At 34.8% G+C, this 57,671-nt stretch carries 50 protein-coding genes (2 of these 50 cut by a window edge); 36 read left to right on the top strand and 14 right to left on the bottom strand.

Annotated features, from left to right (window positions below):
* A protein-coding gene (gene meaB, locus ES676_RS00530) for a methylmalonyl Co-A mutase-associated GTPase MeaB (protein WP_148368078.1) crosses the window boundary here: on the bottom strand, window positions 1–1,018 show its 5' portion. The gene continues 59 nt to the left of window position 1, outside the view; only the first 1,018 of its 1,077 coding nucleotides appear in the window; its start codon is at window positions 1,016–1,018; the stop codon falls past the left edge of the window.
* A gap of 22 nt (window positions 1,019–1,040) precedes the next feature.
* The gene (locus ES676_RS00525) at window positions 1,041–1,595 is read right to left on the bottom strand and encodes a DUF2911 domain-containing protein (protein WP_148368077.1); all 555 of its coding nucleotides are present in this window, start codon (window positions 1,593–1,595) and stop codon (window positions 1,041–1,043) included.
* Between the two features lie 203 nt (window positions 1,596–1,798).
* Here ES676_RS00525 and ES676_RS00520 point away from each other — a divergent pair, with 203 nt between their 5' ends.
* The 4 genes from ES676_RS00520 (at window position 1,799) to ES676_RS00505 (ending at window position 6,000) form a co-directional block, all read left to right on the top strand.
* Window positions 1,799–2,668, top strand: a complete 870-nt coding sequence (locus ES676_RS00520; RefSeq protein WP_148368076.1) for a sugar phosphate nucleotidyltransferase — start codon at window positions 1,799–1,801, stop codon at window positions 2,666–2,668.
* Window positions 2,668–3,708, top strand: a complete 1,041-nt coding sequence (locus ES676_RS00515) for a phosphotransferase enzyme family protein (protein ID WP_148368075.1) — start codon at window positions 2,668–2,670, stop codon at window positions 3,706–3,708. The genes ES676_RS00520 and ES676_RS00515 overlap by 1 nt, the downstream gene beginning before the upstream one ends.
* A gap of 24 nt (window positions 3,709–3,732) precedes the next feature.
* Window positions 3,733–5,148: a Gfo/Idh/MocA family protein gene (locus ES676_RS00510; RefSeq protein ID WP_148368074.1), complete on the top strand. Its 1,416-nt coding sequence runs from the start codon at window positions 3,733–3,735 to the stop codon at window positions 5,146–5,148.
* A 156-nt stretch (window positions 5,149–5,304) separates the two neighbouring features.
* Window positions 5,305–6,000, top strand: a complete 696-nt coding sequence (locus ES676_RS00505) for a peptidoglycan DD-metalloendopeptidase family protein (protein WP_148368073.1) — start codon at window positions 5,305–5,307, stop codon at window positions 5,998–6,000.
* A 142-nt stretch (window positions 6,001–6,142) separates the two neighbouring features.
* Here the strand turns inward: ES676_RS00505 and ES676_RS00500 are convergent, their stop codons facing one another.
* The 6 genes from ES676_RS00500 to ES676_RS00475 form a co-directional block, all read right to left on the bottom strand.
* Window positions 6,143–7,012 carry a hypothetical protein gene (locus tag ES676_RS00500; RefSeq protein ID WP_148368072.1) on the bottom strand — a complete coding sequence of 290 codons (870 nt, stop codon included), beginning with the start codon at window positions 7,010–7,012 and terminating at the stop codon, window positions 6,143–6,145.
* Window positions 7,013–7,459: 447 nt separating this feature from the next.
* Window positions 7,460–10,816 carry a preprotein translocase subunit SecA gene (secA, locus tag ES676_RS00495; RefSeq protein ID WP_148368071.1) on the bottom strand — a complete coding sequence of 1,119 codons (3,357 nt, stop codon included), beginning with the start codon at window positions 10,814–10,816 and terminating at the stop codon, window positions 7,460–7,462.
* 167 nt (window positions 10,817–10,983) lie between these two features.
* Complete coding sequence (locus tag ES676_RS00490; protein WP_008272287.1) at window positions 10,984–11,205, bottom strand: DUF2795 domain-containing protein; 222 nt, start codon at window positions 11,203–11,205, stop codon at window positions 10,984–10,986.
* A 196-nt stretch (window positions 11,206–11,401) separates the two neighbouring features.
* Window positions 11,402–11,974: a cob(I)yrinic acid a,c-diamide adenosyltransferase gene (locus ES676_RS00485; RefSeq protein WP_148368070.1), complete on the bottom strand. Its 573-nt coding sequence runs from the start codon at window positions 11,972–11,974 to the stop codon at window positions 11,402–11,404.
* Window positions 11,975–12,268: 294 nt separating this feature from the next.
* Window positions 12,269–13,045, bottom strand: a complete 777-nt coding sequence (locus tag ES676_RS00480; protein WP_317130601.1) for an O-methyltransferase — start codon at window positions 13,043–13,045, stop codon at window positions 12,269–12,271.
* 22 nt (window positions 13,046–13,067) lie between these two features.
* Window positions 13,068–14,933 carry an ABC-F family ATP-binding cassette domain-containing protein gene (locus ES676_RS00475; protein ID WP_148368069.1) on the bottom strand — a complete coding sequence of 622 codons (1,866 nt, stop codon included), beginning with the start codon at window positions 14,931–14,933 and terminating at the stop codon, window positions 13,068–13,070.
* A 106-nt stretch (window positions 14,934–15,039) separates the two neighbouring features.
* Between ES676_RS00475 and ES676_RS00470 the strand changes: the two genes are divergently transcribed.
* The 29 genes from ES676_RS00470 (at window position 15,040) to ES676_RS00330 (ending at window position 48,882) form a co-directional block, all read left to right on the top strand.
* Window positions 15,040–15,840 carry a polysaccharide biosynthesis/export family protein gene (locus tag ES676_RS00470; RefSeq protein ID WP_148368068.1) on the top strand — a complete coding sequence of 267 codons (801 nt, stop codon included), beginning with the start codon at window positions 15,040–15,042 and terminating at the stop codon, window positions 15,838–15,840.
* Window positions 15,841–15,850: 10 nt separating this feature from the next.
* Complete coding sequence (locus tag ES676_RS00465; RefSeq protein WP_148368067.1) at window positions 15,851–18,307, top strand: exopolysaccharide transport family protein; 2,457 nt, start codon at window positions 15,851–15,853, stop codon at window positions 18,305–18,307.
* Window positions 18,308–19,034: 727 nt separating this feature from the next.
* Entirely contained in the window at window positions 19,035–19,916 is an 882-nt protein-coding gene (locus ES676_RS00460) for an ABC transporter permease (protein ID WP_215731625.1), read from the top strand.
* A 722-nt stretch (window positions 19,917–20,638) separates the two neighbouring features.
* Window positions 20,639–21,925 (top strand): ABC transporter ATP-binding protein, encoded by a 1,287-nt coding sequence (locus ES676_RS00455; RefSeq protein WP_148368066.1) that lies wholly within the window; start codon window positions 20,639–20,641, stop codon window positions 21,923–21,925.
* The gene (locus ES676_RS00450) at window positions 21,912–22,811 is read left to right on the top strand and encodes a class I SAM-dependent methyltransferase (RefSeq protein WP_148368065.1); all 900 of its coding nucleotides are present in this window, start codon (window positions 21,912–21,914) and stop codon (window positions 22,809–22,811) included. The genes ES676_RS00455 and ES676_RS00450 overlap by 14 nt, the downstream gene beginning before the upstream one ends.
* Window positions 22,812–22,816: 5 nt before the next feature.
* Window positions 22,817–23,521, top strand: coding sequence for a class I SAM-dependent methyltransferase (locus ES676_RS00445; protein WP_148368064.1), 705 nt, complete (start codon window positions 22,817–22,819; stop codon window positions 23,519–23,521).
* A 1-nt stretch (window position 23,522) separates the two neighbouring features.
* Window positions 23,523–24,635, top strand: coding sequence for a glycosyltransferase (locus ES676_RS00440; protein ID WP_148368063.1), 1,113 nt, complete (start codon window positions 23,523–23,525; stop codon window positions 24,633–24,635).
* Complete coding sequence (locus ES676_RS00435) at window positions 24,632–25,621, top strand: glycosyltransferase family 2 protein (RefSeq protein ID WP_148368062.1); 990 nt, start codon at window positions 24,632–24,634, stop codon at window positions 25,619–25,621. The genes ES676_RS00440 and ES676_RS00435 overlap by 4 nt, the downstream gene beginning before the upstream one ends.
* A complete protein-coding gene (locus ES676_RS00430; protein WP_148368061.1) occupies window positions 25,614–26,462 on the top strand; it encodes a glycosyltransferase family 2 protein in 849 nt (282 codons plus the stop codon). Before ES676_RS00435 ends, ES676_RS00430 begins: the two co-directional genes overlap by 8 nt.
* Window positions 26,440–27,117, top strand: coding sequence for an FkbM family methyltransferase (locus ES676_RS00425; RefSeq protein WP_148368060.1), 678 nt, complete (start codon window positions 26,440–26,442; stop codon window positions 27,115–27,117). The genes ES676_RS00430 and ES676_RS00425 overlap by 23 nt, the downstream gene beginning before the upstream one ends.
* A gap of 1 nt (window position 27,118) precedes the next feature.
* Window positions 27,119–28,141 (top strand): glycosyltransferase family A protein, encoded by a 1,023-nt coding sequence (locus ES676_RS00420; protein ID WP_148368059.1) that lies wholly within the window; start codon window positions 27,119–27,121, stop codon window positions 28,139–28,141.
* A gap of 130 nt (window positions 28,142–28,271) precedes the next feature.
* Complete coding sequence (locus ES676_RS00415; RefSeq protein WP_148368058.1) at window positions 28,272–29,051, top strand: glycosyltransferase; 780 nt, start codon at window positions 28,272–28,274, stop codon at window positions 29,049–29,051.
* 45 nt (window positions 29,052–29,096) lie between these two features.
* Window positions 29,097–30,164, top strand: a complete 1,068-nt coding sequence (locus ES676_RS00410) for a glycosyltransferase family 2 protein (protein ID WP_148368057.1) — start codon at window positions 29,097–29,099, stop codon at window positions 30,162–30,164.
* 3 nt (window positions 30,165–30,167) lie between these two features.
* Complete coding sequence (locus ES676_RS00405) at window positions 30,168–31,313, top strand: glycosyltransferase (protein ID WP_148368056.1); 1,146 nt, start codon at window positions 30,168–30,170, stop codon at window positions 31,311–31,313.
* 112 nt (window positions 31,314–31,425) lie between these two features.
* Window positions 31,426–32,907, top strand: coding sequence for a hypothetical protein (locus ES676_RS00400; RefSeq protein ID WP_148368055.1), 1,482 nt, complete (start codon window positions 31,426–31,428; stop codon window positions 32,905–32,907).
* A gap of 86 nt (window positions 32,908–32,993) precedes the next feature.
* Window positions 32,994–34,151: an acylneuraminate cytidylyltransferase gene (locus ES676_RS00395; protein WP_148368054.1), complete on the top strand. Its 1,158-nt coding sequence runs from the start codon at window positions 32,994–32,996 to the stop codon at window positions 34,149–34,151.
* 4 nt (window positions 34,152–34,155) lie between these two features.
* The gene (locus ES676_RS00390) at window positions 34,156–35,031 is read left to right on the top strand and encodes an N-acetylneuraminate synthase family protein (protein WP_148368053.1); all 876 of its coding nucleotides are present in this window, start codon (window positions 34,156–34,158) and stop codon (window positions 35,029–35,031) included.
* Between the two features lies 1 nt (window position 35,032).
* Window positions 35,033–35,869: a polysaccharide pyruvyl transferase family protein gene (locus tag ES676_RS00385; RefSeq protein ID WP_148368052.1), complete on the top strand. Its 837-nt coding sequence runs from the start codon at window positions 35,033–35,035 to the stop codon at window positions 35,867–35,869.
* Window positions 35,862–37,265: a CDP-glycerol glycerophosphotransferase family protein gene (locus ES676_RS00380; protein ID WP_148368051.1), complete on the top strand. Its 1,404-nt coding sequence runs from the start codon at window positions 35,862–35,864 to the stop codon at window positions 37,263–37,265. Before ES676_RS00385 ends, ES676_RS00380 begins: the two co-directional genes overlap by 8 nt.
* 9 nt (window positions 37,266–37,274) lie before the next feature.
* On the top strand, window positions 37,275–38,000 hold the full coding sequence (locus ES676_RS00375; RefSeq protein ID WP_148368050.1) for a glycosyltransferase family 2 protein: 726 nt from the start codon (window positions 37,275–37,277) through the stop codon (window positions 37,998–38,000).
* Window positions 38,001–38,009: 9 nt separating this feature from the next.
* Window positions 38,010–39,152: a glycosyltransferase family 4 protein gene (locus ES676_RS00370; RefSeq protein ID WP_148368049.1), complete on the top strand. Its 1,143-nt coding sequence runs from the start codon at window positions 38,010–38,012 to the stop codon at window positions 39,150–39,152.
* Complete coding sequence (locus tag ES676_RS00365; protein WP_148368048.1) at window positions 39,153–40,697, top strand: glycosyltransferase family 2 protein; 1,545 nt, start codon at window positions 39,153–39,155, stop codon at window positions 40,695–40,697.
* A gap of 1 nt (window position 40,698) precedes the next feature.
* Complete coding sequence (locus ES676_RS00360) at window positions 40,699–41,733, top strand: hypothetical protein (RefSeq protein WP_148368047.1); 1,035 nt, start codon at window positions 40,699–40,701, stop codon at window positions 41,731–41,733.
* Window positions 41,730–42,728 (top strand): glycosyltransferase family 2 protein, encoded by a 999-nt coding sequence (locus tag ES676_RS00355; RefSeq protein WP_394348784.1) that lies wholly within the window; start codon window positions 41,730–41,732, stop codon window positions 42,726–42,728. Before ES676_RS00360 ends, ES676_RS00355 begins: the two co-directional genes overlap by 4 nt.
* Complete coding sequence (locus ES676_RS00350; protein WP_148368046.1) at window positions 42,728–43,846, top strand: glycosyltransferase family 4 protein; 1,119 nt, start codon at window positions 42,728–42,730, stop codon at window positions 43,844–43,846. The genes ES676_RS00355 and ES676_RS00350 overlap by 1 nt, the downstream gene beginning before the upstream one ends.
* 190 nt (window positions 43,847–44,036) lie before the next feature.
* Window positions 44,037–45,113, top strand: coding sequence for a glycosyltransferase (locus tag ES676_RS00345; protein WP_148368045.1), 1,077 nt, complete (start codon window positions 44,037–44,039; stop codon window positions 45,111–45,113).
* Between the two features lies 1 nt (window position 45,114).
* Window positions 45,115–46,455, top strand: a complete 1,341-nt coding sequence (locus ES676_RS00340) for an O-antigen ligase family protein (protein ID WP_246130263.1) — start codon at window positions 45,115–45,117, stop codon at window positions 46,453–46,455.
* Window positions 46,427–47,437, top strand: coding sequence for a glycosyltransferase family 4 protein (locus ES676_RS00335; protein WP_148368044.1), 1,011 nt, complete (start codon window positions 46,427–46,429; stop codon window positions 47,435–47,437). Before ES676_RS00340 ends, ES676_RS00335 begins: the two co-directional genes overlap by 29 nt.
* A gap of 56 nt (window positions 47,438–47,493) precedes the next feature.
* On the top strand, window positions 47,494–48,882 hold the full coding sequence (locus ES676_RS00330; protein ID WP_148368043.1) for a sugar transferase: 1,389 nt from the start codon (window positions 47,494–47,496) through the stop codon (window positions 48,880–48,882).
* Between the two features lie 215 nt (window positions 48,883–49,097).
* Here the strand turns inward: ES676_RS00330 and ES676_RS00325 are convergent, their stop codons facing one another.
* On the bottom strand, window positions 49,098–50,267 hold the full coding sequence (locus tag ES676_RS00325; protein WP_148368042.1) for a lipoprotein N-acyltransferase Lnb domain-containing protein: 1,170 nt from the start codon (window positions 50,265–50,267) through the stop codon (window positions 49,098–49,100).
* A 17-nt stretch (window positions 50,268–50,284) separates the two neighbouring features.
* Window positions 50,285–51,349, bottom strand: coding sequence for a putative type IX sorting system protein PorV2 (locus tag ES676_RS00320; protein ID WP_246124326.1), 1,065 nt, complete (start codon window positions 51,347–51,349; stop codon window positions 50,285–50,287).
* A 121-nt stretch (window positions 51,350–51,470) separates the two neighbouring features.
* Between ES676_RS00320 and ES676_RS00315 the strand changes: the two genes are divergently transcribed.
* Both ES676_RS00315 and ES676_RS00310 read left to right on the top strand, forming a co-directional pair.
* On the top strand, window positions 51,471–52,217 hold the full coding sequence (locus ES676_RS00315) for a CDP-alcohol phosphatidyltransferase family protein (RefSeq protein ID WP_148368041.1): 747 nt from the start codon (window positions 51,471–51,473) through the stop codon (window positions 52,215–52,217).
* A 53-nt stretch (window positions 52,218–52,270) separates the two neighbouring features.
* The gene (locus ES676_RS00310) at window positions 52,271–53,173 is read left to right on the top strand and encodes a DUF808 domain-containing protein (protein ID WP_148368040.1); all 903 of its coding nucleotides are present in this window, start codon (window positions 52,271–52,273) and stop codon (window positions 53,171–53,173) included.
* Here ES676_RS00310 and lptB read toward each other — a convergent pair whose 3' ends face one another.
* The 4 genes from lptB to ES676_RS00290 all read right to left on the bottom strand — a co-directional run bounded on the left by lptB (window position 53,174) and on the right by ES676_RS00290 (window position 56,122).
* A complete protein-coding gene (lptB, locus tag ES676_RS00305; protein ID WP_148368039.1) occupies window positions 53,174–53,914 on the bottom strand; it encodes an LPS export ABC transporter ATP-binding protein in 741 nt (246 codons plus the stop codon).
* Between the two features lie 75 nt (window positions 53,915–53,989).
* Complete coding sequence (locus tag ES676_RS00300; RefSeq protein ID WP_148368038.1) at window positions 53,990–54,337, bottom strand: carboxymuconolactone decarboxylase family protein; 348 nt, start codon at window positions 54,335–54,337, stop codon at window positions 53,990–53,992.
* Complete coding sequence (tatC, locus tag ES676_RS00295) at window positions 54,312–55,157, bottom strand: twin-arginine translocase subunit TatC (protein WP_148368037.1); 846 nt, start codon at window positions 55,155–55,157, stop codon at window positions 54,312–54,314. Before tatC ends, ES676_RS00300 begins: the two co-directional genes overlap by 26 nt.
* On the bottom strand, window positions 55,157–56,122 hold the full coding sequence (locus ES676_RS00290; RefSeq protein WP_148368036.1) for a KpsF/GutQ family sugar-phosphate isomerase: 966 nt from the start codon (window positions 56,120–56,122) through the stop codon (window positions 55,157–55,159). Before ES676_RS00290 ends, tatC begins: the two co-directional genes overlap by 1 nt.
* A gap of 214 nt (window positions 56,123–56,336) precedes the next feature.
* Here ES676_RS00290 and ES676_RS00285 point away from each other — a divergent pair, with 214 nt between their 5' ends.
* Window positions 56,337–57,671, top strand: partial view of a RecQ family ATP-dependent DNA helicase gene (locus tag ES676_RS00285; RefSeq protein WP_148368035.1) — the 5' portion only. The gene runs 858 nt beyond the window's last position; the window shows 1,335 of its 2,193 coding nt (coding positions 1–1,335); its start codon is at window positions 56,337–56,339; its stop codon lies beyond the right edge, outside the window.

Genomic DNA, 57,671 nt, shown 5'->3' with positions numbered 1-57,671 from the left:
CTATCAACTGAAGCTGTTTTGCGAGTTCTACTTTTACTTCGGTGTTATTAAAAAAGTCGTTTTTAAGTTGTTCTTCAATAGTTTGAATGAGCCAAAATTTATTCTGCTCTCTTCTATTGTCATTAAAAAACTGGTTCCCTTTTGTTAACGTAACATAATCAGAAATAATCGTCCAAATTTCATCAATTCCTTCCTCATTAATGGCGCTACACGTTGTTACTTTAGGTTGCCAGTTAGACGCTTTTTCAGGATAGAGATGCAAAGCACGGTTAAATTCTACTTTCGCTAATTTTGTGGCTTTAATATTATCTCCATCAGATTTGTTAATAGCGATACTATCGGCCATTTCAATAATACCGCGTTTAATACCTTGAAGTTCATCGCCGGCACCAGCCAATTTTAAAAGCAAAAAGAAATCCACCATACTATGTACAGCGGTTTCGCTTTGGCCTACACCAACGGTTTCTATAATAATACTGTTGTAACCTGCGGCTTCACATAAAATAATGCTTTCTCGTGTTTTGCGCGCCACACCACCCAAAGATGCCCCTGATGCCGACGGTCGAATAAAAGCATTTTTGTTTTTTACTAAATCTTCCATTCTGGTCTTATCACCCAAAATACTACCTTTAGTAATCGAACTACTGGGGTCTACTGCCAAGACAGCGACTTTTTTACCAATAGCAGTAAGATGCATTCCAAAAGCTTCGATAAACGTACTTTTTCCCACACCCGGAACACCCGTAATTCCTATTCTGACCGATGTGTTAGCGTGTGGCAAACACTGTTTTATAATGGCGTTTGCTTTTTCTAAATGTTGGGGGTTTTTGCTTTCTACTAAAGTGATTGCCTGACTTAAAGCAGTAATATTTCCTTCTAAAATTGCAGAAACGAGCGATTCTACAGAGCGTTCTTTTTTTCTGCTTGCTTTAATTTTTGAAATCGATAGTGCGTTGGTTGTTTCTGGTTGCGAAACGCCATCGTTTTCTTTTAAAGCCGATTTTTTAGAAGGTGTCAAAAATGAGATGATTTAATGCTAATTATTTCAAAGGTACGGCAACTTTTGTCGTATCCCAAGCCAAGGTTAAGAACAAATTATCGGTAGAATTATCAAAGGCGATGGTAAATTGCTCCACCGTTGTGCTTATTTTTTGAGGTTCAGCCCTAATAGTCGCCACATCGTATTGCGGTTCGCGCATAGCTTCCATAGTTTCATTCACACCCCAAGAATACATTTTAGAGTTGAAAATAACATTCCATGACGTATCATTTGGAATCGTCCACAACGTATATTTCCCAGCAGGAAGTAATTTATTATCGATTGTTAGATTTTTACTTGTTTCGAAAGTAGTCGCTTCGTTAGCACCAGTTCGCCATACTTTATTGTACGGTACTAACGCTCCAAAAACATCGCGATTTCTTTTAGATGGGCGGTTGTAAACCACTTTAAGTTCTATATCGTCAACTTCAAAGGCCACTGTTTTCTTCGGACTTAAAGATTCGTTAAAAATTCCGTCGTTAAGGTAAGAATAGGAGAATACACCAGCTGCAACAACCAGTAAAACTAATATAAACCATTTAAAAAAAGTGTTCATTACTTATAGCATTTATTTAGGTATAAAGATACTTTAAAACCTATTTGTTACTACATAGAATATTATAATTTAACACCATATTAATAGTATGAATAAAAAGTTTACAATTTTTAAGCATTACTACTAAAAATAACGCTAATTCTGAAATTAGAGTTTATTTCAATAATTAAAGAATAAATTTGTTGAACATCAAAAAAAAGAAGATGAACACAACATTAGTGGTATTGGCAGCAGGTTTAGGCTCGCGTTATGGTGGTTTTAAGCAATTGGACGCTATGGGGCCCAACGCACATTCTATAATGGATTATTCTCTGTTCGATGCCTTACACATTGGATTTACATCTGTCGTTTTGGTGGTACAAGAGTCTATGGTTGCGCCGTTAACCGAGCGTTATATAACAAACCGAAACTGGCCAGTAACCTTTGCAATACAAAACACCAATATTACTATAGGAGATAATAAATATTATCGCGAAAAACCTTGGGGCACAGCGCACGCCTTATGGTGCGCAAAAGATGCCGTTAACACTCCGTTTGTATTAATTAATGCCGACGATTTTTATGGCCGTGAGTCCTTTCGTTTAGCCTTTAATTATTTGCAAACTCAAAGTGATTGCTGTGCTGTTTTATTTCCTATTGATAAAACATTGAGTAGTAATGGTGTGGTAAATAGGGCAGAAGCGACTATCGATAACGGTTGGTTACAAACCACAGTAGAACGCGAAAAGATTAGCAGACAGGAGGGTAAGATTGTGTATTCAACGATTGAAGGAGGAGAAAAAGAACTCCCTGAACGAACATTGGTATCTATGAATATGTGGGGATTAACGCCCGAAATTTTCGGTTTTATAGATAATGATATTTCAGAATTTATTGAGAATTGGAAACAAAACGCCAACTTAGAATACCAACTACCAAGTGTCATCGATAGGATGATACAGCACCGTTTAATGGAAGTAAAAGCTATCCCAACGCAATCTCATTGGGTGGGCGTAACGTACAAAACGGATAAAGAAATGGTGAAGATGCAATTACAGCAGTTACACAATACCGGAATTTACGACGACTTATAATGAAAGCGAGACTTCATAATATTCTTTTGTATTATTTTAATGAGATCATTATTAATACTGTAGATACGTTGCAAAGTGGATTGATAAATAGCACCTATAAGGCTGAAACGTCTCAGGGTACTTTTATTATTCAGAAAATAAATCAAGAGGTGTTTCCTAATATTGGAGAACTCCTGAATAATAAAATTAAAGTGGTGAACTATTTAAATGCGCATCATTTTTCAACCATACAGTTTTTAAAGACAAAAGCAGACACTTTTTATGTAGACACCGAAGATGGTATTTGGCAAATATCAGGTTATATTTCGTCGTGTGTGCAGCATAAAATAGATTCTCCAAAAATGGCTTCGCAATTGGGAGGTTACTTGGCGCGATTTCATTCGGCATTAACCGATTTTCCTGTTTCAGAGCTAGAAATTACCATTCCCGATTTTCATAATACAGAAAAACGCTACAGCGATTTGTTAGCGAGTAGTGCTTCAGCTTTAGAAGAAAGACGCTTAAATGCACATCGGGAAATGGAATACATCACAGAAAACTTCGAAAGCATTCACACTATTGCAGAGGCAATTCACAAAGACATAATTCCGCAGCGTGTGGTGCATAACGATACGAAAGTCGGTAATTTTTTATTTTCGACAGCAGGAGAACTGCTTACCATCATAGATTTTGATACGGTAATGCCGGGTAGTGTTTTACACGATATAGGCGACGCCTTGCGAACAGGCGCAAGCACAGCACCCGAAGACGAGCAAGATTTAACTAAAGTCGGTTTTAACGCAGCAATTTACGATGCTTTTATAATGGCTTATGTAAAGGAAGGACAATCGTTTTTAACGCCCGAAGAATTAAACGCCATCCATTTTAGTTTGCCTTTAATTCTTTTAGAACAAGCCTGCCGCTTTTTAGAAGACTACTTAAGAAACGACATCTATTACGATGTGCGTTACGATACTCATAATTTAGTGCGAACACGGACACAATTACACTTGTTTAAGCACGTGAAACACTATCTTAATAAACAGTTTAATATTCTGTAAATTTAATCCTTTAAAACAATTACAATGAAACACTTACCATTTCAAAAAGGAGTAGTCCTTTTGCTAGTATTAGCACTGACTGTATGGTCTTGCAAAACGACAAATCAAGTGGTGGATACAACCACGTCTATGCTTTTAAAAACGACTGTTCCGGTGCGTCCTGCAGATCAAAAAGACGTGCTAAAACTCACTGCAGCACCAATACCGGTAGTTCGTGTTGGTTTTATAGGCTTGGGGATGCGCGGTTCAGGTGCCGTTTCGCGAATTACTAATATTCCTAATGTAGAGATTGTTGCCATTTGCGATATTATGGAAGACCGTACCGAAGCTGTCAATGCGAACTTAGAAAGTTTAGGTTTGCCAAAAGCACAAGCCTTTTATGGTGAGGAGGGGTGGAGAGACCTTTCCGCTTTACCAAATTTAGACCTGATTTATATTGCTACCGATTGGAAGAACCACGCAAAAATGGGTGTGCAAGCAATGAAAGACGGTAAGCACGTCGCTATAGAAGTGCCTGGCGCTTTAACTATGGAAGAGATTTGGGAGCTTATAAACACTTCAGAACAAACCCAAAAACACTGTATGCAGTTAGAAAATTGTGTCTATGATTTTTTTGAGTTAACAAGCTTAAATATGGCACAACAAGGTGTCTTTGGAGAAGTCTTACACGCTGAAGGCTCTTATATACACCAATTACAACCATTTTGGGGCGAGTATTGGAATAACTGGCGTATGGACTATAACCGAGATCACAGAGGTGATGTGTATGCAACGCACGGTATGGGGCCAGCGTGTTTATCTTTGAATATTCACCGTGGTGATAAAATGAATTATTTAGTGTCTATGGACACAAAGGCAGTGGGGAATCCGGCCTATATTAAAGAGAAAACCGGAGAAGTGGTGTCCGATTTTAGAAATGGCGACCATACTATGACGATGATTAGAACTGAATTAGGAAAAACCATTCAGATTCAACACGATGTAACGTCTCCGCGTCCGTATTCTAGAATGTTTCAATTAAGCGGTACAAAAGGTTATGCTAACAAATATCCATTAGAAGGGTATGCCTTAAATGCTGAAGATTTAGGAAGTGATATTGTAAAACCTTCGGATAATTTTACCACACACCAATTTGCACCAGATCACATTAAAAAGGCGTTAATGGAAAAATATAAACACCCTATTGTAAAAGATATCGAAGACAAAGCCAAAGAAGTTGGTGGCCACGGCGGTATGGATTTTATTATGGATTACCGTTTAATGCATTGTCTTCAAAAAGGATTACCTCTAGATATGGACGTGTACGATTTAGCAGAATGGTCGTGCTTAGGACCGTTAACAGAATTGTCTTTAGATAATAATTCGGCTCCTGTTGAAATTCCAGATTTTACTCGTGGTGGTTGGGATAAATTAGATGGCGTTGAATTTGCTCAAGAGTAGCATAACACCTTTAGAGTAAATTATATACTAAAAAAGACTATCAGAAATGATAGTCTTTTTTTTGTTCTTTACCGAATGTTTACGCTTAGGACATCTATTTAAAATAGTATCATTTTATGCGTTTCTTTTTTTACATTTGAAGATTACTTTTAAGATATGACTAGCACTACCTTTTCTTTATTTTTAGCTGAAATAGTTCACAATTCTATCGTTGTTATAGATGCTTCCATTGATATTTCGCAGTATATGCCCATAGATTTATCTGAAGCTAATGACGATTTAAAACAGTTTGATATGTCTTCAGCTATAGCTTGGCACGACTATATTACAAGCACGCTTGGTTTTCATAATAAACAAGTGGCTTATGGCGGTTATTTAGAACAACGTGGTATGTATTCGCGTAGTGCTTATTTTAACACACGACATCCTGAAAACGAGCGTAATATTCATTTGGGGATAGATTTGTGGATTGCGGCCGGAACACCTGTTTTAGCCGCTTTTAATGGTGAAATTCACAGCTTTAAAGACAATACCAATTATGGTGATTATGGTCCCACCATCATTTTAAAACATACTATTAAGACGGTGACATTTTATACGCTATACGGACATTTAAGTCGTGGATCTTTACTGTCATTAAAAGTAGGGGATATAATAAGACAAGGGGAAATGATTGCTATTTTAGGCGATGCTAAAGTAAATGGTGAATATGCACCACATTTACATTTTCAAGTTATTAGAGACCTTCAAGGCAATAGTGGAGACTATCCTGGCGTGACTTGCATTAATGATTTAGAGTTCTATAAAAATAATTGCCCCGATCCGAATATTATTTTGGGTTTAGATAAATAGGATTAGACTGTTACACTGAAATGATACTGTTTTTTTTGCAGAAACAATAAAAGCCTAAACATTATTGCTATTGTTCATGCTTTTGTTTTTTAACAATTAGCACAAATTATACCGTGCTAAAGTGGTTTCTAAATCTATATTTTTAGCTGTTCTTTTTTTCAATAAACCTACGGTTGTCCTTTTTTTTGGTTTTACTAATTTGAGAATGTAACGTTAATAATATTTCATAATCATCCTTTACCCAATCTCCAGTAGACTTTTTCGTATAAACACCCTCATTGTTAAGATAGCTATTAAATAAGTGATACGCTTTCATAGCATCTTTTTCATTATAAAAATAATCAAACCACACTTGGTGAATCCTGTTTTCTTTAACGATACCTATTCCGCCTTGATACACTTTAATAATCCCCTTAGAATGCGTAAAGGATACTGAGTTTTCATTTCTTTCGTGCGCAGCTTTTAAAATGTAAGCATTGTGCAATAGGTAATTAGATAGTCGATTAATAATCTCTGCGTTGCTTTCTCTTTTTAAAGGACGTTCTCTCCATTGATTGTTCTCTGGATAAAAAGGATCTTTCTTAAAATCTTTTATTTTTATTACTTCTTCGACTAGGGTTAATTCAGATTCTACAGTTTTATCCTCTCTTGGAATACTTGCAAATAAGCTTCTAGCGGTCTCTAAGTCTTCAAACCGCTCTATTGTTAGCTTCTGATTGCTATATTTAATCTCATTGTCATTTTGAAACGACCACTGTCCAATTTTAACTTTTTGGTCTACCAATTGTGTAAAGGTCGAGTCTGGAAATAAATACAACACAGATCCTTTATTAAGTTGCTCACTTCCTGACGCTAATGGAGTATCGGCGGTAATTTCTAAATAATCTTTATCAAATTTTTTAATATCCGAGACTGTCCAAGATCCTATTATTTTGTCTTTATTGATTTTTTGAGTAGTTCCGCAGCTGTTAAATATAATAACAAATACGCATAGTAAATTAGTGATTTTCATAAGTAGGTTTTATAATTTGGGTTTATTGATTAAGAATTTGTAGGGTTTATCTTAGTTTTACTTGCGAATTTAGCAATTTATATTGTAAATGTGAAATAATTGTTAAAAACCTTTCTTTAAAGGCTTTATTGTAGCTGATTGAGAGTCAGTCTTGCCATAAAAGTACTATGTAATAAATGTAAAGCAGTTAATGATTTAATGGATTCGTTTAACCCAATTAAATGGACTGCTATAAGTTTTTTTTAACTTGGCAACGACTAGATACTTTAAGTTGCGCTATAAATAAGCTTTTTGAAATTGTTGCAGACGTTTTGTTAGAGTGTGGAGTAATAATTTAATTATGAGTAATGTAACAAATGAGACTAGTAAAACGAGCCGAATTATAAAAACAAAAAAAGCCTGAAGTTTATACTAAACTTCAGGCTTTAATAATAGTATTATAAGGTATTAGTCTTCAACAATCACCCATTCTCCTTTAGTTAATAAAGGTTCGGCTTGCTTGTATTTTACTGTTTTATTTTCACCACTCATAACGTGTTTAATCGTCACTTTATCATTACGACCCACTTTTGGTTTGTCGCGAACAATAGTTTCTACCACTTGCTGTTGACGTTTTGAATTTCCAGCAGCTTGGTTTTGAGACGAACGCTCATCAAGATTCGGGATCTCATCTTTTTGCGTTTTTAAAATGTCTTTATCTCCCACTTGCTTTGCTTCACTAATCGCATTTGTAGTTTCGCTTGGCAATTCCCCTTTAAATAAGAATGAAATGACATCCTTATTTACTTGGTCGATCATTGTTTTAAACAATTCGAAAGCTTCAAACTTATAAATTAGTAAGGGATCTTTTTGCTCGTGCACAGCTAATTGTACCGATTGCTTTAACTCATCCATTTTACGTAAATGGGTTTTCCAAGAATCGTCAATAATTGCTAAAGCAATATTTTTTTCAAAATCTTTTACCAGTTCTATACCTTGAGATTCGTAGGCTTTTTCTAAATCCGTAACGACATTTAATGTTTTTGTACCATCGGTAAATGGTACTACAATACGTTTGTATTTATCACCTTGATTTTCATAAACATCTTTAATTACAGGGAAAGCGACTTCAGCGTTGCGATCCATTTTTGCTTTATAATGTTCGAAAGCTGCTTTATAAACGTTTTGAGCAATCACTTGGGTTGACAATTTGCTAAAATCAGCTTCAGCGATTGGCGAACTCATAGAGAAATAGCGAATCAATTCAAATTCGAAATTTTTATAATCGTTAGCCGATTTATTCGATTCAGTAATAACTTCCGAAATATCGAAAATCATATTTGCTAAATCCACACGTAAACGTTCTCCAAATAAAGCGTGGTGACGACGTTTGTAAACGACTTCACGTTGCGAGTTCATTACATCATCATACTCTAATAAACGCTTACGAACTCCAAAGTTATTCTCTTCTACTTTTTTCTGTGCACGTTCTATAGATTTAGAAATCATAGAATGTTGAATCACTTCACCTTCTTCAAGGCCCATTCTATCCATCATTTTTGCGATACGTTCACTACCAAATAGACGCATTAAGTTATCTTCTAAGGACACATAGAATTGAGAACTTCCTGGATCTCCTTGACGACCAGCACGACCTCTTAATTGGCGGTCTACACGACGTGAATCGTGACGCTCGGTACCTACAATAGCTAAACCTCCAGACGCTTTTACCGCATCTGATAATTTAATATCGGTACCACGACCTGCCATATTGGTTGCTATTGTTACCTGTCCTGGTTGTCCAGCTTCTGCAACAATATCGGCCTCTTTTTTGTGTAATTTTGCATTTAATACGTTGTGCGGTACTTTACGTAATGCTAACATTCTACCTAACAACTCACTAATTTCAACGTTAGTCGTACCAATTAATACTGGCCGTCCCGCTTGCGATAAGTTGGTGACCTCGTCGATAACGGCGTTGTATTTCTCACGTTTTGTTTTGAAAACTAAATCTTCTCTATCATCACGTGCAATAGGTCTGTTTGTAGGTATTTCTACAACATCTAGTTCGTAGATTTCCCATAACTCTCCAGCCTCGGTTACCGCTGTACCCGTCATACCAGACAGTTTACGGTACATTCTAAAGTAATTTTGAAGTGTTACCGTTGCAAAAGTTTGGGTTGCATCTTCAATTTTTACATTTTCTTTGGCTTCAATCGCTTGGTGTAAACCATCACTATAACGACGACCATCCATAATACGACCGGTTTGTTCGTCTACAATCATTACTTTATTCTCCATAACAACATATTGGTTGTCTTTTTCAAATAAAGCGTATGCTTTTAGTAATTGGTTAAGGGTATGAATACGTTCGGATTTAACACCGAAATCTCTAAATAATTCTTCTTTTAAATTAGCTTCTTCTTCCGTTGGTAGGTTTCGAGCTTCAATTTTAGCCGCTTCAATACCAATTTCTGGCATTACGAAGAAATCAGGATTGTCTTTACCAGAAATGTATTCGATACCTTTATCTGTTAATTCAATCTGATTATTTTTCTCTTCAATAACGTAATACAATTCCGCATCTACCTTTGGCATCTCACGGTTATTGTCTGCCATATATTGGTTTTCCGTTTTTTGAAGGAGTTGTTTGATGCCTTCCTCACTTAAAAACTTAATTAAGGCTTTATTTTTAGGAATCCCTCTATAGACTCTTAATAATTGGAAACCACCTTCTTTAGTATCTCCATCAGCAATTAACTTTTTAGCATCTACTAAAACTTGTGTTAAGTGACGGCGTTGCACGCTTACAATATCATCAACCTTAGGTTTTAATTCTGTAAATTCGTGACGATCGCCTTGCGGAATTGGTCCAGAAATAATTAATGGTGTTCTGGCATCATCGACTAATACAGAATCGACCTCATCGACAATAGCGTAGTGGTGTGGACGTTGTACTAAATCGTTTGGCGAGTTTGCCATATTATCACGTAAATAATCGAAACCAAATTCGTTATTTGTACCGTAAGTAATATCTGAATTATAGGCTTTTTTACGAGCGTCTGAGTTTGGCTTGTGGTAATCGATACAATCAATACTCATACCGTGGAACTCAAAAATAGGCGCCATCCACGCGCTATCACGTTTCGCTAAGTAGTCGTTTACGGTTACTAAGTGTACTCCTTTTTCTGCTAGAGCGTTTAAGTATACGGGAAGCGTTGCTACTAATGTTTTACCTTCTCCAGTATGCATTTCGGCAATTTTACCTTGGTGCATCGCAATACCACCAATAAGTTGTACATCGTAATGTATCATATCCCAAGTGATGGCCTTTCCAACAGCATCCCAAGAGTTAGCCCATTTTGCTTTGTCGTCTTCTAAGGTTACATAGCCTTTAGAGCTAGAAATATCTCTATCGAAAGCATTTGCTGTTACTGTAATTTCGGTATTGTTGGTAAAACGTTTTGCTGTTTCTTTAACTACGGCAAAGGCTTCAGGTAAAATCTCGTCTAGGGTTTCTTCGGTTGCAGCATACGACTCTTCTTTGATTTTATCTATTTCTAAATAAATGTCTTCACGTCTATCGATATCATCAGAAGCCGTAGATTCCTCCAAAAGAGCCTCTATTCTATCATTAAACGGTTGCCTAGTTTTTGCTATAATGGCTTTAAATTCAGCTGTTTTCGCCCTAAGTTCGTCGTGAGATAACGCTTCTAAGGCTGCTTCGTGTGTTTTAATTTTTTCAACGATTGGCGAAATAGACTTAACGTCTTGTTTTGATTTGTCGCCAACAAATACTTTTAATACTGAATCTAAAAAACTCATTGTAGATTATTTATGGTTATACCAATATAGCTATACCGGTAATTATTATATGTAGGTTATAAACCTTTGTAAAAAGGGCTTAAAGATACGTTTTGTTTCTGTGCTTTTTTTAAAATAAGCACAAAAAAAAGCCTCCATTATGAGACTTTTTTTTATGATTTAATTTATTAATACTCGTCCTCATTCCAGAGGTAGTCTTCGTCTGTTGGATAATCTGGCCATATTTCTTCTATAGAGTCGTACGAATCTCCTTCGTCTTCAATTGCTTGTAAGTTTTCAACAACTTCTAAAGGAGCTCCTGTTCTAATAGCGTAATCTATAAGCTCATCTTTTGTTGCCGGCCAAGGCGCATCACTTAAATAAGATGCTAATTCTAAAGTCCAATACATTTCTTATTAGGTTTATTTTTTTGCAAAAATAATTTTTTAGTTGTAATAGTCAAGGAAAAAGTGAATTATTTTATCAATAATAAAAAAGAACGTCTTTTTTGCACTGAAACTATTTGACTGTAAATATCTTGCAGTGTTATTAAATTGCAGATGTGGTTTGTGTTTTTATGTTTTTAAAAAGAAGAATTAAACGGGGTTAATTCTTCTCTGGAATCCATTTGACTTCGTCTGCTTGCAGGTCTGATGACAATTTTCGTGCCAACACAAAAAGGTAGTCAGATAGGCGGTTTAGATACACTAATGCTTCTGGTAAAAAGGGCTCTAATGCGTTCAATGCAGAAGCTAATCGTTCTGCTCTACGACATACACAACGTGCAATGTGACAGAATGACACCGTTTGATGTCCGCCCGGTAATACAAAATGCGTCATTTGTGGCAAGTCGGCATTCATCGCATCCATTTCACGTTCTAAAAGAGCAATATCTTCTTCTGATATTTTTGGAATATTTAAACGCTCTTTACCATTTTTAAGGGTCGCTTTTTCCGGGTCGGTAGCGAGAATAGCGCCCACAGTAAATAAACGGTCTTGTATAATGACAAGAATGTCTTTGAAATCTTGATTGATGTCTTGATCGCGAATTAAGCCAATATGTGAGTTTAACTCGTCTACGGTACCATAACTATCAATTCGAATATGATGCTTTGGTACTCGGGTGCCACCAAATAAAGCGGTGGTGCCTTTGTCTCCAGTTTTTGTGTAAATTTTCATAGGTTAAAGGTATGTAGAAAAAGTGAAGTTTGAAAGGGAATTAGGTATTAGGGCGGGGGTATAAGATATGAGGTATTAGGAGGAGGATTCGCAAGCTCACTTTTCAGAATCGGGAGTAAAGAGTCAAGAGCTAATATTGATAGATTTAAGTAGTGGGCAGTACAAGGTTAGCTTAGAATTTGTTCGCGGGTTCACTTTTCAGAAACAAGAAACAATATTTTGTAGCTCTGTGTTAACCATTGACCACACCACAAACTATTTTAGTTGACGACTTAATATAGCCAACCCCTAGACTTAAAAACGTATTTTAAAATGTTCTTTGGCTTGTTCTTTTCTAAAGAAAACAATACCCCAAAAGAAGAGATCTACGGTTACAGTGACTTTTGGATGCTGTTTTATGTGTTCCCAAGCTTCAGTCATATCTTCAGACCAATAAATATCATCAAAAATAAAGACAGAGTCGTTATGAACGGTTTCTAATAGCGTTTCAAAATAAAGAATTGTAGCCTCTTTTTTATGATTGCCATCAAAGAACACAAGGTCGTAGGTATTGTTTTTTAAAGGCGGTAATTCCTTTTTAAAATCACCTGTTATCAGTGTCGTGTTTTCAATTTGAAATTGTTTAAAGGTATTTGCTGTAAACTCTGAAATATTTGGGCAGCCTTCAATCGTTGTTATTTTTGCTTCCGGGTTGCCTTTGTGCATAGCGTAGGTCGCTGTACCCAAAGCGGTACCTAATTCTAAAATCTGTTGCGAATTAAAATAACGCACCAAACGAAACAGCAACTTAGCACGTTTTAAAGGGGTGCCAGCGTTGCGCGACATTTTACTAATGCGGCGCGCCTTATTTTTCATTACACGAGAACCTCTGCCTAAATCGGTAACCTCTAGCGTATTGTTGTTAGACGCTAGATGGTTACGATAATTTTTTAATTTCGAATAGTCGCTGTAGCGCTGTTTGTCGTACACACATTGCGTGATAAAATTGTAGACAAAAGGCGAATGAACCCCGTGCTGATTAGATGCTTTAGTTAAAAATTTAAAATAGGCTGCAATAGTGTACCACATCATAAAAACGAATTAAGTAACGCGATTATCCTTCTTGTTTTTCGGAAAGTTCTAACCAGCGCATTTCTTTTTCTTCGAGCGATGAAATAATCTTTTGAAGTTTTTCAGACAGTTCGTTAATCTGTTCTGTGCTTAACTCCGGATTTAAAAATTTCTTTTCAAACTCTTTTTTATCGTATTCTAAACTGCTTATTTTACTCTCTAAACTTTTATATTCTTTTTGTTCGCTGTAAGATAACTTTATATTGTTTTCTTTTTTCCAGTTTTTCTTCTCTTTTTTCGATGCGTCGTCTGCTTCCTGAATAACCTCTTTACTGTCGTCATACACTCTAAAGTCGGAGTAGTTACCTGGAAAGTTCTCTACAACACCTTCACCTCTAAAGACGAACAAGTGATCTACAATTTTATCCATAAAGTAACGGTCGTGAGAAACTACAATTAAACACCCTGGAAAGTCGAGTAAAAACTGCTCTAAAACGTTTAGCGTAACAATATCTAAATCGTTGGTAGGCTCATCGAGGATTAGAAAGTTTGGATTTTGAATTAAAATGGTACATAAGTACAAGCGTTTGCGTTCACCACCACTTAATTTTTCGACAAAATCATATTGCTTTTTTCTATCGAATAAAAAGCGCTCTAATAATTGTTGTGCACTTATTTGACGCCCTTTTTTTAACGGAATATAATCGCCAAACTCACGGACCACATCAATTACTTTTTGATCGGGTTTTACAGTGATTCCTTTTTGAGTATAGTACCCGAATTTCACGGTTTCCCCAACGGTTACCGTACCAGAGTCTGGTGCTTCTCTTTCAGATAAAATATTTAGGAATGTCGATTTTCCTGTTCCATTTTTTCCAATAATACCAATGCGTTCTCCTTTTTGAAAAACGTAATTAAATTTATCTAAAATCAGTTTATCATCAAAAGCTTTAGATACTTTATGAAACTCTAGAATTTTACTTCCCAAGCGTTCCATATTTAGTTCTAATTGTATTTCGTGATCTTGACGGCGTTGGTTTGCGCGGTGTTTAATATCGGCGAAATCGTCAATTCTAGATTTCGATTTCGTCGTTCTCGCTTTTGGTTGCTTGCGCATCCAGCCTAATTCTTTTTTGTAGAGTTGTTTGGCTTTGCCCGTTTCCGATTCGTACTGTTCTATTCGTGCTTCCTTTTTTTCTAAGTAATACGAATAATTACCTTTATAGAAATGCAGTTTCCCATGATCTAATTCTATGATTTCATTACACACCCGCTCTAAGAAATAACGGTCGTGCGTTACCATAAACAAAGTAATATTCTCTTTGGCAAAAAACTCTTCCAGCCATTCAATCATTTCAAGATCTAAGTGGTTGGTAGGCTCATCTAAAATTAATAAATCGGGTTTATTAATTAATGCATTAGCCAAAGAAAGCCGTTTTTTCTGTCCACCAGACAATTCACTTACTTTTTGATCGAGCTGATCTAATTTTAGTTTGAATAAAATTTGCTTGTATAGGGTTTCAAAATCCCATGCATTATTAATATCCATCTGCTCGAATGCGCGTTGATAAACCTCTTCGTCTTCAGGATTAAGTAATGCTTTTTCGTAGTTTTTTATAACATCCAAAATAGGGTTGTCAGAATTAAAGATAGTGTCTTCTACCGTTAAACTTTCATCCAAATGCGGTTCCTGAGACAGGTAAGACATTCTTATATTTTTTCTAAAAACAACTTGACCCGAATCTGGGGTGTCTAATTGCGTTATAATATTTAAAATAGAGGTTTTACCCGTTCCGTTTTTAGCGACGAAAGCTATTTTTTGATCTTTATGTACACTAAACGAAAGGTCTTCAAATAAAGTGAGTTCACCGTAAGACTTTGCTATATTTTCTACCGTTAAATAATTCAATATATTGTTTTTATGCAAATAAACGGTTTAAAAACCAAAAAACGGGATAGAAGTTTTGTTATTCGTGACGAAAAGCTATATTTGTGATTAAACCAATTGCCAAAAAATGAAACGATTTATAATATGTTTCACGGTATTGCTCAACCTTTTAAGTTCTTCGTGCATTACCAATAAAGATGTTGTTTACTTACAAGATAAAGGTACAGTTGTAGACGATGCGCTTGTTGTAAAAGAGCTGTCCAAACCGTACCGCCTCCAAATTAACGATATACTAAGTATAAATATTAAAGCGATAGATTCGGAGTTAAAAAAACTAGTTGAGGTTTTTAAACCCGTTGAAGATGCCACAAGAGAAGGTGGCCAGCAGGCGTTATATTTTAACGGCTATACCGTAGATTTACATGGTAATATTGAATTCCCTATTCTTGGAAAAATTAATGTTTTGGGCTTTACTACCGATGAGGTTACCGAAAAAGTAAAGGAAGAGCTCCATAAAAAATATCTAAAAGATGTGTCTCAGGTGTTTATCACCGTTAAACTAGCCGGATTACGTTATACAGTAACGGGCGAAGTTGGAGGGGCGGGAGTATTAACCTTATTTCAAGACCGCGTTAATATTATTGAAGCCTTGGCCAATGCGGGTGATGTAAAAAATACTGGTGACCGTACCGATATTTTGGTGATTAGACAATACCCACAAGGTCAGAAAATACACCATATTGATTTAACCGATATTACGGCACTACAATCGCCGTATTACTATATCCAACCCAACGATATTATTTTGGTGAAACCTTTAAAGCGTAAAGCTATAGGTGCAGGTGAAACGGCAACGCAAACCTTAACCACTATTGCTTCTTTATTCGCCGTAGTCGTCTCGACCTACTTTTTAGCACGAAATCTTTAAACCTTAGTTTATGAATGATGAATTTGAGTTTTCAGAATCTTCACCCTCAACTTTCGATATTAAAGCGTTTTTATATAAAACCTTAAGTTATTGGAAACTCTTTATTTTATGTATTGGTATCGGTTTGTTTATCGTGTATCAACAAAATATAAGAACGCAACAATCTTATAAATTAGGCACTCAAATTTCTATAGAAGACGATAATAACCCTTTATTTAGTGCTAATACCAGCCTAACCTTTAATTGGGGTGGTGTTTCTGGAAAAGTTAAAACGATTATTACAACGCTTCAGTCGCGTTCTCACCACGAGAAGGTGGTAGATAATCTTCAGTTTTATATCACGTATTTAAAACAAGCGCGATTTAGAAAAGACGATATTTATAAGGCGGCGCCCTTCACCTTTACGTTATTACCGAACACGTCTCAAGTTTTAAACGTGCCGGTACGCATCTCGATAGTAAACGATACAACGTTTGAAATAGGATTAGATTTTGAAAATACAATAGTCAACACACAAAACTTTACTAATAAAGAAAAAAGCACGACCGATGTGTCTATAGGCCCTTTTAAGCAGCGTTTTAAATTTGGGGATCCTATTATTTTACCTTTTTTAAACGGAACAATCCACTTTAAAAAGGATCGTAAGATAGTGTCTGGCGATGAGTATTTTATAACATTTCAAAATTATGATGCCGTTGTCGGAAAGTATAAAGATAAATTGTGGGTGGATAATCCTGCAAACTCATCGATTTTAAATCTTGAAATGACCGATGTTAATACGGGGAAAATTGAAGATTATTTAAATGAAACGGTACGCGTATTAAGCGAGGATCAGTTGAATAGAAAAAATCAGTTTGTAACGAATACCATTACTTTTATCGATGAGCAATTGGAGCGTGTAAAATCTCAATTGACACTGAATGCGGATTCTTTAAATAACTACCGACAAAATAATAAGATTTTTAATTTAGATGAAGAAAGCCTACAGATAAATGAAAAGCTCGCTAAGTTTGAAATTGAAAAGGATAATACCAACAGGCAGTTGGCGTATTATTCTAACCTAAAAACCTATTTAGAAACTAGTAATAGTTTTACCGATGTGCCAGCGCCATCCATAGCAGGAGTAAATGATGCCAATATATTAGGTAATGTGTCTAAACTAAATGCACTGTCTGTACAGAAATCTAAATACGAAACAACGGTGCGCAGCGATGCTGCTATTTTTGGTGATATCGACAGACAAACAGAGGGACTTAAAGCCGTTTTACTAGAGAATATTAGTTCGGCCTCCAATGGGTTGCGTCGCGAGATGGAATTTATAAATTCTAAGATTGCTTCTATCGACTCTAAAATAAGAAAGCTGCCCAAAGACCAGCAGAATATGCTAAATATCGAGCGTCAATATGCGCTAAGCGAACAAACCTACAATGTGTTTTTAGCGAAACGTGGTGAGGCCGAAATTATTAAATCGGCAAGTGTGTCGGATGTTTTAGTGATAGATCCAGCAAAAGATACGGGGGCACAACCCATAGATTTGAAACTGAGTTCGCGTTATATTTTTGCGATTATCGGCGGGTTCCTTCCCCCGTTATTACTGGCGTTTTTAGTCGCTTTTTTTGACACTAAATTGCACAGTCCCCATAACTTAGAACAAATCTCTCGTATTCCGTTATTGGGTGTTATTGGTAAAAACGAGTCGGATAATAATTTGGTGGTGCATAACAAGCCTAAATCGACGATAGCGGAATCCTTTCGATCCATTCGTTCGAGTCTGCAATTTATGTATCGTACAAAAGGTAAGGAAGGCAGTAAAACAATAGTAGTCACGTCTTCAGTAAGTGGTGAAGGAAAAACATTTTGCTCTATTAATCTAGCGACTGTATTTGCGTTAAGCGGCAAGAAAACGGTGCTTGTTGGTTTAGACTTAAGGAAGCCAAAAATATTTGGTGATTTTAAGTTAAATAATGATCTCGGCGTGGTAAATTATTTAATAGGCCAGAATACGTTGGATGAGGTTATAAATCTATCAATAATAGACAATCTAGATATTATCACTTCGGGACCTATCCCTCCAAATCCGTCAGAATTACTAATTGGAGAACCGATGGATACGTTAATAAATGAGCTAAAGACACGTTACGATTATATTATTTTAGATACCCCTCCGGTAGCGCTAGTTGCCGATGCTTTAGAGTTATTTGAGTATGCTGATGCTTCGATGTACGTGGTAAGACAAGACTACACAAAAAAAGCCATGCTGAATTTTATTAACGATAAGTATAAAAAGAAAGAATTGTCTAATATCAGTTTTTTATATAACCATTACGACCAGAAAGGGAAATACGGTTATGGACACGGTTATGGTTATGCCACGTATGGTAATGGGCCTTATGGCAATGGGTATCATGACAATTATAAGCCAAAACCGTCGTTAAAAGAGCGTGTTAAAGGTTTGTTTAAAATTTAACACAGCGTCATTTCGAGTGGTTTGAGAGGTACGATAAAATTGTATTGAGAAGTTTAAAGATTACAGTTCTCTATGCAAAATTACTAAAATTAGAAATCTCACTTAAATAGCAATTTAGGATTGAATATTTAGAAGTGCGTGGTTTTGATTTTGGTTCCATTGGAAATTTTGCTTTAGTAATGCATATCTCAATTTTCTTTCCCTAACTCTAAAGGGCGGAAATGGATTCAAAAAGGTAAAAGAAAGTCCCCTTTAGGGGATTTAGGGGTAAAATATTCACGTTGCTAAATGTAACAGTAGTAACTCTACGTTGTTTCCAAAGCCTTTATTTTAAGTGTAACGATAGATGCACGATAGACCGATTTTTTAGTGAAAGCTTGTTAGTGAATAGTTTTTAGTGAGAAGTGCGTGGTTTTGATTTTGGTGCCATTAGAGATTGTGAGTTAGTAATGCATATCTCAATTTTCTTTCCCTAACTCTAAAGGGCGGAAGTGGATTCAAAAAGGTAAAAGAAAGTCCCCTTTAGGGGTTTTAGGGGTAAAATATTCACGTTGCTAAATGTAACAGTAGTAACTCTACGTTGTTGCCTAAGCCTTTAATTTAAGTGTTTTGTTGAGAGGAAATTTTTATTTTTCGGTTGATTAGTGTAATCCCTTTGGGATTACTACTTGAATATAAAAAAAAAGCCTTTATTTGTAGACGTATTAACCTATTTTAATAAAAATCATTGTCACTTCAAACCGATAAATCTACAGACTGGCTTTATACAATTTCCTCCAAAAAAAGTGCTTTAAATTTAAACTTTAAAGAAATTTGGCGCTATCGCGATTTGCTGTTATTGTTTGTTAAGCGCGATGTGATTACCTTATATAAGCAAACTGTTTTAGGGCCGCTATGGTATTTAATTCAGCCCTTATTTACGTCGGTAATTTTTACACTTATTTTTAATAATTTAGCTGCTATCCCTACGGGTGAAGGGATTCCGTCGTTTTTATTTAACCTTGCTGGTATAACCTCTTGGAATTATTTTAGCGCCTGCCTAACAGGAACCAGCGATACGTTTAAAAAAAATCAAGGCATCTTTGGAAAAGTGTATTTTCCTCGCGTGATTATGCCACTATCTGTCGTGTTTTCTAATTTGATTAAGTTTGGTATTCAGCTTTTAGTATTCGTACTTTTTTATATTTATTTTGTCTTTTTTACGAGTAGCGCTTCAGCGGCACGTCCGGATAACGTTATCGTATTACTACCCATTCTAATTATTTTTATGGGCCTTTTAGGCTTGGGTTTTGGGATGATTATTTCATCGATGACCACCAAATATAGAGACCTCACGTTTCTTGTTGGTTTTGGAGTCCAATTATTAATGTATGGCTCGGCAGTAATGTATCCGTTGGCGTATTTTAAAGAAAAAGTACCCGAGTATGCGTGGCTTGTCGAATACAATCCTATGACCCGAATTATAGAGCTTTTTCGTTATATGACACTCGGCGTTGGTGAGTTTTCAATTTCATATTTTTTATATTCAGGATTAATTAGCATTGTGGTCTTTTTAATAGGATTGGTTATCTTTAATAAAACGGAAAAATCGTTTATTGATACGGTTTAGAGTAGTATTAAGTAGTGAGTGGTTTGTTCGCAAGCTCACTTTTAGTGAATAGTTTGAAATTAGTGAATAGTTTAAATAAGTGAATAGTGAATAGTGAATGGTTCGTTCGCGGGCTCACTTTTAGTGAATGGTTTAAATAAGTGAATAGTGAATAGTGAATAGTTCGTTCGCAAGCTCACTTTTAGTGAATAGTAAAAGAATATTGGTTCAATATTAAGAAATTGAGAAAAGTTGAAAGTTTGGTAATACGTTTATATTATAACCCCAAAGCCACCATTCACCATTCACTATTCACTAAAGAGACAGAATATCAGGAATAGAGTAGAAAGTAGAATAGTTCAAATAATAAATTATAGTTACAAAGCCACTACTCACTAAAGAGACAGTATATCAGGAATAGAGTAGAAAGTAGAATAGTCAAAATGATAAATTATAGCAATAAAGCCACCATTCACTACTCACTATTCACTAAAGAGACAGAATATCAGGAATAGAGTAGAAAGTAGAATAGTTCAAATAATAAATTATAGTTACAAAGCCACTACTCACTAAAGAGACAGTATATCAGGAATAGAGTAGAAAGTAGAATAGTTAAAATGATAAATTATAGCAATAAAGCCACCATTCACTACTCACTATTCACTAAAGAGACAGTATATCAGGAATAGAGTAGAAAGTAGAATAGTTCAAATAATAAATTATAGCAACAAAGCCATTTAACAATGACATCAAGTAACATCATCCTAAAAGTCGAAAACATCTCCAAGCAATACCGTTTAGGGCTCGTGGGTACAGGAACTATTAGTCACGATTTGAATCGCTGGTGGAGTAAAATTCGTGGCAAGGGTGATCCGTATTTAAAAGTGGGTGAGGTTAATGATAGAAGTACAAAAGGCTCTAGTGAATATGTTTGGGCATTACAGGATATTAATTTTGAAGTAAAGCGTGGTGAAGTCCTCGGTATTATTGGTAAAAATGGCGCAGGGAAATCAACACTTTTAAAAATACTATCTAAAGTCACGTCGCCAACCACAGGAGAAATAAAAACACGCGGCCGTATTGCGTCGCTGCTGGAAGTGGGCACCGGATTTCACGGTGAAATGACCGGTCGCGAGAATATATTTTTAAATGGTGCTATCTTAGGAATGACCAAAAAGGAAATTGCTAATAAAATAGATGAGATTATTGACTTTTCAGGTTGTGAACGCTATATTGATACCCCTGTAAAACGCTATAGTTCGGGTATGACCGTGCGACTAGCGTTTGCTGTTGCTGCCTTTTTAGAACCCGAAATATTAGTTATCGATGAGGTTCTGGCCGTTGGTGATGCCGAGTTCCAAAAAAAGGCCATCGGGAAAATGCAAGATATTAGCCGCGGCGAAGGGCGCACTGTTATTTTTGTGAGTCATAATATGGCAGCAGTGAAGAGTTTGTGTACACGGGGTGTTGTTTTGGAGCATGGGAAGGTTGTTTTTGAGGGAAGTGAAGATAAAGCGGTTGAAAAGTATTTAAATAGCCAACAAGAAACGTCGTTAGTTTTCGAAAATACTAAAGCAGATGCTCGATCATCTCATATACGTAAAATAACTATACTACCGAGTAATCTAGGCGGTTTTCAGGAATTTGGTAAAACAATGGAGATTAATATAGAATTGTATAGTAACGGAAAGATCGAAGCACCTGCCGTTTCCTATCAAATATTAAATTCCAATAATCAGCCCCTAGTTCATGAGTTAATTTTAAATACGGAAAAAGCATTTTGTCAAACAGAAGGGGTTTACGTACTATCATCAACAATTCATAGTATAAAGTTATACCAAGGAAGTTATAAATTAAATGTGTTTTTTGCTGATAATTTTTCAAAAACCAAGTTTGATGGTTTATATGAAATCTGTCCGTTTGAAATTATAAACACGAATAAACGCGATTATTACTGGAATTCAGGATCTGCTGTTTACAAAGAAAATGATACTAATTGGAATATTAAAAGAATAAATGAATTTAGTTAAAAGCACTTTGGTTCCTAGTTCGACAGCTACTAAAAAAGTCTGTAGCTTTAAAACTATAGATATTATAGGCAATTATAAAGATTTAGGAATCGATGTTAGTCGTTATTTTAAGGGTTTAGAAACTATTTCTTTATATAAATGTTTAGAGACAGGTTTTCGCTTTTATCATCCGCCACAAATTATCGGTGATGGGCAATTTTATGAAGACTTATCAAAAACACGTAAAGGATATTATTCTGATCGCTGGGAACACAATGAAACTTTAAAGTATTTATCTCAGAGCGATTCTATTTTAGAAGTCGGTTCTGGCTTTGGTGCTTTTTTAAGTAAGTTGAAGAAAAAGGGGATTAAAGGAAAAGGGTTGGAGTTAAATAAAATTGCGGTTCATACTTGTTTAGCAGAAGGTTTGGAAGTTGAGCATAAATTAATTGAAGATTTAGAAGTAACAGGAGTAAAATATAATGTCGTGTGCTATTTTCAAGTTTTAGAGCATATTTATGAGGTGCATAATTTTATTAAGAATTCTATTGAAGTATTGGAAAGTAAGGGTAAATTAATTTTCGGTGTTCCAAACAATAATCCCTATCTTTTTATTAGTGATAAAAATCATACACTAAATTTACCTCCACACCACGCAGGACTATGGAATAAAAAAGCAATTCAATCTTTAGTAAATGTGTTCCCCATAGAATTAATACAATTGGAGTTTGAGCCCTTAGCGGCATCTTATGGAGAGTTTTTAAGTTTTCATACCCGTCAAAATTCTAACAGTATAATACGGTTTAGCTTAAAAGTATGTAATAAGTTCGTGCCTAAACTGTTAAAACGAAGTCTTTGTTTTTTTTTAAAAGGTAGAAATATATTGGCGATATTTCAGAAAAAATAGAAAGTATGGATGATTTTATAAGCTTAAAATTGAATAAAAATAATCTTGATCGGTACCATATCAGATCATCTATATTCCGTGCTTTGCAAGATGCTTTACCTCTTTTTAAAGGGCGATTATTAGATATTGGCTGCGGTAAAATGCCATATAAAAAGCATATATTGGAACATTCGGGAGTTAAAGAATACGTGGGTTTGGATATTGAGAATGCCTTAGAATATGCCCAAGATGTAAAAGCGGACGTGCTATGGGACGGTGAAACAATGCCTTTAGAATCTTCTAGTTTCGACTGTGCTTTTGGTACGGAAGTCTTGGAACACTGCCCTGAACCAGAAGTGGTGCTTAAGGAAGTTTATCGCGTTTTAAAACCATCGGGTGTTTTCTTTTTTACAGTGCCCTTTTTATGGAATTTGCACGAAGTTCCACACGATGAATATCGGTACACACCGTTTTCCTTAACACGCCATTTGGAAAACTCAGGTTTTACGGAAATAGAATTAAAAGCGACAGGTGGTTGGCACGCATCAATGGCGGTTATGCTAGGGCTTTGGGTAAGAAGAAGTCCAATTAGTACACGTAAAAGGGACGTATTATCCACCGCACTAAAGCCCATTATAAAATATCTTATAAAAAAAGATAAGACGAGTAGTATTACTTTTGAAGACGGACAAATGATTACAGGGATTTCTGGAACAGCTAAAAAAAAGTAATATGAATATCGCACTATTATCACCTAGTAAAAATCCATATTCGGAAACTTTTATTCAAGCTCATAAAAACTTGTTATCAGGTAATGTATTTTATTATTATGGAACAAAAGGGAATATTCAATTAGAATCTCAATCGCAATTGGTTTCAAAAATACAGCGATTACGTTATAAAGTGTGTCAAAAATTATGTAGAAAACCGTATAGTTATACCAATAATCGTAGTGTATTACAATCGCTTAAAAAGAATAAAATAGATGTAGTTTTAGTCGAATATGGCGAGCACGCTTTTCAACTTAAAGAGATGTTAGAAGATTCTAAACTACCTTTTGTGGTTCATTTTCACGGCTACGATGCTAGTGTTCAAAAAACGTTAGAGCATTGCAATTTTTATGAGGAAGTTTTTAAATTAGCTTCTAAAATAGTGGTTGTTTCTAAAATTATGGGAGCTCGCTTAATGCAATGGGGATGTCCTGAATCTAAAATAATTTGGACGCCGTGCGGACCCAACCTAGAGTTTGCCAAAGTTGTTCCTTTTTTTAAAACACAGCAATTTATAGCCATTGGGCGGTTCACTGATAAAAAAGCACCCTATTATACTATATTAGCTTTTGCAGAAGTCGTTAAAGTATTTCCAAAAGCAACTTTAGTGATGGCGGGACAAGGAGAATTGTTTAATGTTTGCTTGAATATAATTAAATATTTAAATTTAGAACAGAATGTTAAGTTAGTTGGTGTTATTTCTCCAGAGGTTTATCGGGATTATTTAGAGACTAGTATAGCTTTTGTACAACATTCTGTTACGGCAAATAATGGAGATATGGAAGGGACTCCAGTAGCAGTTACAGAAGCCAGTTTAGCGGGGCTTCCAGTTATATCCACACAGCATGGGGGTATTCCCGATGTTATTATTAACAAAAAAACAGGTTTATTAGTTAAGGAACACGATGTTCACGGTATGGCTGCTGCAATGATTACCGTGTTAGAAGATTTAGAATTCGCGAAACAGCTAGGAGCTAATGGTAAGATTAATATAAGTTCTCATTATACGTTGGTGCGTCATATTGAACAATTAAATTTGGTATTGGAAGAGGCTTATAAAAATAATAAAGAATGAACAACCCCTTAGTTTCAATAATTATCCCAACATATAACCGCGCACACTTAATTGGTGAAACGCTAGATTCTGTTTTAGAGCAAACTTATAAAAATTGGGAATGTTTGATTATAGATGATGGCAGTACAGATCTTACAGAACATATTGTATTAGCTAAAACAAAATTAGACCATAGGTTTCAATTTCATAAAAGACCAGAAAATAAACCTAAAGGTGCAAATACATGTCGTAATTTGGGTTTAGATTTAAGTCATGGCGATTATATTATGTTTTTAGATTCAGACGATTTGCTTGCAAAAAGCTGTTTAGAATACAGAATAATGGCTTTTAAAAACAATCCTGAATTAGATTTTGTAATAGCAAATACAGCTTATTATACAAATGGTGAATTTAATAAGCAACCAATTTGTGATTACAATAAGAACACATCAGCAAAAACATATTTAAGTCAATTTTTATCATATAATTTACCTTGGACAATTATGAGCGTTTTATGGAAAAAATCTATCATAAAAAATATTAGATTTGATGAACAGTTATTACGCTTTCAAGACCTAGATTTTCACATACAAATATTGTTACAAGAGAATTTGAATTGTATGAGATTAAATGAAATTGATAATTATTACAGGTCAGAATTGAACACTAAAAACACGAAAGCTTTTAATATAAAAGTTATTGAATCATTTACTGTTTTTTTAGAAAAATATTTAATTAAGCATTTATTAAATAATGAGCAAAAGCAACACTTTAGAACCTTTATTATACTTTTTTTGACAAAATTTATATATCCATTTCAATTTGAAGCAAAAAAAGCAAATGACAAAATAGATGAAATTTTAAAAAAATCTCAATTGTTTAATTCTAAAGAATTAAAGTATTTGTTGGTTTATAAATTTATTTATAAAATAAAATTAAATAAAGTTAAAGGAATTGGTGTTCATAAGCTAACTAAGTTGCTTAAGAAAAAATTACGATATGTCTAATATAGCTCAAATAACTTTTATAGTTCCTTGCTACAACCAAGCAACATTTTTAGATGAAGCTTTAGAAACTGTTATAAATCAAACTTATAAGGATTGGAAATGTATTATTGTTAATGATGGTAGTACAGATCATACTGAAGAAATTGCTCAAAATTGGGTAAATAAAGACAATAGGTTTTCTTATTTGTATAAAACTAACGGTGGCCTTTCTAGCGCCAGAAATGCTGGTATTAATTTATCTAATACTACATATATTTTTCCTTTTGATTCTGATGATAAACTCGTTATAACTTATTTGGAAAAGGCAATGCCAATTTTACTAAATGATGAATGTATTGAGGTTTTATCGTGTAGAGTTAGATTATTTGGTGTAAGAAATGAAGAATTTGTTTTGCCAGAATATTCCTTCAAACAATTATTGTTAAGAAACTGTTTTATTGCTTGTTCCATATTTAAATTAAAAACGTTTAAAAAAGTTGGTGGATATGACGAGAATCTAAAATCTTTTGAGGATTGGGATTTTTGGATTTCAGTATTAAAAGAAAAAGGAAAGCATTATAAAATTAATGAATTGCTTTATTTTTATCGTAAACATCAAGAAAATTCATTATCTAACAGGTTTTATAAAGATCAAGATTTTTACCTTTCACTTTATGATTATGTTTATACCAAGCATATAAAATTATATAAAGAATATTTTCCCAATTTTATTTTATTATATAATGATTATTTACTGTTAGAGTCATTTAATAATAAAGTTAAGAGAAATTTCATATTTAAAATGTATGTTAAAGCGAAACAATTTTTAAAACTAACTAATGAAAAAGTTAATAAAAAGTAAGCTTATAGATTTTTTAGGTTCTAAATTAAATATAAGTTTTGCTAGGTCAGGAGACGATCTACAGTTAATGAAATTAATTAACGAAAACACGCCTGGAGCTTATGTTGATATAGGATCTTGGCATCCAAAAAAAGCATCAAATACTTATTTTTTCTATTTAAGAAATTGGAAAGGTATTTGTATTGATCCAAACCCAGAACTGAAAGAATCTTACGCAAGACTTAGACCTAAAGATGTTTTTGTTAATGCTGGAATAGGTAATTCTAATAAAAACTTAGAATATTATATGTTTTCAGAAAGCTCGATGAATACATTTAGCTGTGATTTTATAGAAAAAAACAATTTGGAGTCGAAAATTTTGAAAAAATCTGATGTACCCGTTATTCCTTTGCATAAAATTTTAAATAAGTATTTAAAAGCAACAGATCGATTAGATTTCTTTGATGTTGATGTAGAAGGTTACGATTTAGAGGTCTTGAAAACGAACGATTGGAATTTATACAGGCCTAAAATTATTATTGTTGAAACAGATTTGCCTTTAAAAGGGGATATGGATTCTAGTATAGTAAAATATTTAGAAACTAAAAATTATCGACTTTTAGGTAAGACTGTGATTAATAATAACCTTGGGAATCTATTTTTAATTTCAAATTAATATGAGAAAAGGGGATAATAAATCGAAGAATATAAAAATAGGGGTTACTTCATGTGAGCACCGAGTTATTATACCTTTGTATGTTCCTGTAGAAGAAGGATATTACAAGCAATCTTTTGACATTTTTAAAATGTGTTTAAGTTCTGTAAGAAAAACATCAGTTTCTAAAATTAAAGTTTCGGTTGTAAGTAACGGTTCGAGTGCCAATATAAATAGTAAGTTACTCGATTTTCAGAATGACGGCTTAATAGATGAACTTATTATAGAAAGGGAGAATATAGGAAAAATTAATAGTGTTTTGAAGGTTTTAAGATCTACAGAAGAGCGATTCATAACAATTACGGATGCTGATGTATTATTTTTAAATAACTGGGAAAAAGAGGTGATGTCAATTTTTAAAGAGTTTCCAGATGCAGCAGCAGTGAGCCCACTACCCGTTTTTAGAACTCAAAATCATTATACTTCGAGTATATTATTCGATTATTTTTTTTCAAATAAGTTAAAGTTTTCAAAGGTGAAAAATCCTGATGCGTTAACCTTGTTTGCAAAAAGCATTGGATGGAGCTATTTGGACGATAAGTGGAAAGATTGTATAATGACTATAGAATCAAAAAACGGAACCAAAGCAGTGGTGGGTTGTAACCATTGTGTCGTGACTTATAAAAGAGAGATTTTTAACGGCATACCTTCAAATAATTCTAAGTATAAGTTAGGGGGAGATAGTGAAGGACTTTATTTAGATATACCAGCACAATATTTTGGAGGTTATAGATTGGCTACTTATGATAATTTTGCTTATCATCTAGGAAATACCATTGAAACGTGGATGCTTAAAGATTTTAATAATTTAATTAATGAGGAAAAGAAAGATCATTTTACTCAATCGCTTTTTTTAAAAAAGTCCATTGTGAGGCATTTTTTTAAAAACATTATTTTTAAAAAAATTATTTCACGAAAAGCTATAAGAAAAATATATTATAGAAAAAAAGGTTTAAAGCAAAGTAAGCTGATAGATTTCTTTTAAAATGTACTAATATGAAAAAAGGTGTTTTATAAAGAATTAGAAAGTTATGATATACTCATTGACGTAATGCGTTTCACTTTTCTATAAGACTAAAAGTCTATTCATTTATCATTAAAAGTAATTTGAAAGTATGATATCCGTCGTAATAAGAAATAAAAACCAAGATAAAGCATTGTCATTTTTGCTTAAAACCTTAACGGAAAGATATATTGAAGATATTGATGAAATTATTGTCATAGACAATATGTCTTCAGATAAAAGTAAGGAATTGACTGATTTTTACGGCGCTAGACTTGTTACTATTAAAGAGTTCAGTTATGGGGCTAGTGCCAATCTTGCTGCAAATGAAGCTAAAAATGATATTATTGTCATATTTAGTTCTCATTCTTATCCTATAAGTCACGATTTTTTTAAATTGATAAAGAAAAAGTTTAAAAATAGAATAGATTTAGCCGGGGTGCGCTGTTTACATAGTCCTAATGATTATAGGAATTATATAAATAATGTCTCTGCAAAAGTAGACCCAAATAAATCTGGGTTAATTTTTTCAGGTTCAGCATTTAGTAAACGGGTATGGAAGGAATACTCATTCAATGAAAATGTGGCAACATTTGAAGACAAAGAATGGTCTAAACGTGTATTAAATGCTGGTTATTTGATAGAGTTTGTCCCATCTATTTTTAGTTATGAAATTAAAAGAACGAAAAAGCAAGAATTCTTTAGATTCAAAAATGATTTGATAGGGGATTATCAATTATGGCATATGGATGTAACTGTTAAAAATTCTATTAACGGTTTGATAATGTCTTTATTTAGGTCTGCTTTTTCTTTTTTTGAAAGTGTTTATTATTCCTTTAAGCGTTTTTTTTATGTAATAAGATTCATTTTGAAAAAACCCGATCAATTATAATATAATTTGAATTTTTTATTCGAAACCTAAAATCTAGTAAATTAATTGATTACCATAATCCTCACATATCGCAATAGAGACTTAAACATTGTAAAAAAATGTTTAGCATCTTTAGGGATGCAGGATAATACAGATTTTCAAGTGATTTTAATAGACTATGGTAGTGTCTCAGAATACAAAGAAGAACTCTGTGTATTAGTTGAAAATTATAGTTTTGTTACATTATTGCGTTGCGAAACTGAGCAGCAATTATGGTGTAAATCTAGAGCTATAAATATAGCATTAAAGACAGTTAAAACGCCGTATTGCTTTATCGGCGATATAGATATGATCTACCATCCTAGATTTATTAACGTAGTAGAAAAAGAGGCTAATAAATCTATTACAACTTATTTTCAAGTCGGCTTTTTAAGTAAAACAGAATCTAAAAAAGAAACAGTATTTAACGATTATGAGATTGCTTTTAAATCCCAAAAAAAAGCTACTGGTATGACTTTGTACAATACAGAGCTTTTAAAATCTATTAATGGTTACGATGAGTTTTATAATGGTTGGGGAAGCGAAGATACAGATGTGCACATGCGATTACAAAACGTTGGACACCAAGTTAATTTTTATACAAAACAACTATTAATGTTGCATCAATGGCATCCTAAAAATTATAGAACAAAAAATGATGTTACTCCATTTCATAGTACCTTAGAACAAATAAATACATCGTATTTAAATATTACGGAATTAACAAAAAAGGTAGAGGCAAATACAATGTCTAATTGGGGGTGTTATAATAAAGAGGACTATGATAAACTAAAAAGTGTCGATGAAAGCTATTCTATATCAAATAAAACTGGAGAATTAATCGCGTTTATTAATGGCATTCTTTTATTAAAAAAAGATATAGTATTAAGGCTTGAAATAACTACTCACAAGGATTATAATACCGCTAAACAAAAGACAAAAGCACTATTAGGTAAAAAAACAATGGCTTTTGATGATATGCAAATGATAAATGATAACTTGTTAGAATGTATTATTAGAAATTTAAGAAATCAAGCGTATCAATATCAGTTTAATACAGTCACAAGCAAAATATCTTTAATCATTAAATTATAAGCTATGCGTATTTTAATGGTATCTATGAATTCTATACATTTTCAACGATGGACCAACCAGCTTAAAGACTCTGGACACGACGTTTTTTGGTTTGACATTGCAGACGGTGCAAAAGTACCAAGTTTGTCTTGGGTAAAAACGTATCGGGGTTGGAAACATAAATTACCTAATATAAAAGGTAGGTATTTCATTAAAAATAAGCTACCAAAACTTTACAGAACACTAGAAAATGACACAGCTAAAGCGTTCGAGAGAGTACTACTCGAAGTCAAACCCGATGTTGTGCATAGTTTTGTGCTCTATATTTCATGCACACCAATTTTAAGGGTAATGCAAAAGCATAAAAATTTAAAGTGGATTTATTCTTCTTGGGGAAGCGACTTGTATCATTTTAAAAATTCACCAAAGTATAAAAAGGATATATTGAGGATTTTACCGCGCCTTAATTATTTATTTACAGATTGTCAAAGAGATGTAAAATTGGCTAAAGAATTAGGTTTTAAAGGTAAGGTTTTAGGGACTTTTCCAGGAGGAGGAGGTTATGATTTTTCGTTATCAGATAAATTTATAAAAACACCAGTTTTAGAACGTACTGTTATTTTAATAAAAGGCTATCAAGGACGCTCCGGACGAGCAATAGAAGTTTTAAAAGCTTTAGAGTTATTAGTTGCTGAATTATATAAATACAAAATTGTAGTTTTTGGAGCAGATACGGAAGTTGTAACATATTTAGCGACCAATATACATCTTCAAAAATTAGATATAACTGTTCTTGCTAAAACACAATTTCTACCACATGAAGTTGTCTTAGAACTTATGGGAAAAGCGAGAATATACATTGGTAATAGTGATAGCGATGGTATGCCAAATACATTATTGGAAGCAGTGATTCAAGGTGCTTTTCCAATACAGTCTAATCCGGGAGGCGCAACCGAAGACGTTATTACTCAAAACAAAAACGGGTTGCGAATTCAAGATTGTCGAGATATTGAAGATATAAAACAACAAATTAAAACTGCATTAGAAAATGTGAAGTTAATAGAAAACGCATTCAATTACAATCAAAAGGTTATTAAACCAAAATTAGAGATTGATATAATAAGAACATTGGTTTTGAAAGCCTATCAGAGTATTGATAACAGATATTAATTATCTTTAAAAGAATTTAATTGTTCAAAAAAAAGTTGTTCTTTCGTTATCGAGGTGTAATATATTTAACTTAAAATACGTATTAAGCAATAAAAGAAGAGTTCTAATTTAAATGAAACACGTAAGTCAGCAAGAAGAGATTAAAATTTCCATTTTGTCTTTAGAAGAAAAATTTCCAGTAAATGAATGGCTTGTTCAAGGTATTCATATCTGGCCTTATGTTAGGATAATTATTTACATTCATTTGTTAACACTAGAAAAACAAAACGAAAAAGCTGCCAGCTTATCTAAAGCAATATGCAGAGGTTCAGGATTGCTTAGGAAAATTAAATTGCCTTTTCTACTTTTAAAAGCGTTAGTAAATCAAAGCATTTTCTTTTCTAAAATAAAAAATAAGAAGATTTTATTCTTTGGTTCTCATATTCATCGCGTGCAACAAGATGGACTTTATTTTAATAGGTTTTATGATGCTGTTGTAGAGGAGCATGGTCTTGAAGATGATGTGTATATGATGGAGTATCAACGTATATACAAAAATACGTATAACCCGAAAGCAGTTATTAAACTTACGGAAAATTTAAGTGATTATAAACTTTTATTAAAATTAAAATGGAATTTCAAATTGTATACTGAGAAAATTCAGCTTGAACGGTACGACGCTTTTATTTCAGAATTAAAAAATATAAATATCAATGCAAATGAACTTAGAATAACAAAAGAATATCTTATTAAATGGGTTCATAAAGTAAATTCATTAAAACCATTTTTTAAGTCCTTTTATAAAAAAGCACAACCGCAAAAAGTAGTCTTTTTAGGTTATTATGGTTTGGACGATTTATATGCCGCATTAATTATGGCCAATGAAATGGGGATTTCTACTGTAGATTTCCAACATGGACCACAAACTAATGTTCATATGGCCTATACTCATTGGCTAAAAGTGCCAGCAAACGGTTTTAATACGATGCCAAAAGTGTTTTGGAATTGGGATAAACCATCTAAGATTAATATAGAGAGTTGGTCAATAAATACGCGAACAGTTAAGAGTGTACTTTTTGGGCAGCCATATATTAATTATTGGTTAAAAAAGTCTAGATATATAAGAACAGATGAAAGATTGGTTTTTTACAGTATGCAAACGTCTCCATTAGATTTGTTTACAATGGCTTTAGTTGACGTAATTAGGGATTCCAATTATAAATGGGTGTTGCGTATGCATCCAAGAAACAAAACGACTTTAGTAGAGTTTGAGACCTTTTTAAAAAAAAATAATATTTGGGATAAAACTGAAATACAAGATGCTTTTTTAACACCATTACCAGAAACGTTAAGTCGCTGTTCTTTGCATGTTACTAATTATTCAGGTTGCGTTATCGAGGCAAGAATGATGGGAATACCAACTATTTTGATACATCAAATTGGATTAGAAATGTTTCGAGATTATTTGGATAATGAAACAGTTGCTTATCTGGATCAAAGTGAATTGAATTTTTTAATAAAATTTCAAATGTTGGCAGATGAGCTTATTGTTAGTAGAAAGCCAACTCAAACTATAGAAATAGCTAATCCGTTAGATAAATATTCTAACGTTTAATTATCGACCTTTAATCTGTTTTTTGCTATTTCATTCATAAAAATATGTATTTTAGCTATTGTTTTTTATAATAATTAATGAATCATATGACAAAAAAAATAGGCTTTATCCCACTGCGTAAAGGTTCCAAAGGCATCCCAAATAAAAACAAACGTAAAATGGTTGGTAGGCCTTTATTTACTTGGGTTTTAGGGGAAGCTATTTTTTCGGACTTAGAGGAAATTATTGTGTATACAGACGATGAGGATATTATAGATTTTATTGCTAGAGAATACCATTGGACAAATAAAGTTAAAGCACTTTTAAGAAGTGACGAGAGTGCCAGCGATACCGCTTCTACAGAAATGGCTATGCTAGAGTACTGCGAGTCTATAGATTATAATTTTGATGTTTTTTGCCTGCTGCAAGCCACATCGCCTTTTACAAAAAGAGAACATATCAATGCGTGTTTAAAGGCGGTTGAAAATGAAAATGATTCGGCTTTAACGGTCGTAAATACTCATCGTTTTTTATGGAATGATAAAGGAGAGGCTCTCAATTATAATCCGCACAGTCGTCCAAGACGTCAGGATTTTGAAGGCTTATTAGTTGAAAATGGTGCGGTGTATACCATAACAAAAGCCGCTCTGCATCAATACAAAAACAGAATAGGCGTAAACACGGCCACTGTAAAAATGCCAGAAGACTCCTTATTGGAAATAGATACCGAATCTGATTGGATTGCAATTGAACAATTATTAATCGAGCGCCAAAAAAGAGAAAAACAAGCCGCAAAAATTACACATATGGTTTTAGATGTCGATGGTGTTTTTACAGATGGCACAATAACTTATACTAAAGATGGGGAGCATACCAAAAACTTCGATATGCGAGATGGCATGGGATTAGAAATGTTGAGACAGTTTAATGTTAAAGTGTTGGTTATGACTTCCGAGAACTCAGAATTGGTAGCCAAACGTATGGCAAAACTTAAAATAGAAAATGTCTATTTAGGTGTAAAAGATAAATACAGTTTGCTTCAAAATATTTTAAAAGAAGAGCAATTATCAATTCACAACTTTGCTTATATTGGCGACGATGTAAACGACTTGTCAAATATGTGTAGTGTGGGTTGGTCTATGGCTCCAAACAATGCAACAGATAGTGTAAAACAACACGCAGATATTGTGCTGTCTAAACCGTCAGGAGCTGGAGCGATACGAGAGGCGTGCCAATTTATAATGAAATACAATAAAAGATTTTAAGACTATGAATACCTTTAAAAAACCATACGTGATTGCCGAAATTGGCTGTAATCATAAAGGGGAGATGGAACTGGCAAAAGAGTTAATAAAAGTAGCCAAGATTTTTTGTAATGTAGATGCTGTAAAGTTTCAAAAAAGAAATAATAAAGAATTATTAACCGCAGAACAATATAACACGCCACACCCAAATCCTGTAAATTCTTATGGAGATACTTATGGTGCACACAGAGACTATTTAGAATTCGATGTCTCGCAACATCAGGAATTAAAAGACTATTGTGAGGAGATCGGCATTACTTATTCTACCTCGGTTTGGGATGTCACTTCAGCAAAAGAAATAGCGTCTTTAAAACCGGAATTCATAAAAATACCATCTGCTTGTAATAATAATATGGCCATGTTAGAATGGTTGTGTGAAAACTATAAAGGAGAACTTCATATTTCTACAGGAATGACGACTAAAGAAGAGATTGACGCTTTGGTTAAATTGTTTAAAAAACACAATAGAAACAAAGATTTAGTGCTGTATAATTGTACCTCTGGCTACCCTGTACCCTTTAACGATGTGTGTTTGTTAGACATTAATTTACTAATCGATAAGTATAAAGATGAGGTGAAACACATTGGTTTTTCTGGCCATCATTTAGGTATCGCTGTAGATATTGCTGCTTATACTTTAGGCGCGAATATTATAGAAAGACATTATACAATAGATAGAACATGGAAAGGCACAGACCACGCCGCTTCTCTAGAGCCTATGGGTCTACGAAAACTTTCTAGAGATTTACGTGCTGTACACGATGCTTTAACATTTAAAAGTCAGGATATTTTACCAATAGAACAGGTGCAGCGCGATAAATTAAAAAACCAAAAAGGATAGTATGTTGTCTAACCAAACCTTAAGACTATTTTGGTGGAATGAAAAAAAACTGCAAGGCAAAATCAAAGAAAATTATGGTGACCTTTTAGGCCTGTATTTAGCAGAGAAAATATCGGGTAAACGAGTGGTTTGGGTTAATCCGTCTAAATTCTCTATCGCTAATTTTTTTAAATCTATATATGTCACCATCGGTAGCATATTAACACATGCAACGCCCAATTGTATCGTTTGGGGATCAGGTATTATTTCTAAAGACTATAAAATTAAAAATGCTGAGTTTCTAGCGGTTCGCGGTCCACAAACCAGAAAGCATTTACTGGAACACGGTTATAATGTGCCAGAGGTTTATGGCGATCCAGCCTTATTATTGCCAAAATATTATCATCCTAAAATTAAAAAAGAGTTTACCCTAGGAATTGTCCCACATTACAATGATTTTAAGCTAGTCAATGAAAGATTTCAGAGTGACAAAAGCGTTGTAATTATCGATTTAATGACCAACGATATAGAAGCCACTACCAACCAGTTTTTAAAATGTGAAACGATTGTGTCGTCATCTTTACATGGCGTTATTGTAGCACATGCTTATGGCATTCCTGCAGTGTGGCAGAAGTTTTCTAATGATGTGTTTGGCGATGATATAAAATATCAGGATTATTTTGAATCTGTAGCATTAGAATCTTACAGTTCTTCGGTATTAGGTATGAATAGCACTGTGGAAGAATTAAAAACACTTATAAATGAAAAGCCAAATTTACCAAAACAAGAAATGATAAATGGGTTATGCGATGGTTTAATGCGTGTTTGCCCATTTAAAAAAGAAGTAAAAAATGACTAAAAAAGTATTTGTTTTTTTTCCCGATGGCGTAGGTTTAAGAAATTTCGCTTTTACCGATTTTAAAATAACAGGTGAACAAATGGGTTTCGATATCACGTATTGGAACAATACTATTTTCTCATTAAAAGATAATCTGGGATTTAAAGAAGTTAAGATTGAAGACCATACTGCTCACAAATTACTACCTATATATTCTAGAGCGAGAAAACGTGCAGAGCTAAACATCTCAAGGGATAGGTTTAACGATGCCGTATATTCTACTTACAAATTTCCGTTTCGTTATAATAGCCTAAAAAACACGTTTAAAACACTGTATACAAAGTGTCTTATTGGTTTATATTCTTCAGAAGATGGCATTGTAAAACTCAGAAATAAAATTAATGCGCTTGAGCGGTCAACCTCAAAATATAAATACTGTAAAGCACAATTAGAAAAACATACACCAGATTTAATTTTTTGTACCACACAACGTGCCACACAATCTATTAGTGCGTTGCTTGCTTCTAAAGATTTAGGGATTCCAACCGTAGCATTTGTTTACTCTTGGGATAACGTACCCAAAGCAATGCAAGTGGTAGACACTGATTATTATTTTGTGTGGAGTGATTTGATGAAAGCCGAAATGCTTAAATACTATCCGTTTGTAAAAGAAAACCAGGTTATAGTTACGGGCACACCACAATTTGAGCCCCATTTTAACGATAACTTAAAACAATCTCGTTCCGTTTTTTTTAAGGAGTATAATCTAGATGAAAATAAAACATACATTTGCTACTCTGGTGACGACCAAACAACCTCGCCTCTCGATCAATACTATCTTGCAGACTTGGCGAATGCTGTGCGAAGCTTAAATACAAAAGGTGATAACTTAGGCGTTATTTATCGCAAATGTCCCGTAGACTTTACCAAAAGATACGATGCAGTACTAGAAGCAAACAAAGATATTATTGCCGTTATTGATCCTATCTGGAAACCAGTTGGCGACCAATGGAACCAAGTATTACCGGCAAAAGAAGATTTTAAATTACTCTATAATATTTGTGAGCACAGCGAGTTTGTTACCAATGTATGCTCTTCAACGATTTTCGATTTTGTAGCACATAACAAACCGTGTATTTATTATAATTACGAGCAGCCGCAACTTAAAAAAGGTATTCGTGATATTGGTCAGAATTATAATTATGTGCATTTTAGAAGTATGCCAAGCAAAGAAGCTGCTGTTTTTTGTACAGATAAAAACCAATTAGAAACTATTATAAAAAATATTTTAGATGGAAAAACGTCTAATGTATCAGAAGGTTTAAGGTGGTTTGAAATTGTTGCTGGAAAGGAGCCAATGAAAGCTTCTAAGCGCATTTGGGAAGCGATAGATGATTTGTTAAATAATAAATTTTAAGATTAACCAATGACCAATCCACCAAAAAAAATATCCATTATTATTCCCGCTTATAACGAAGCTAAAACCATTCATTTGATTTTAGACAAGGTTCTTGGGGTGTCGTTACTTAATGATTTAGAGAAAGAAATCGTTATTGTAAATGATTGTAGTAGCGATGATACGGTTACTGTTGTTAAGGCGTATATTGCTGCGCACCCAAACACTACTATTACACTTTGCGAGCAAGATAAAAACTACGGGAAAGGTGCGGCATTACATCGCGGCATTAAAGAATGTTCTGGTGATTTAATAATCATACAAGACGCCGATTTGGAATACGATCCCAGAGAGTATAACATATTATTAGAACCTGTTTTAGAGGGCTTTGCTGACGTGGTGTATGGGAGCCGATTTAAAGGCAGTCGGCCACATCGTATTTTGTTTTTTTGGCACAGTTTAGGGAATCAGTTTCTGACGTTTTTAAGTAATATGATGACAAATATGAACTTTACCGATATGGAAACTTGTTATAAATTGTTTAAGGCTGAGCATTTAAAAAGCCTGAACTTAAAAGAGCAGCGTTTTGGGTTTGAACCGGAAGTAACCGCTAAGATTTCTAGAATTCCTGGTATTCGTGCCTATGAAGTTGGGATTAGTTATTACGGTAGAACGTATGCGGAAGGTAAAAAGATAGGATGGAAAGATGGCATTCGTGCTATTTACTGTATTATAAAATATAAAATATTTAAATAGGACTCCATAATGCACATAGGTTTTATTACATCAGAATACCCTCATCCTCAAGTTAAGCACGCCGCTGGTATTGCTACAAGCATTAAAAACCTCGCTGTCGCTTTAGTTAAAAGGGGTGTGGTAGTTTCTGTTTTTGTATACCATCAAGATGCGGATGCTATTATTGAAGATAATGATGTGCGCATACACCTCATTAAAACCAAACGCTTCGGGTTATTTACGTGGTATTATTACAGGAAACACATTCAATATTACGTTAATACCATTATAAATAAAGAAAAAATTGATCTTATAGAAGCGCCAGATTGGACAGGAATCACTGCTTTTATGCGTTTGCAAGTACCGTTAATAATTCGTTTGCATGGTAGTGATGCTTATTTTTGCAAACTAGATAAACGGAAACAAAAATTTAAGAATTATGTTTTTGAAAAGGCGGCCTTAAAAGGAGCTAAGGGTTATATCGCACCAACAGTTTATGCTGGACAAGAAACGGCAAAGTTATTTGGATTGTCTCGAGATAAAATAAAAACGATTCACTACGGATTACAATTAGACCATTTTCAAAACAATACACCAGAAGTATATCATCGCCATACGCTACTGTATATTGGAACCATAATACGAAAAAAAGGAGTCTTAGAATTAGCTGAAATATTTAATACCGTAGTCGCTTCTAATCCAGATGCGAAATTGATTTTAATTGGGGGTGATGCTCCAGATATTGCAACAGGAGATTCTTCTACGTACGCACTAATGGACAGCTTGTTTACCACTGCAGCACAAAAACGTGTGCACTACTTAGGAAAAATCCCTTATACGGAAGTACAAGAGCATATTAAAAAATCGCATGTTTGTGTGTTTCCTAGTTTTGCTGAAACTTTAGGGATGGTTACGATAGAGAGTATGGCATTACAAAAACCGGTGGTGAATACTAGCATAGGCTGGGCACAAGAACTCATTGACGATGGTGTAAACGGTTATTTGGTACATCCAACCGCTATTATGGATTACAGTTCACGTATTTTAGAGCTTTTTAATGACGAAACTTTGTGTTTGGAAATAGGAAAGGGCGCAAGAGAAAAAGTTAGTACAACTTTTAATATAGACACTTTAGCAGCTACAAATATTAATTATTATCAATCGCAATTATAAATGATAGTTGTACTACATAATAAGGGTTTTATTACGAAGGTTCTAGATAACAATCAGCAATGTATTGCAGATTTTGTTATAGGTAAGCCTGTCGCAGAAGGCTTGCTCGATTTGGCTAATGGTTTTAGTACAGACCTATTAATTTGGTGTTACGAACCAGATTATAAAAATTTAAACAGAGCAGCGCTACCAGATATTTTTCATCACGAAAGAATTTTCGCGTCTTATCAACCTGCTTCTCAAGAGTATTTACCCAACGCCCTAGGATATATTGATAGAAGTTGTTTTGTTTCTGTAAATAAAACGGTGCGTTACCCCACTTGGTTGGCAAGTGCTCAAGTAGGAGGTATACACGCTTCTGTTCTTTTAAAAATGAGTACGCATTTGAAACTGGACGCTGATTTTAATTATTTTCTCAATTCCTTAGCAAAGCAAGCTATGGGGCAAGGCTTATTTTGTTATTCCGAGCCGCAATTATTATTACAGACTAATACTGCTTCTTATACTGTCGAAACGACCTCTAAATACACCCTCTTTAAATTTGTAAAACAACATTACAAATGGGTTTGGGTGTTTTTCTTGGCGATGTCTTATTTTATTTATGAGCGTAAATGGGTTCTTTTACCTCTATTGTATTCTCTGTTTTACAAACAAATTAAAACCAATTACCACTTAGATTCTATTATAGTGCAATCAACAAGACAAGTTGTTACAAATCAGACCATAGATGTTATTATTCCTACTATGGGTAGAAAAAAATATTTGTATAATGTTTTAAAAGATTTAGCGCAGCAAACGGTATTACCTAAAAATGTCATTATTGTAGAACAAAATCCTGATGTAAATTCAATTTCTGAACTAACGTATTTAAAAGATGAATCGTGGCCATTTGAAATTAAGCATAGCTTTATTCATCAAACAGGCGCTTGTAATGCTAGAAACAGTGCTTTATCGCAAGTGAGTAGCGAGTGGACGCTTTTAGGAGATGACGATAATAGTTTTGAACCTGATTTAATAAAAGATTTTTTCGGAAGCATAGAACAGTATGGCGTTAAGGTTGTTACAAGTGTTTATTTACAACCTAATGAAAAACAAATATATTATGTCACTGCTCAAACTGGTATTTTTGGTTCAGGTAATAGTATGATAAAATCTAGTCTAATTGAAAACATTAAATTTGATGCCCGCTATGAATTTAATTACGGAGAGGATAGTGATTTCGGAATGCAATTACGGCATCATGGGGTTGATGTTGTTTTTTGTGCTGACATAAAGATAACTCATTTAAAGGCGCCGATGGGAGGTTTTAGAAGACCAATGAAACAATTATGGGATGATGAGGCTGTAAAACCTAAACCTTCACCGACGATTCAGTTATTACAGCAGTCGTATTTTACAACGCAACAAATATTGGGGTACAAATTATTATTAGGTATTAGGGGTTATAAAAACAATTTACATAAAAATCCTTTTTCTTACTTTAGACTGTTTAATAAACGATGGGAGCAAAGTATATATTGGAGTAGAAAAATAAATAAAGATTAGAATGCTAAAACTCTATACCGATTCTGATTATTTGACTGAAAGATTTCGTCGTCAAGTGTTTCCTTTACTTTTTGATTTGGAATTTGTACCCGATCCAAATTTAAGTGCTATTTATAATATAGTTACAGATATTGAAGATTGTGATGTGGTTGTTATACCAATCGATTATTCGGTATTCGTTTCCCATACAGATGCTTTTAAGAGACTAACCAGTTTGGCAGAACGTTATCAAAAACCACTGTGGGTGTATACGGGCGGCGATTATGGCTTTTCTTTAGATTTGCCCAATGCATACGTATTTCGTTTAGGTGGTTTCGATAGTCAATTAAGTCCTTCCACCTTTATAATGCCCTCATTTATTAATGATCCTTATACTACTTTTTTGGATACAGAGTTCACGCCTTTAGTCAAAACGCAACGCCCGCGTATAGGTTTTGTAGGTCACGCGCAATCTGGTTCAACTAAATTAGTGAAAGAGTTTTTAGTACATCTTAAAAAGATAGTTAAATATTATAGAAAAGATAGTTTTTTTGATAAACAATCTTTTTTTCCGTCTAGCATAAAGCGAGCATTGTACTTAAAAGGGCTACATAATGATCCCTTTCTTGATACTCATTTTATATTAAGAACTAAGTATCGAGCAGGTGCTCAAAATGTTAACGATAAATTGAATACCTCGAAAGCTTTTTATGATAATATGTTCGAAAATGCCTATACCTTTTGTATTCGTGGTTCAGGTAATTTTTCGGTACGTTTTTATGAAACATTAGCAACAGGACGTATTCCCATATTATTAAATACTGATTGCCGCTTGCCTTTAAAGGGGGTCATTGATTGGCAATCTCACTGTTTAATATTAGAGGATTCAACATTGTCTTCGATATCCGAACAGATCGTTGATTTTCACAACTCATTGTCTGAGCAGTCTTTTGAAATGCTGCAGCGTGAGAATAGAATACTTTGGAGCGCACTGTTAACACGACGAGGTTATTTTACGGCGTTTCATTCACACTTTAAAACCTTATTAAAAGAATGATGCTCCCATTTACACTAATTATTTGCACTTATATGCGCCCCGAGGCGTTGCATACGTTGGTCAAGTCAGTAAGTAAGCAGTCATTGTATCCTGATGATATTTTAATTATTGACGGATCTACGAATACTGAGACGGCGGAATTATTACAAACTACAGCTTTTAAGAACTTGCATTATTTTAAGGTATCGGAATCTGATCGTGGATTAACCAAGCAACGGAATTATGGCATAGCGCGTGTTGCGCGTTCTTCGGAGGTCGTTTGCTTTTTAGATGATGATACGGTACTCGAGCCGACCTATTTTGAAGACTTATTAAGTACTTATCGCTTACACCCTGAAGCTTTAGCAGTTGGTGGCTATATCGCAAATGAAATCGCTTGGGAGCGCGAAAAGTATCCCAAAGATCGGAATCATTTTTATTATGATGGTTGGCAACGCAGCGAACCGGCACGTTTTAAAATCCGAAGTCTTTTCGGTTTGTTACCCGATGCTGCGCCAGGATTTATGCCTAGTTTTTCTCACGGGCGATCTATTAGTTTTCTACCACCTTCCGGAAAAATATATCCGGCAGAGCAACTTATGGGAGGCGTTTCTTCTTATAAAAGCGAGGTGTTTAAAAGCCTATCCTTTTCAACCTATTTTGAAGGCTATGGCTTGTATGAAGACGCCGATTTCTCTTTACGTTTAGCAAAATTAGGTGCATTATATATTAATACGGCTGCACAGTTAAGACATTACCACGATGGGTCGGGGCGCCCTAACCAATATAACTACGGTAAAATGGTCGTGCGAAATGGTTGGTACGTATGGCGAATGAAATATGCGAACCCATCAACTCAAGCAACACTAAAATGGCACGCTACGGCACTGCTTTTAACCGGTATTCGTTTTCTAAATGCATTTACGACTCCGTACCGGAAAGAAGCTTTTACAGAAAGTTGCGGACGTGTCTTAGGTTGGTTATCTTTATTTACTAATTCGCCAAAATCTAAATAATGAACTTCTTAATCATCACTCACGCCATGCATAAAGAAAAAGGAGATCGTATTTATTCTTATGCACCTTATATTCGAGAGATGAACCTGTGGTTGAAGTCTGTGGATTCCGTAACTATTATCGCTCCTGTTTTGGGCGATTCTATTTCTAAAATTGATTTACCGTATGAACACCCTAAACTACATTTAAAGACGATACCTAGTATTCAGTTTACCTCTTTAAAAACTATATTTTACGCCCTTTTAAACTTACCACACCTCTTTTTTACCTTGTATAAAGAAATGCGCAAAGCCGATCATATTCATTTGCGATGTCCCGGAAATATAGGATTGTTGGGCTGTTTGGTTCAAGTCTTTTTTCCTAAGACCCCAAAAACAGCAAAATACGCAGGGAACTGGGACCCTGAGAGTGAGCAACCGTTAAGTTATCGAATTCAGAAATGGCTCTTGAGTTCTTCGTTCTTTACTAAAAATATGCAAGTGTTAGTTTACGGTAACTGGTTCTCTACATCACCAAATATTAAACCTTTTTTTACGGCTAGTTTTTTAGAAGCCGATAAGAACATTCCCGCAGTGAGAGATTATAGCAACAGATTACAGTTTCTATTTGTAGGAAGTTTAGTAGAGGGCAAACGTCCGTTTTACACCATTCAACTTGTAGAACGTCTGCACCATTTAGGTTTTAATGTGCAACTGGATCTTTTTGGCGATGGTGTTTTACGGGAGTCTTTACACCACTATATTGTAGAACACGAACTAGAAAATGTGGTACACTTACACGGTAATCAGGGATTCTCTATTATAAAAGCCCGATTAAAATCTGCTCACTTTTTAATTCTACCTTCAAAATCTGAAGGTTGGCCCAAAGCCGTTGCCGAGGCTATGTTTTTTGGAGTGATCCCCATAGCGACACCGGTATCTTGCTTGGTGGATATGTTGGAGTATGGGAGTAGAGGAGTGCTTATTTTTGGAGCGTTAGATGTTGATGTAAAACATATTACTGAAGCGTTGGAAGATCCTGCTGGTTTGGAGTCCATTTCGAAAGCTGCGGCTAAATGGAGTCAGCAGTTTACTTTGGAGCGGTTTGAGAGAGAGATTGAGGCGTTGCTGAAGAATTAGGGGGTATCGCGTAATGATAAAATTAGAAAGAAGGTCGAGAGGGCGTAATCAAATAAGTATGACCTTCTAAATTTGGGCTCGCGTAAAAAAGTGACCTTTCAGTCTTTTAAACAAAATTCACAGTCGTTTTCTATTCGTTTGTTGTTAGTTTTGCTAATAAACGTATATTGAAACGAATTTATATATTTAAGTGAGGGTTTTACAATTAATAGATAGTTTAGAAGCGGGGGGTGCAGAGCGTGTAGCTGTTAATGTAGCGAATGGATTGGCGTCCCGAATAGAGCAGTCTTTTTTATGTGCTACTCGTAAAGAAGGGACTTTAAAAGAGACTATTTCAAAGGAGGTCGAGTACCTGTTTCTAGATAAACAACGCACAGTAGATTTTAAAGCTGTGGTAAGATTATTGCGATATGTACAATCGCAGAATATAGACATTATTCACGCGCATTCGTCGTCTTTTTTTTTAGCGACTATGGTCAAACTACTGCACCGAAAGGTAACCATTGTTTGGCACGACCATTACGGAGAAAGTGAGTTTTTAGACGACAGACCAACGAAAATATTGGCCATCTGTTCTCGTTATTTTACACATAGTATAGCGGTTAATACCTCACTGGAAACTTGGGCAAGTCAGCGATTTAAAGGAGTGCCTACGAGTTATGTGCCTAATTTTGCGGTTCAGAATTACGCGACACCACAAACGGTATTGGAAGGCGTGACAGGCAAACGCGTACTTCACTTGGCTAATCTAAGAGCTCAAAAAGATCATATCACCTTAATAAAAGCGTTTAAACATGTTTTGGAAGCGTGTCCAGATTGGACATTGCATCTGGTAGGGAAGGATTTTAATGATGCCTATTCGGCGTCCATAAAAAGCACTTTAAAGCGATTAGAATTAGAGCAGTCAGTTTTTATTTACGGTAGTCGAAATGATAGCGATGCTATTATTAAACAAAGTAGTTTAGGGGTTTTATCATCGGCATCAGAAGGTTTGCCCATAGCGTTATTAGAGTATGGTTTGCACGGTTTACCCGTAGTTTCCACCCAAGTAGGTGACTGTGAGCGCTTAATAAGGAATGGAGATACAGGATGCTTAGTGCCGTCGCAGAATGAGCAAGCGTTAGCAAAAGCCCTCATTTTATTAATGAAGAATGAGAACTTACGGTTAAGCTATTCGAAAAACTTGAACGCACATATTGCTACTCATTTTTCAGAAGAATTCGTTTTTAAAAAATTATTGTCCATTTATAAACGCTGCTTGTCTTAATTTGAAAACATCCGTATACATATTTTATCTTTTAGTCCACCTCGTTTTGGGGGTGCTAGTCGCACTTATTCCTTTTGTTGCTCAACTATATCTCTTTGGTGTTTTAATCTATTTTGTCTTTAAAATCTTATCGACGATAAGAGATCAAAGACCACTTTATATCTTATTAGGTTGTGGCTATTTAGTAGGTGTTGAGGTTTTTATACGCATGACCGGAGGAGCTTTTTTCTATGAGGTGTCTAAATACGGTGTTATTTTATTTTGTTTAATAGGGGTGTTTACTACGGGAGCCAGTAAGAAGGCATTGCCCTACTATGTCTATCTAATACTCCTTATACCAGGCATACTCGTTGCCGGTTTTACGCAAGACGCGAATACTATTATACGAAAAGCAATTGCCTTTAATTTAAGTGGTCCCGTTTGTTTAGGTATTGTTGCAGTATATTGCTACCAGCGTAAAGTGTCTTACAAACATATGCACGCTATACTTTTAGCTATGGCATTGCCCATTGTAACTATGAGTACTTATTTATTTTGGAAAACACCAGATTTAAGAGATATGATAAGTGGCACGGGATCTAATTTTGCCAGTTCTGGAGGCTTCGGTCCTAATCAGGTATCCACCGTTTTAGGGATAGGGATGTTTGTTTTTACCGTTCGATTTTTTATGCGCTCTCCAAGTATTCTGTTAAAATGTATTAATCTGTTTTTACTTGCTGTCGTTAGTTTTCGAGCTATTGTTACTTTTAGTCGTGGCGGCGTAATTACGGCGGTAGTTATGATATTGTTTTTTGTTGTGGTGTATTTTAGATACTCTAAACCGCAATATCAAAGAAAACTGATTATCTACAGTCTTTTATTTATCGGAATGGGGGGTATCACTTGGGGGGTATCGTCGTATCAAACCAACGGCTTTATCGATAAACGTTATGCTAATGAAGATGCGTTAGGGCGTGAAAAGGAAGATCTCTCCACAGGCCGAACGGAGTTGATAGCATTTGAATTGAATGCTTTTTACTCTAATCCTGTTTTAGGCGTTGGCGTAGGTAAGGTAAAGGAGCTGCGTTATGAAAAAGAAAATATAAGGGCGGCGTCGCATAATGAATTGAGTCGTATTTTGTCAGAACATGGATTGTTTGGCCTTATTGCCTTTTTAATACTGTTTATTACGCCATTAGTAATGCGTATGGAAAACAAGTATAATATATTTTTTTACTCGTGTTTTCTGTTTTGGTTTTTAACGATCAATCACAGTTCAATGCGTATTGCTGCGCCCGCTTTTATTTATGGTTTATGTTTATTAAATATACAGTATGAAACACCTCGTCTATCTAGGAAATAAACTCAGTAGTGCTGGGCGTACTCAAAGTACAATCGATACCTTAAGCACTTTGTTAAGAGCGGAAGGCTTTACCGTGACCACCGCTTCAAAACAGACGAACAAAGTGTTGCGCCTTTGCGATATGTTATGGACGATTCTACGACACGCTAAACAAGCCGATTATGTGTTAATTGATACGTATAGTACTCAGAATTTTTACTATGCTTATCTCTGTGCTCTATTATGTCGGTTTTTGAGATTGCCGTATATTCCAATATTGCACGGGGGTAATCTACCGCAACGTTTAGAGAGTCATCCGCAATTAAGTGCATCGTTGTTTAAAAAGGCTTTTATTAATAGTGCGCCATCAAATTATATCAAAGCAGCTTTCGAACGATTGGGGTATACTAATGTAAAATGTATTCCTAATAGCATTATACTTAAAGCTTACCCGTTTAAAGAGCGAAATATACAGACAATTAATCTACTTTGGGTGCGTTCTTTTTCTGAGATTTATAACCCTAAATTAGCTATTCGCGTGTTGCACGGGTTGCTTGAGCGAGGTATTACGGCGACATTGTGTATGGTAGGGCCAGAAGTGGACGGCACTCTAGCAGCAACAAAAAGCTATGCCAAAGCGTTGAAGGTTACTGTGACGTTTACAGGGCAGTTAAGCAAAGCGGAATGGATTGCTTTATCGCAAGACTATAACGTGTTTATAAATACCACTGATTTCGATAATATGCCGGTGAGTGTTATCGAAGCTATGGCTTTAGGCTTAACTTTAGTGTCTACCAATGTTGGTGGATTGCCTTATTTAATAGATAACAATATTACAGGCGTTTTAGTACCGCCTAATAATGCAGATGCTTTTATAGAAGCCCTTCTGGTGTTAAGGCAGGATCGTAAAAATACGGCAGCTATGGTCTCTAGGGCTAGGGCACAAGCCGCAGTTTATGATTGGAACAGTGTTAAAAAGTTATGGTTAGCTCATTTAAAATAAAAAAGACTTGCAGGACTCTTTTAACTTGTTATATTTACATCAAGTTTCCTTATTAAATGACAAAAAATAGTATTCATTTTGAAATCTCTGAACGCAAAGTGCTTTTGCGTTTATTCGATATTCTTTTTATTGGTGCTGCTTTGTATGGTGTTGAAACACTATTTGCTTTTGATTATTTCACTATTGTCGGACACTGGGAATCTACCGTTGTATTGTCCGTTTATATTTGGGGATTTGGTACGGTATTCGAATTGTATGATTTGAAGAAGTCTAGTCGGATAGAAACGGTATTCCCTAGTATTATATTAACGGCATCGGTTTCTGTTTTGGTGTTTTTATTAACGCCCTATTTTACGCCAGTTTTACCTAGTAACAGGTTACAAATTCTATATTTTTATTTAGCTATTTTAGGTGCGTTGGTAGTTTGGCGAATTGTATACATTACATTTATATCCTCTCCACGATTTTATAAACGCGTGCTATTAATAGGTGAAACGTCTACCATAGAAAACATTGTGGAAGCCTTTAAAGCGGCCGATCCTAATTATAGTATTATAGGGTTTGTAAACTGTAAAGGCGGCTCTAAAGACTCTGTTTCATATAAGGGGTTACCTGAATTTGCACCCGAAAAAATAGAAACTATTGTGGCAACGGAAGGCATTTCAGAAATTGTGATAGCAACGTATAATTCTGAAGTTATTACTCCTGATATTTACGCGCATTTATTGAGGCTCTTAGAACAAGGGTTTCCCATTCGCGAGTATACTCAAGTTTACGAAGACATGACCTATCGTGTTCCTGTGCAGTATGTGGGGAAAGATTTTTATAAATATTTTCCGTTTAGTCGTAGTAATACGAATACGTTTTATTTAAGCTATAAACGTTTAATGGATGTGGTTTTATCGTGTTTAGGATTGCTTTCCAGTCTGTTTTTCTTACCTATAATCTTCCTTGGTAATATTTTAGGTAATCGAGGGACTTTATTTTATAAGCAAGAACGCGTGGGGCAGCACGGGAAAGTGTTTACCATTTTTAAGTTTAGAACTATGGTTAAGAATGCCGAAGAAAACGGTGCGGCATGGGCTCAAAAAAATGATGCTAGAGTGACGCGCTTTGGTGCTTTTTTAAGAGCGACTCGAATTGATGAAATCCCTCAGTTTATTAATATTCTAAAAGGCGAGATGAGTTTTATTGGACCACGCCCAGAGCGACCGGTTTTTGTTAAAGAACTATCAAAAGTGATTCCTTTTTATCAAACACGCCATGTTATCAAACCAGGTTTAACAGGATGGTCTCAGGTGAATGCACGGTATGGTAGTAGTATAGATGATAGCTTGGTTAAATTGCAATACGACTTGTATTACATTAAGCATCGTAGTTTTCTCTTAGATATTAACATATCATTAAAAACCTTTAGTACCGTTATCTTTTTTAGAGGTCAGTAGTTGGTGGGAATTGAACACTAAAATTGGTTACAAGCTCACCAATTAAAAGGTATAAGTATATTATTAGAACTAAACATTATTACTACACGATAGTTCTTAGCGGCGTTTAAACCAACACTACGAGATAAAATAATTGCTATTGACGCTTTACTAACATCCAAGTCAGCTATAATTTAAAGGAGTATTAAACATACTTTAAACGAACGTTTTTAAGCTTACTCTTTTACAGCCGCGTAAAACCAGATGAGGTAGATGTATCTTATGGCTAAGGCGACTAACAAGGGTATTAAAACAGGTGCAAAACGTTGCACACCAATGCTCCAATGTAAAGTTAATAAGCACAGCATTACCACTAATAATTTTAGGTACCCAATAAACCACTTTTTAGGTGTTTTTTTTAATAGCTGAAGCGTGCAAAATAAACTTAAAGGGAATGCCCATAACACGTTGTAATTTGCAGCGGTTGCGCTATGGTCTGTTGCAAACCATAAAAAACACAGTAATACACCAATAAGTCCCGTAATAGTAAACAGGATAAGGTCTAAAACTGTAGAGCGTGTTTTCTTTTTATAATCCGTGTAAGTTATAAATAGTATGATTAGACTCAGTATAGAAAACACGAGTAACGGACTTGTAAAAAAGGAAGAACGACTCTCTTGGTCTCTTTTTTTATAAATAGTATGCGATTCTTTTACCAAAGGTTCTCCGGTGGATTTAAAGGTCGTTTCTTCAAAAAACTGATATACGTATTCCGGTAAAAACATATACTCTCTAGGCGTCGCCTTGGTGTCTATAACCGAGCCTAAAGCTACATCAATTCCAAAGCTACCCCAAGAATTCCATTTTAAGTTATTCTGAATTAAGGTTCTAAAGGTTTCTGCTTTATACGTTTGCGGTGTGGTATATTGTAAATCACTATGCCAGGCTTTTTCTGAAACATCGCGAATACGGGTCGCACAATTATCGAAAAAGAAATCGTAAGCATAGTATTTGTTTTCAGGTTTTAAATTATGAATAAGAAACGTGTATAGTTCGTTTTTCTGAGCGGGAGTAAGGTTTAGTACTTGCTCTTTTATCGTTCTGTTTTGCCAAACATAAACCTCTTTAAAGTTTTTAAAGGTGTTGGCTCCCATATAATAATCGAGTTGGCCTTTCGCAAAATTAAGATAGAAATTGGGGGCATTAAAATTGAACATTCCATAATTATAGACGTCATCAGAAAACGACGTTTTTACACGAAAACCACTGTGCCCAAAAGCATCGTTTAAAGAGGTTCCGGGGCCGATGGTTAGTACACTAAATTGTGCACTCTCTATTAACGGATTATTTTGTGCGGTACTGAAAACGCTAATTATAAGCGCAGAAATAAGGATTAGTTTTTTCATAGGGCGTAGAAGGACATCTATCTAAAAATACTGAAGTCTAATTTAAGAGAAAAAACATTAGAGTATAAGGCAGCACTTTGGTCGCCAATATCTGTAAATGCATAATCAACGTGAATGCCATTATATTTAAAACCTATACCAAAGCTAGGTTGAAAGCTTAAACTCTCACTATTATCTATTTGTAATTCATTTTGAAAGTTACCAACACCACCGCGAAGATAAACCATATCGATATATCCAAATTCGAAACCTAAAGCGGGATTTATACTGGCAAAAGAGGTGGAGACAATATCGTTGTTTTGAGCGAATCGCACATTTAAATCTATTTCTGCACGTAGCGCGTAATCGTAATGAAAGGTATAACTTTTTGCAATCCCAATTTGTAGTTTAGGAATGGTAATTTCTGTCGTTTCAGGGAGTTCTTGGTTCTGACCTTCAACAGCGTTTTTAATACGTTCGAAAGCGTCTTCATCGTAACTCCAAGAGTTAAAGGTGGTGGTAATATCTCTCGCCATTATCCCAAACTCCCAATTATTACCTGTTTTAAACTGAATAGCCGCATCAAACCCAAACCCCCAAGAGTTAGCAAAATCCCCAATTATTCTTCGGATTACTTTGGCGTTAACCCCATATTTTAAACCTTGAACAGGTAATTTTCTAGCATAAGAAAAGGTTAAACCATAATCGGCTGTCGAAAATAAACTGATACGATCGTAATTCACATTTCCTTGATCGTCTATAAGTTGTGTGGTATCTAAAATATCATCTACTGCAAAACGAATTAACGAAATCCCGAAAGCGCTTCTATCGTCTAAAGGCATCGCAAAAGCAACATAATCGTAATTTGCAATATTAGCAAAGTAGCTAGAGTGCATTAAAGCCAGTTGTTTCTCTTCTAAATTAACGAGTCCGGCAGGATTCCAATAGCCAGCATTGACATCTTTAGTATTTGCGGTTACAGCATTACTCATTCCTAACGCAGCTGCATCGACACCAATATTCATAAATTCGTTAGAATATTTGGTTTGTGCAGATGTCGCCAGTGTCACTGTTATTAAAACAAGTGTAAAAATTGATTTCAATTGCTATTTTTTTACAAAGATGCTATAATTTTTCTATATATTAAACTTGAAATCACTTAGTATATTGTATAAACCCTTTTTTTAAGGAATTACTTTGCTATTTTTACAAAAAAACAACTGTATGACTTTAAAGTCTTTTATCCCAAATTTTGTTACGCTTCTTAATTTATTATGCGGAAGTATCGCCGTCTTATTCGCTGTTAATAATTTACTTGTGGCTGCTGCGGTATTTGTGTTTTTAGGTATTTTCTTCGATTTCTTCGATGGTTTATTGGCTAGGAAACTGAATGCACAAAGCGAAATTGGGCTTCAATTAGATTCTTTAGCAGATATGGTGACTAGCGGTTTGGTACCTGGTATTGTACTCTTTAAACTGATTAGTATGAGTGTTGATTCTTCTGCTTTTATTACGAGTTCGACAGAGTGGAACTCGCTGTTGCATTTAGGGGATTTTAAATTAGCTCCTATTGCTTTAATAGGGTTATTGGTGACTTTAGGTTCTGGATATCGCTTAGCAAAATTTAATGTAGATGAAGAGCAACAAAGCTATTTTAAAGGCTTACCGACACCGGCAAATGCGTTGTTAATTCTGTCGCTGCCTTTAATTATGGAGTTTCAAAATAACGATGTAATTAATAGCATTATATTAAACGTCTGGTTTTTAATTCCATTAGCCATTATTAGCTGCTATATTTTAAATGCACCAGTAAAATTATTTGCGTTAAAATTTAAAGACTGGAGTTTTAAAAATAATGCCATTCGTTATATTTTTATTCTGTTGTGCATTGTGCTTTTGGTTGTACTTCAATTTGCGGCGATTCCGTTGGTTATTTTGCTTTATATTTTAATGTCCTTATTCTCTCAATAATAGCTTTAGCATTTTATAATCAACAATCAAAACACTAAAATAGATTTTATAGTATGGCTTCAGGATTTTTCGCATTATTAGATGATATCGCGGCGTTAATGGATGATGTTGCTGCAATGAGCAAAATAACCACAAAAAAGACCGCAGGTATTTTAGGGGATGATTTGGCGGTTAATGCTGAAAAAGCTTCTGGATTTGTAGCGTCTAGAGAATTGCCTGTGCTTTGGGCCATTACAAAAGGGTCTTTTTTTAATAAACTAATTATTTTGCCCGTCGCTTTTTTACTGAGCGCTTTTTTACCCTGGGCGGTCACCGTTATCTTGGTTTTGGGAGGCTTGTATCTCGCCTATGAAGGTGCAGAGAAAATCTATGAGTATTTTGTGCCTCACGCCCACAATACGGCTATAAAACTGAAAGAAAATCTTACAGAGGAAGAGATTCTTTTGGCCGAGAAAAGTAAAATTAAATCGGCTATTGTTACCGATTTTATTCTCTCTGTAGAGATTGTTATTATTGCCTTGGGTACGGTTGTCGGTCAGGACCTATTATTTCAGATTTTGGTAGTCTCCATAGTGGCTATTATAGCGACTATCGGTGTGTATGGTATTGTCGCTGTAATTGTACGAATGGACGATTTCGGACATAAATTAATAGCGTTAAGTAAAGATGGTAAAGGGGTTTTAGCAGCTATCGGACGCTTTTTTGTTAATGCTTTGCCTATAGTTATTCGAAGTCTATCGGTTATTGGAACCATCGCTTTACTACTTGTTGCGGGCGGTATTTTCGTGCATAACCTTGCGTTTTTACATCATTTTCTCGAGTCTATTCCTAGTTTTATCCGCGATTTTGTTGTCGGTTTAGGGTTTGGGGCTGTGGTATTGGTTCTTGTAATGGGAGTGAAGTGGGGGTTTAAGACAGTGAAAGGTTCGAAGGGGGAATCCCATAATCGGCCTTAATTATTCAAATATTTTCTTTTTACGAAGTTCGAAATTTTGGCCGAGGTACACTTTTCTAACCATCTCGTCGTTTGCTAATTCTTCAGGTTGACCCGCTTTTAAGATGCTACCTTCAAACATTAAATACGTACGATCGGTAATGGCAAGGGTTTCTTGTACATTGTGATCGGTGATAAGTATTCCTATATCTTTCTTTGTTAGTTGCGCAATAATACGTTGGATATCTTCAACAGCTACAGGGTCTACTCCTGCGAACGGCTCATCTAGTAAGATGAAATTGGGGTCGGTAGCTAATGCTCGGGCAATTTCTGTTCTTCGGCGTTCTCCTCCAGACAATAAATCGCCTCGGTTTTTACGAATGTGTCCTAAACTGAATTCTTCAATAAGCGATTCCATTTTATGTAACTGCTCTTTTTTACTCAGTTTCGTCATTTGTAAAACACTTAAAATATTGTCTTCAATACTTAGTTTTCTAAAAACAGAAGCTTCTTGCGCCAAATAACCAATACCGTGTTGCGCACGTTTGTACATTGGGTAGTTGGTAATATTCTGGCCTTCTAAGTGAATGGTTCCACCGTTGGGTTTTATTAAGCCTACAATCATATAAAACGACGTGGTTTTCCCGGCGCCGTTAGGGCCTAGAAGACCAACGATTTCTCCTGTATTTACTTCAAGAGAAACGCTTTTTACAACTTTTCGTCCGTTGTAGGACTTCATTAAATTTTCGGCTTTAAGCTTCATAGGTATAATATATAAGTGCTAAAAATACTAAATCAAAATTAAACGCTAATAGCAGGAGAGTGATTTGTTTAAAGTTTAACTATGGGCCTCTAGGGCATCCCAAAATTCGTAAGCGCGACGTAAGTGCGGAATCACAATGGTACCGCCCACTAAAGTAGCAATACTTAAGGTTTCGACTACTTTCTCTTTAGTTACTCCAGCCTTAAAACAGGCTTCTAAATGGTACTTGATGCAATCGTCGCAACGTAACACTGTAGAGGCCACGAGACCTAGTAATTCTTTGGTTTGCACATCTAGAGCACCGGCTGCAAATGCGTTGGTATCTAAATTAAAAATACGTTTTATAACTTTATTATTATCTTCTAGAATCTTACCGTTCATTTTAGAACGATAGTCATTAAACTCGGTTATTAGATCTGACATCTTTTTTAATTTTGCGGTTTTGTTTGCGTAATACAAATTTAGAAATATAAATACTTATCTCGTATAGGACAAGAATAGGAATCGCTACAATAATTTGACTTGCCACATCGGGGGGAGTGATTACTGCCGACAGAATAAGTACAATTACTAGAGCAAATTTACGGTATTTTCTTAAAAATTCTGGAGTGACTAATCCAACTTTGGTTAAGAAGTATATTATAATAGGAAGCTCGAAAATAAAGCCTGAAGCAATAACCGAAGCCCGAAGTAAACCAATATAACTACTAATATCGAAGTTGTTTTTAACTTGCTCACTTATTTGATATGTTCCTAAAAAGTTAATAGATAATGGCGTAATAATATAGTACCCGAAAAGAACACCAGTAAAAAATAACAACGAGGACACAATTATAAAACCGCGAGAATGTTTGCGTTCTGTAGATTTCATTCCAGGGCTTATAAATTGCCATACTTGATGAATAAAATACGGAAAGGATATAATAAAACCGGCATAAATGGAGGTCCAAATGTGTGCCGAGAATTGTCCGGCCATCGTTCTACTTTGAAGTATAAATGGTAACTCTTCACCGCAAAACGTAGAATCTTCTATCCCTACAAAGTTTGCCATACTGCATAACCACTCGTAAGTAGGAAATGACATTTTACTAGGGCCAAAAATTATGACATTAAAAATAAAAGATTTGAATGCGAAAGCAACGGCTCCACAAACAATAATAGCTAAACAGATTCTAATTAAATGCCATCTTAGATCTTCTAAGTGATCTAAAAAAGACATATTGTTCACATTTTTTTTTGCCATTATAAAATACCTTCTTTAATTAAATCGTGTAAGTGCACCACACCGGCGTAGTTACCATTATGTTCCACTAATAATTGAGAAATACCGGAGATTTCCATAAGCTCCATAGCTTCTACAGCCATCGCTTCTTCTGTGATGCATTTAGGGTTGGCGCTCATAATATCTTGTGCCGTTAATTTCGAAAAATCGTCTACTTTGGTAAGCATTCGCCTTAAATCACCATCGGTAATAATACCTACAATTTTATCATTTTCTACTACAGCAGTAACGCCCAGCATTTTCTCTGAAATCTCTATAATAACCTGTTTAACGTTGGTGTCAAGGTTTACTTTTGGTTTTTGGTTGGCAGACGATAAATCGTGTACTCTTAAATATAGTTTTTTGCCTAAAGCACCGCCAGGGTGGTACTTTGCAAAATCCTTACTCGAGAAACCTCGTAATTGTAATAAACATACCGCTAGCGCATCGCCCATAACCAATTGTGCGGTTGTGCTTGTGGTTGGCGCTAAGTTATTAGGGCAGGCCTCTTTTTCTACATAGGTATTTAAAATGAAGTCGGCTTGTTGCCCTAGAAACGAGTCTTTATTACCCGTAATTGCAATCATTTTATTTTTTGCATTTTTAATTAAAGGGACCAGCACTTTTATTTCTGGTGTGTTACCACTTTTAGAAATACAAATGACAATATCATCTTTTAAAATCAATCCTAAATCTCCGTGGATGGCATCGGCAGCATGCATAAAAACAGCTGGTGTTCCGGTAGAATTTAAGGTCGCAACAATTTTTGTAGCAATTATGGCACTTTTGCCAATTCCTGTTATAATTACCCTACCTTTGGAGTTGTATATTAGTTCAACAGCATCAGCAAAATCATTATCAATTAAATGCGCCAAGTTTTCAATAGACTTGCTCTCTAAAGCAATAGTTTCCCTTGCTGTTTTTAGAATGTTGTCTTTAGTATTCAAATTAATCAATTTTTATATATGATGCATCTAAAAGATTTTATTATCTTTAAATAATATGCAATACGTATAATTAGTAATAACTCTTATTTGCAGCAAATTTAGCGAAAAATTAAAAGGAAAGATTGTTAAAGAGTGTAAAATATTAGTGATTATTTTTTGAAAAATTGTACAGTTTGTAAAGTGTAAATAATAATTAAAACCAATTGAGTTACTAGTGAAAAGTGAATTACATTCAGCACTAAAAACCTTCTTTGGCTTCAGCGAATTTAAAGGATTACAAGAAGCCGTTATCAAGAGTATTTTAGCCAAAGAAAGTACCTTTGTTATAATGCCTACTGGCGGTGGGAAATCCTTATGTTATCAACTTCCCGCATTAATGCAAGAGGGCACAGCTATTGTTGTATCGCCTTTAATTGCTTTAATGAAAAATCAGGTCGATGCCATTCGTGGTGTTTCTGATGAGCATGGAGTTGCGCATGTGTTAAACTCATCGTTAAACAAAACTGAAGTTAAACAAGTAAAGCAAGATATTACCGATGGTATAACGAAGCTTTTATATGTTGCACCCGAGTCTCTTACCAAAGAAGAGAATGTAGAATTTTTACGCAGTGTAAAAATTTCATTTATGGCTGTTGACGAGGCCCATTGTATTAGTGAATGGGGACACGATTTTAGACCAGAATACAGAAATTTAAAACAGATAATAGAGCGTATTGGCGACAATATTCCTATTATTGGTTTAACGGCTACGGCAACTCCTAAAGTTCAAGAAGATATTTTGAAAAACTTAGGAATGTCTAACGCAAGAACCTTTAAAGCGTCTTTTAATCGTCCTAATTTATACTACGAAATACGTCCGAAAACGAAAAGCGTAGATGCAGATATTATCCGATTTGTTAAACAAAATGAAGGTAAAACAGGTATTATCTACTGTTTAAGTCGGAAACGGGTAGAAGAGCTCTCGCAAGTACTACAAGTTAACGGTATTAAAGCCTTGCCGTACCACGCTGGTCTAGACGCCAAAACCCGTGTAAAGCATCAAGATATGTTCTTAATGGAAGATATTGATGTGGTTGTGGCGACTATTGCTTTTGGTATGGGAATTGACAAACCCGATGTGCGTTTTGTTATCCACCACGATATTCCTAAAAGTATAGAAAGTTATTACCAAGAAACTGGTCGTGCGGGTCGCGACGGTGGCGAAGGGCATTGTTTAGCGTTTTACAATTACAAGGACATTGAGAAATTAGAAAAATTTATGTCGGGGAAACCCGTTGCCGAGCAAGAAATTGGTCAGGCGCTATTACAAGAAGTTGTGGCATTTGCCGAAACTTCTATATCGAGACGTAAATTTATACTTCATTATTTTGGTGAAGAATTCGATAACGAAACCGGGGAAGGAGGTGATTTAGATGATAATATGCGTTTTCCTAAAAAGCAACACGAAGCTAAGGAGAACGTTAAATTACTGTTGGAAATCGTTAAGAAAACAATGGAGAAGTACAAGTCTAAAGATTTGGTAAACGTTATTATAGGTAAAGAAAATGCT

Origin of the sequence: Bizionia saleffrena (assembly GCF_008086175.1) — a bacterium.
Classification (GTDB): domain Bacteria; phylum Bacteroidota; class Bacteroidia; order Flavobacteriales; family Flavobacteriaceae; genus Bizionia; species Bizionia saleffrena.
This window is presented reverse-complemented; position numbering and strand designations above follow the sequence as displayed.

Bases quoted from the DNA above. Each gene is read 5' to 3' on its own strand.
- ES676_RS00375 (WP_148368050.1), top strand. From the start codon at position 37,275: ATGACCAATCCACCAAAAAAAATATCCATTATTATTCCCGCTTATAAC.
- ES676_RS00425 (WP_148368060.1), top strand. From the start codon at position 26,440: ATGAAAAAGTTAATAAAAAGTAAGCTTATAGATTTTTTAGGTTCTAAA.
- ES676_RS00505 (WP_148368073.1), top strand. From the start codon at position 5,305: ATGACTAGCACTACCTTTTCTTTATTTTTAGCTGAAATAGTTCACAAT.
- ES676_RS00315 (WP_148368041.1), top strand. From the start codon at position 51,471: ATGACTTTAAAGTCTTTTATCCCAAATTTTGTTACGCTTCTTAATTTA.
- ES676_RS00480 (WP_317130601.1), bottom strand. From the start codon at position 13,045: ATGATGTGGTACACTATTGCAGCCTATTTTAAATTTTTAACTAAAGCA.
- ES676_RS00470 (WP_148368068.1), top strand. From the start codon at position 15,040: ATGAAACGATTTATAATATGTTTCACGGTATTGCTCAACCTTTTAAGT.
- ES676_RS00525 (WP_148368077.1), bottom strand. From the start codon at position 1,595: ATGAACACTTTTTTTAAATGGTTTATATTAGTTTTACTGGTTGTTGCA.
- ES676_RS00485 (WP_148368070.1), bottom strand. From the start codon at position 11,974: ATGAAAATTTACACAAAAACTGGAGACAAAGGCACCACCGCTTTATTT.
- ES676_RS00350 (WP_148368046.1), top strand. From the start codon at position 42,728: ATGAACTTCTTAATCATCACTCACGCCATGCATAAAGAAAAAGGAGAT.
- ES676_RS00515 (WP_148368075.1), top strand. From the start codon at position 2,668: ATGAAAGCGAGACTTCATAATATTCTTTTGTATTATTTTAATGAGATC.
- ES676_RS00500 (WP_148368072.1), bottom strand. From the start codon at position 7,012: ATGAAAATCACTAATTTACTATGCGTATTTGTTATTATATTTAACAGC.
- tatC (WP_148368037.1), bottom strand. From the start codon at position 55,157: ATGGCAAAAAAAAATGTGAACAATATGTCTTTTTTAGATCACTTAGAA.
- ES676_RS00300 (WP_148368038.1), bottom strand. From the start codon at position 54,337: ATGTCAGATCTAATAACCGAGTTTAATGACTATCGTTCTAAAATGAAC.
- ES676_RS00390 (WP_148368053.1), top strand. From the start codon at position 34,156: ATGAATACCTTTAAAAAACCATACGTGATTGCCGAAATTGGCTGTAAT.
- ES676_RS00370 (WP_148368049.1), top strand. From the start codon at position 38,010: ATGCACATAGGTTTTATTACATCAGAATACCCTCATCCTCAAGTTAAG.
- ES676_RS00365 (WP_148368048.1), top strand. From the start codon at position 39,153: ATGATAGTTGTACTACATAATAAGGGTTTTATTACGAAGGTTCTAGAT.
- ES676_RS00335 (WP_148368044.1), top strand. From the start codon at position 46,427: ATGAAACACCTCGTCTATCTAGGAAATAAACTCAGTAGTGCTGGGCGT.
- ES676_RS00310 (WP_148368040.1), top strand. From the start codon at position 52,271: ATGGCTTCAGGATTTTTCGCATTATTAGATGATATCGCGGCGTTAATG.
- ES676_RS00385 (WP_148368052.1), top strand. From the start codon at position 35,033: ATGTTGTCTAACCAAACCTTAAGACTATTTTGGTGGAATGAAAAAAAA.
- ES676_RS00380 (WP_148368051.1), top strand. From the start codon at position 35,862: ATGACTAAAAAAGTATTTGTTTTTTTTCCCGATGGCGTAGGTTTAAGA.
- ES676_RS00360 (WP_148368047.1), top strand. From the start codon at position 40,699: ATGCTAAAACTCTATACCGATTCTGATTATTTGACTGAAAGATTTCGT.
- ES676_RS00330 (WP_148368043.1), top strand. From the start codon at position 47,494: ATGACAAAAAATAGTATTCATTTTGAAATCTCTGAACGCAAAGTGCTT.
- ES676_RS00405 (WP_148368056.1), top strand. From the start codon at position 30,168: ATGCGTATTTTAATGGTATCTATGAATTCTATACATTTTCAACGATGG.
- ES676_RS00455 (WP_148368066.1), top strand. From the start codon at position 20,639: ATGACATCAAGTAACATCATCCTAAAAGTCGAAAACATCTCCAAGCAA.
- ES676_RS00325 (WP_148368042.1), bottom strand. From the start codon at position 50,267: ATGAAAAAACTAATCCTTATTTCTGCGCTTATAATTAGCGTTTTCAGT.
- ES676_RS00450 (WP_148368065.1), top strand. From the start codon at position 21,912: ATGAATTTAGTTAAAAGCACTTTGGTTCCTAGTTCGACAGCTACTAAA.
- ES676_RS00490 (WP_008272287.1), bottom strand. From the start codon at position 11,205: ATGTATTGGACTTTAGAATTAGCATCTTATTTAAGTGATGCGCCTTGG.
- ES676_RS00415 (WP_148368058.1), top strand. From the start codon at position 28,272: ATGATATCCGTCGTAATAAGAAATAAAAACCAAGATAAAGCATTGTCA.
- ES676_RS00465 (WP_148368067.1), top strand. From the start codon at position 15,851: ATGAATGATGAATTTGAGTTTTCAGAATCTTCACCCTCAACTTTCGAT.
- ES676_RS00355 (WP_394348784.1), top strand. From the start codon at position 41,730: ATGATGCTCCCATTTACACTAATTATTTGCACTTATATGCGCCCCGAG.
- ES676_RS00400 (WP_148368055.1), top strand. From the start codon at position 31,426: ATGAAACACGTAAGTCAGCAAGAAGAGATTAAAATTTCCATTTTGTCT.
- ES676_RS00420 (WP_148368059.1), top strand. From the start codon at position 27,119: ATGAGAAAAGGGGATAATAAATCGAAGAATATAAAAATAGGGGTTACT.
- ES676_RS00445 (WP_148368064.1), top strand. From the start codon at position 22,817: ATGGATGATTTTATAAGCTTAAAATTGAATAAAAATAATCTTGATCGG.
- ES676_RS00430 (WP_148368061.1), top strand. From the start codon at position 25,614: ATGTCTAATATAGCTCAAATAACTTTTATAGTTCCTTGCTACAACCAA.
- lptB (WP_148368039.1), bottom strand. From the start codon at position 53,914: ATGAAGCTTAAAGCCGAAAATTTAATGAAGTCCTACAACGGACGAAAA.
- secA (WP_148368071.1), bottom strand. From the start codon at position 10,816: ATGAGTTTTTTAGATTCAGTATTAAAAGTATTTGTTGGCGACAAATCA.
- ES676_RS00440 (WP_148368063.1), top strand. From the start codon at position 23,523: ATGAATATCGCACTATTATCACCTAGTAAAAATCCATATTCGGAAACT.
- ES676_RS00510 (WP_148368074.1), top strand. From the start codon at position 3,733: ATGAAACACTTACCATTTCAAAAAGGAGTAGTCCTTTTGCTAGTATTA.
- ES676_RS00520 (WP_148368076.1), top strand. From the start codon at position 1,799: ATGAACACAACATTAGTGGTATTGGCAGCAGGTTTAGGCTCGCGTTAT.
- ES676_RS00395 (WP_148368054.1), top strand. From the start codon at position 32,994: ATGACAAAAAAAATAGGCTTTATCCCACTGCGTAAAGGTTCCAAAGGC.
- ES676_RS00435 (WP_148368062.1), top strand. From the start codon at position 24,632: ATGAACAACCCCTTAGTTTCAATAATTATCCCAACATATAACCGCGCA.